The sequence below is a fragment of the Roseibium album genome (genome assembly GCF_001404515.1).
Taxonomy (GTDB): Bacteria; Pseudomonadota; Alphaproteobacteria; order Rhizobiales; family Stappiaceae; genus Roseibium; species Roseibium album.
In genome coordinates, this window is the sequence record NZ_CXWE01000015.1 from 1 (window position 1) to 57,671 (window position 57,671).

Here is a 57,671-nt window from a genome sequence, read left to right on the forward strand (position 1 = left end):
AAATCCTCCTCTATCCGTTAAGCCGAATTTGTCTCATTGGCGCTGAACCCGGACAATGCGTTCAGGATGTTATTACACGAACTGGAAATCATCCTGATGTAGATCAGCAAGCAGGATGCTTTGCAGCACGATGCTAGTCTCCGCATCAATCGCGATCGTCGTCTCCGCTCCGTCATCCGTCGCAGCCGCCAGAACCGCCGCGAAATCGGCAAATTGGTCAGTTCCGAACTCGATTACATCATGTGATCCTGCACCTGCACTGAAGTCCGTGATTGTGTCGTCTCCACCGGCGGTATCTGTGAATACAAAAGTATCGTTGCCACCTCCACCGGTGAGTACGTTGTTGTCAGCCGAAGTTATGATGCGATGACTTCCACTACCAGCAATCAGGTTCTCGATATTGGTAAACTCTTCAAAACCTGTTCCGTTCCAGAAAATCTTACCAGCAGTAAAATCAAACGTGAACGAACCTGAACTGTAGCTCAAGTCCAGGGTGTCGTTACCCTCACCACCATCGAAGTAATCCCAACCGGAGTTGCCTATCAACAAGTCATCTCCAGCCCCTCCATAGTGATAGTCATCCCCGTTGCCGCCATTTATGGTGTCGTTTCCAAGCATGCCATAAAGGGATTCGTGAGCGGATGTGCCCGAGATTGTCTCGTCGCCGTCCGTACCATTTACAGGTTGAAGCGCAGCACCCATCAAGTCTCGCCGTCCCCAAACGACACCATCAGCAAACTCCACCCTGTCAATGCCCCAGTACAGATGGTTATAGAACTGTTCATCCAACGTAATGGTTTCGCCGGTGCCTGTAACTGTGATGACCAAGTGAGACCAGGATCGCGAGAACGTCAGGTCGTCGGCTGTCAAATCCTTGAATCGCAGCACATCTGTTTCTGAAGTTGAACCAGATTCTTCGTCGATGTAGTCGTTGCCGTCTCCAGAAGAATAGAGGAAAACATCGCTGCCCGAGCGGCTGTTGAACCGATCATTTCCCAATTCGCCTTCAAAAATGTCGTCGCCGTTGGTCCCATTCAGCGTTTCATTTCCTGAAGTGCCAACGATTGTTGGAACAAGTTCGTCACTGACTGTGACCGAGCCGACAGAAGTGTAAACGCCGTCACTCACCAGGTATTCAAACGTTGCCGGTACATCTGGGTCGTCGAGGGTCACAGTGACGGTGTCGTTGACACCAATTGAAAGTTGACCACCAATGACATTGCGGAAACCGACGATCGACAAGGGCGTACCGTCCGGATCGCTGTCATTTTCCAGCAAGTCGCTGTAATTGATTTCGACCGGCGTTCCGGGGATTAGAGCTGAGAACGAGTCATCGTTGATGTTTGGTGCAGCGTTGGTCACAGCAGCATTCACCATGTCGCTGCGGCTCCATTCTGTCCCATCAGCAAAGACGACCTTGTCGACCCCACTGCTAAACCAGTTCCTCGCGGTATCTATCAATTTGATACTGCCGCCATCACCCACACCAGGGCTACTTTCAGCGATGGAGAGAAGAAGATGATCACCATCCCGGTAGACCATTACCTCGGACGGGCTGATATCAGCGAAGGAGACATTGTCATTGTGGCCGGAGAACGAGCCATCAATGATCGTATCATGACCATCTCCTCGTGAGTAGACATACGTGTCGTCGCCACCGAAACCCTGAAGCAGATCATTTCCGAGGCCGCCATCCAGGATATCGTACGTGCCGTAACCACTTACGATATCGTCGCCTTCAGTCTGGGAAGCTTCAATCAGTTTGAGCCTGATATCTGCTCTGCTCCATATCGTACCATCGGAAAATTCTACTTGTTCGACACCTTCATCGAAGTCCTCATCGAGGCTCTCAAGAAGTACTATTGAACCGCCGTCTCCAGCGCCTTCGACCGTATCCTGAATAACAATCCGTGCTGCGTTTCCATCGCGGCCAAGTATGACATCATCTGGTAGCAAATCGACAAGTACCAGCTTATCAGTGCCGCCAGTCAACCTGCCATCTGAAATGGTGTCGTTACCGTCACCGCGCGAATAGAGGTAAGTGTCGCCATCGCTGCCACCATAAAGCGCATCGTCTCCCAGACCTCCTTCAATCGTGTCAGCGGTGTTGTAGCCTACGACAGTGTCATCTTGGTCAGTTTGAGAGGCGTTGATCAGCTCAACTCGCAGATCTGCCCTGGTCCAAATTGTTCCATCCGCAAAAACAACTTGTTCAATGCCTTCGTCGAAGTCTTCATCAAGGCTCTCTTTCAAGAGGATTGATCCGCCGTCGGCAGCACCCTCGGCGCTCTCTGCAATGACTATTCGGACATTGTTTGAGACTCGTTCGAGAGAAACTTCACCTTGCAGTACATCTACCAGTCGAACTCTGTCAGTACCGCTGGTAAGGCGGCCTTCAGTGATGATGTCGTCGCCGTCGCCGCGGGAATAAGTATAAGTGTCACTTCCACTACCACCCGCCAGGTCATCATTCCCAAGCCCGCCATCGATCAAATCAGATGAGTTGAACCCGGAAATGGAATCATCGCCATCCGTTGAAGCAGCCACAAGTAACATTGACCGCATGTCCGCACGGGTCCAGACAGTACCATCCTCGAAGATTACTCTTTCGATTCCTTCGTCAAAGTCCTCATCCAAGCTTTCTTTGACCAGTATCGAGCCACCATCTCCTGCTCCAGCTGATGTTTCCTGAATGACAATGCGCAGGTCATTTCCAACCCGCTCAAGGGCGATGTCACCTGGCAGCATGCCTTCAAGCCGAATGGTGTCGTCACCTTGTATCAATCTCCCTTCAGTAATCGTGTCGTCACCATCACCACGAGAATAGAGATAGACGTCGCTGCCACTTCCCCCATTGAGCGCGTCATTGCCTTGTCCACCAGAGAAAATGTTTGCACCAGACATTCCACTAAGGGTGTCATCACCTGTAGATCCAGCCTGATCTACAAGCATGTTCCTCAGTGTCTCGCTATTCCAGAATGTACCGTCCTCAAACGATATTCTTTCGACGCCCTCACCATTGGCACCGTGAAGACTGAGATCCAGCGCGATTGAACCGGCGTCACCAGCACCTTCTGTGCTCGATGCAATTGTCAAAAGGACGGTCTCCCCGGAAACAGACACAGTTACATCGTCCGGTGCTACTCCGATTAGGGTCAGTTGATCGATTTCTCCAACACCTGACTGAAGTTCTGTAATCCGGTCATGACCGTCGCCGCGCGTATAGACATACGTATCCGCGCCCGCACCGCCTCTTAGATGATCGTTCCCAAGACCGCCAATCAGCGTATCATCGCTGCTGGCACCCCAAAGCACATCATCGCCATCGGTGTCGATGACACCATCAACCAGATTACGAACGAAAGAGCTTTCCCAAACCTGTCCATTGTCAAAGACAATCTGCGCGATTTCATTGACAGAGCCGGAGACTGCATTCCCCTTCAGCGTGATCTTGTCGGTAGTGCCCAGAAAAGAAAGCTGAAGATCATTTGTTCCCGCAATTTGGCTGATGACCACTTCTTCAGGTGTATATCCGTGAAGAACAATTTTATCGGCTTCGCCTCCAAAACCACCATCTTCAATGAGATCGGCTCCATCACCACGGGTAAACACATAGGTGTCAGCGCCTCTACCGCCGACGAGGAAGTCATTACCGACGCCACCTGTAATCGTGTCATTGCCCAGGCCACCGTAAACTTCATCGTCACCGAGTGCGCTGTCAATGGTATCGTCAGTGGCATAACCGACGAAATAATCATCCTCATCGGTAAGGTTGGCCTGTGCATAGTTCGAGATAAGATCGGTTTCCGTCCAGACCGTGCCATCGTTGAAGACAATGCTTTCAACACCGGCTCCACCCGAACTGCGGATTTGATCGTCAAGTACGATCTCAGACCCGTCTGCGAGTTCCAGTACGACGTCTTCGATGTCATTGAGATTTCGCTTTACGACAACGTCCGCACTGTCGATTGCAGCACCAAGTTTCAGAGTGTCATTTCCGCCGTTATAACGTTCTGAAATGATATCGGAACCATCGCCGACCTCGTAAAGATAGGTATCATCACCGCTACCACCGGTTATGTGGTCGTCGCCGGCACCGCCCACATAAATGTTGTCACCACTAAATCCGAAGATGGTGTCGTCGCCGCCTTGCGCTCGTATTTCACCACCAAGTTCACCAAAGCCTTCAATTGAATCATCACCGTTGGAAACAGCCCCTTCGACATAGCGGGCCATGAGCTCTGGTGTTTGCCAGAGGGTTCCGTCATCAAACAGAACCTCTTCAACAGTGTTGAAGCTGAACCCGAAGATCTTTGATCTGTAATTGTTGATTGTGATCGTCTCGCCAGTCTCGACCGTCAAAACCAGATCAATGTCATCTTCACTTGACCAGGCAACGCTGACTTCCGAAGTCTCGATCCCAGCACCGAATACAATTCGGTCATTGCCACCGATAAAGGCAGATGGGGCGTAGTCATTTATCCGGTCATGGCCGTAGCCGTAGCCGAAGTGGTATGTGTCCGCGTATTCGCCGCCATGATAGACATCATTACCCGCACCGCCATCGAAGACATCTTCCGACGCGAAGCCATAAAGGACGTCATCTCCCACTGTCGGCTGAATCAGCTGATCCTTGATCTCCTGAAGGGAAATTGTGCTTCCGTCTTCAAATTCGAAATGCTCGATCGCATAGTGTTTGTTGCCGAAATTATCGATCGTAAACTGGCTGTTGATCGTCAGCTGGCTGCCATCTGTAAGTGTCGCAATCAGATTGTTGGAATCGCCGTTTCGGGACCAGGTCACATCTGCCTGGGTAACGCCCGGGCCGAACAGAAGCTTGTCGTTCTCGTTGGTAAAGATCGAAACGAGCTCGTCGTAGACAACATCTTCCCCGTAACCAAAGCCGAAGATATAGGTGTCATCACCATCACCACCATTCAGGTAGTCGTTACCGGCCCCGCCATCGAGCACGTCATCACGCCAGAAGCCGTAGAGACTGTCGTCGCCTGTCGTCCCTTGCAACATTCGGTCATAGATAGCCGTCTGATCCCAAACGGTGCCATCGGCAAATTCAAAGTTTTCGATCGCAAAGATATGCGAACCGTTGGTATTGAGAGCGAAGAACTGGCGCAGAAGCTTGAATTGGCTGCCATCGGATAGTCTGACGATCAGATCGTTGCTGTTGCCCTCGCGTTCAAGCGTGACGTCGGCTTCCGTGACACCGGCACCAAAAAGGACCCTATCTGTATTCTCAAAGCCGACATTGATGATTGCCCCGCCTTCGTCGAAGACGTCCGATCCATAGCCGAAACCGAATTTATAGGTGTCATTCTTGTTGCCACCGATGAGCGTATCGTTGCCCGCCCCACCATCTAGAACATCGTCGAAGGTGAAGCCGTAGATGGTGTCGTCACCATCGGTCTTTGCCTGTGCGACCAGTTCCCGCATGACGTCTTCATGGCTGAAGCCCAGACTTTCGGCATCATTGATCTCAAACTGGAAGGATTCGATCCGGTCGATCCAGAATTCCTGCCCAAGCGCCGTGCTGCCGAAAAACTGTCCGTGGATCGTCAGGCTGTCGCCGCCGGTGGTGTTGATGACAAGGTCATTGCTGTTGCCATCGCGATAGAAGGAAAGGTCTGCTCGCGTCAGGCCTTCGCCGAACGTTACAACGTCCCGTCCTTCCGAACCGACATTCATCTGACGGTCCAGGATGATGTCTTGGCCGTAACCCGCATCAAATCGATAGACGTCGAAGTTGTTTCCGCCCTGAAGGAAATCATTGCCAAGACCACCGTCGAGCACATCGAAGTGGTCGGTACCGATCAGAGTGTCGTCGGTATCGAGCGGATGGGAGACAGCGTCAGCGATTTCACCTGCGCCCCACACATCGCCATTTGCGAAGACGATTTCCTCAATACCCTGGAACGGCCCGACCTGGCCGCCAAAAAACGAGTAATTAATGTCATGAAACTGGCCGGTGACCCGCACGCTGTCGCCGGTCGCGGTGACAGTCAGGACAAGATCCTTACCGTCACGTGTCGCAACGATGTCTTCCGGCGTCAGATGAGCAAAGCGAATGGTATCGAAATCGTCGGCGCCGCTTTCATAGTCGTTGATAACGTCCTGACCAAAATTCTCGCCGAACACGAAGACATCACTGCCTGCCTTGCTTTCCACCACGTCGTCACCGGTCGACATGTAGAAGATTTCCTGGTCATTCGTGCCAGTGCGCGTGCCGCTGCCATAGTCGACAATGTCAGGGGAAATTCCGAGACTTTCTGCGGCTACTGCCAGGCTGACCGGCGAGCCGATCGTCTCATAGGCTGCCACGACATTGGTGAAGATAAATGGCGCGTTGATATTGTTTCCGCCTGGGCGCTCATAGTCAGACAGAAGCGCATCGATCAGCGGCTTCCAGGAATCCAGCCAAGCCTCGGCACCGGCAGCATCGGCCGGCGATGTCTCGAAGACCTTCTTGAAGAATGGGATCAGCTCGAAATCCGTTGTTGGCCGGAAGCGGTCGTCTTCAACGGAGTACTCAACACCATCAAAATAGTCCTTGAGCCCACCCTGCATGGCAAGACGGAGCGTCAGCTGTTCGGATATGCGCTCCGTGGTTTCCAGAATGGCGCCAAATCCAGAGACGGAACTACCGGAAAACCCGGTCGGATCGTTGATCGGGATTTCCTCACCGAAATACCGCTCCATAAACGCAAGTTTTTCCGCAGAAACCATTTCCCAGGTCAGATCGGCAACGCCACTTTGATGCGCGAGCAACTGCTCCAGGGTTGGGTGTTCGATCGTCTGCCCCAGATCGTCCTTGATCGGTGTTCCACCTGCCGTTTTCCAAAAAGTAACGTTAACGGTACTGTCGTCGGGAAGCGTGATCGTTTCGGTTGTTTGGTAGGCAAAGTCCTGAACGTCGATCTGGCCGTCCGCGCGGCTGATAAATGCAGGGACATCCGAGTAACTGCCTGTATTGGGTGCAACCGGTGCAGCATTGGTCCAGGCGTTCAAAATGGCGGTCGCACGCTCATAGAGCACGTCCAGATCGACCACGTTTAGGGTTGGCAGAACTGAATTAATCGTCTGCGCCAACGCTCCGTCGATCCCGTCAAGCGTAACAGAGACCTGAAGATCGGCCAGTGTACCGTGCCCTTTGAGCTTCGGCATGGTTGCCATAACTCCAGGCGCAATCGTGGTGTCGCCGGTATAGACAGTGTCATAGTTGTTGATGCGGAATGTGACATCCCCCACCTCGCCGGTTGTACCATCCGCGTAGGTGAAGGAGCCGGTGCGTTCCACGACGTTGAGTGCGTTTGCACTACCGTCGTCGGTCGCCTGCAAACCGATGGATTGAATGTTGAGGTCGGTCAGCGAGAACAGCTCGCCATCGTCAGTCTCGCCATCCCTGTCGAGATCTCGCCAAACCTTGAGATCGGCATAAACAGCATCATTTGCATCGATGACGCCATCCGAATTGTCGTCATGAAGTGCAAGTTCGGCAAAGCCTGACTGGCCTGCGCCACCAAACAGTTCACCGATATCGTCGATCACGCCGTTGCCGTTGCCGTCCAGCGCAAGCATGCCATCATCGGGCGCGACCCAGCCGGTATGCTCGGCAAAGCCGTCGCCATCCATGTCGAACATCGGGCTGACGCCGGTCACCATGGATGTGAGCTCAAGCCCGTCACCGTCCAGGTCGAGTACAAGCGGGTCGACACCACCAACTTCGTCCCTGAAATTCACATCCTTCCATGCAGTGGGAATGAAGTCCCACATCGAGATATCGCCATCGAGCGCATCAATGCCAGGGAATTTGAAAAGTTGCCAAGCACCTGTAAAAACGGTCACCATACGAACGCCGGCCGTTAATACCGATGAAGCTGCACTAAGCGAATTAACGTAATTCGCTAAGTACATGAAGGACTCTTCGTCCCCATCCTTCGACAAATGATCGCCAACGGCCAACTCACTATGGCCATTGATCCCGAGTTTGATTGCTCCGCCGAGTCCGTATGTGTACTTGCTTTCAGAATCAACATGTCGACGATAACTGCCGGCCAGATCCCAGTTGGTGTACATGAGGACGCTGTCATAACCGTCCAACCCGATACCAAGGGTGCCGCGCAGTCCCTCCATGTTAAAATAGTCTGTGTCCGTCGAACCTCCTGGCCCTGCATCAATTGTAGATCCAACTCCTGCTGCCCCGATTTTGTCGGCGCCTTTTCCGAGATAGATCTCTGCGGCCCCTTCAACGGTAACGGTGTCATTATCGTCACCCGCGTCGATGATCAGCTCAGACCGTTCATCTTCATAAGTTTGAGGAGCACCTGGATCGGTGGAGTTAACCACGTGGATAACGTCGTCACCCGCACCAGTGCTGATAGTTCCCCGTAATTCATTGCTGTTCTCGTCAGACGCAGTGGCATACGTGATAACGTCATCAAGTCCGGTGCCAATCAAATCTTCAAAATTCTTAACAGTGATGTTTACTCCCTCTATGATTGCAGTGCCTGCGCCCTGCATCTGAAGGGTCACGCCTTTTCCAAGGGATGAAAAATCCAATGTGTCAACAACTTGCTGCTCACCCGCATCAATAACCAGACCATAATCTTGGGCTGCTAAATCGAGATCATCGATTAATACAGTGTCATCTTTCTTCCCCAAAATAAGTTCATCGATGGAATACAAAGTATTGGCAACACCATTACCCGTTACTTGAACATTTCTGAGAACGCTACCGTCTTCTTGCTCAAAATGAACAACTAATTCTCGATCGATTTCAGAAAAATCTACAGTGTCAACGCCTTCTTGTTCTTCACTAGCAACACTTCCGCCAAAAATGAGGTCGTTACCGATGCTCCCTTTGAATGTGTCATCTTCCTGACCACCTATGAGTAGATCATTTCCCTCCTCTCCTTCAAATTCGTCTTTGCCCGCACCACCGATCAAAAGATCGTCTCCAGCGCCGCCGACTAGTTTGTTGCCGCCGTCACGACCAACAATAATGTCTGATTGATCTGTGGCTGTGATTTCGTTAAAGCCGTCACCGCCGAAAATCAGGTGTGACCTTTCACTCCATGTTCGAGCAATTGTGTGATCTAGACTTGCGTCAAACGTCAGACCTGCACCATCTTCGCCCGCTTGTGAGACAAGAATTTCCCAGTCAAGGCTCAATCTGATACTACCAGCTGCAAAATAATCATGAACTCCTTGTATGTTAGGAGCACTCACTATTTTTTGAGCATCAAAAAACCAAGGTTCTAGAGTTTTCTTAAATACTGGATCTGTTTTATCGCCGTTATTGTCTCGAAATATTTTCTTAACAATCTCAAACTCAACGTCGGATATTCCGAATGCTTGATGACTACCATTTATTATTTCATTATCAACAAATTTCTCAGCATACTCGCCAGTTCTCTCTGTATTAATAGCCGATGTATTAAAAATCACAGCATTTTCATGATCTCCCGCGAAATAATACTTTTTACTATCTTCAGTTATGCTGAGAATTGATGCTAGATTTGATTCAAAGTCCTCTACTTTTTCTTGATCTTGAAGACCGTCTCTAAGTATTTGAAGTCCTATTTCTACCAAACCTGCATGGAGAGACAGTTCATCGCTCCCAAACGGATTTCCGCTTGTTTCTTTCAAGCCATCTGACGCAATACCTTTCTGCAATTTTTCGCCAAATATTTCAAAAAAGTGATTATAAAAATTTTCATTTGAAGTATTAACGTTACCGGCACCGTCCAACGCAATAGCCTTCATTAGAGCCCGTTGTAAGATGCCGACGTTTGGGCCCGAAGCATCCACTTTGCTCGAGACGTCCAACGGGTCGGCACGTTGGTGATCTTGCGAACCCGCGACACCGGTATTGACGAGCATGCTGTCCCAAAACGCCTGATCGCTGCGATAAAGATATGCAAACTCATGGTGGTCTTTTGCAGTTTCCGAAGAACTTGCCTTCGTCAATGCACCGATCGCATGTAAGGTAGGTGAGTGTAGACCCACACTTACTACGGATGTATCCGCTACAATTGGATCTATTGGCCCAAAATCGAATAGTACATCCTCTGCAGTGCTTTTGATGTATGAAGAAGAAAGTGCTGGAATTGCAGGACTAGAATTAATAATTAATTCGACGAGCGCGCCGCTTAATATTTCATCTTTCACTCTAAAGGAAGTCTGATTTTCTTCGATATTAACCAGATATTGATTATATATTAATTCATATCTTGTTTCTTGCTCCAATTGAAGCACTTCGAATAAATAATATGGATTTGACGCGTCCGCCTCCGGGACGAAAACATCTTCAACACCTTCAAAATTGTCTTGCAAGTCACCAGGTATCGCGTCGTGAAAAACTCCGAATAATACTATTTTCTGAGTATGATCGTCTAAATCGTTGAATTTTTGTGTAAAAATAGATGAGCCATTTGCTTCGATTATTTCCTCAACTGCGCGAAGGTGAGCTATTACTTGGATCTGAGAACCAAAAAATGCTGCAGCGTATGTGTGTGATTTCAATCCAGTGACCGCACCGACAACTCCGGCTAACCCCCCCCCAAGACTTTGCCCAGTTACAACAATCTCCTTGCTTTCTCCCACGGCGTTTTGCACTGCCTCAGCAATCTTGATGGCATCAAACGATGTGGCGTTCTGATCTACCGTTCCAACACCCTGCGCACCATTCCAGAACCAATCAGCGTAGTTTGTTTCTCCAGGATTGTGATGAAAATTACTACTATCTGACTGGCTGTTGTTGTTCGCTGCGTACAAGATGCCGCTACCAATTCCACCAAGTATGTTTCCGGCTTCATTCGAAGCGTCATCCGACCCCCTATATACTATGAAAACTGTACCACCTGTTTCCACAACCCTAGCGACAAATCCATTGTCTTTTCCATTTCCCTCACCGAGCGCATATATGTACCCCTCGGGATCTACGAAATACTCAGGCCCAAGGGCACTTTCAAAGTCAGGATCAGAGAACTTGGAGATGGGTGAAACACCTCCGAGATTCGCAAGGTCATCGTCGGTGAGTTGCATATCAAGGTCATGCCGTTGATAGACTTGCTCGCTGAGCAGCGCCGTAATAATTTCATGGTTTTTATAAGCCATCGTTATTCCTGTTCGAAAATAAAACCTCTTGAGAACGAAAAATAAATCGCACTACCAATCGATTTATCTTTTCGAATTAAGTAATTATCGAATGCATATAAATCATTCGAATTAATTACGAGTTTTCCATTCACATTTAATTGCGAACTTACTTCGAGGTTATCTAAACCCTCTCTCCTCGCATCAACGAGCCCTAAGTAACACGCAGCAAAACCTTTCAAATCTGACCTGTAGTTTAAGTCAAAAACTCTATGAAGAATCCCCTGACCGGACTCAGGTACAAGAAGATCGTCTTTCACGAAGAGTGGATAGTGCTCTGTTGGTAAAAATCTATAACTTAGGTAATTGCTAAGTTTACTTTTGTTTCTACCAACAATATCCCAAGTACTGCTAGCATTTTGCCAGTCAAATTTCTTCTCGTATTCAATTATACGCGCGCTCGCATTGCCAAATGCCTGCAATTTAACTTCACTCGACTTTTCAATCCGTTCATTCAACTCCGCTCGCTTTTGATTTGTTAGATTTGCATCAGTCCAAAATTCCGGACGTCCTCTTGGCCAAAACGCATCTAGCAGCTTCTGTCCTTCACGATTTAAACTTGCAAACCCAATTCCGTAACAGCGATTTGAAAATGGTAGGTCCTTATACTCTCGTAAGACTGGATGTATTTTTAAGGCCGGACTATCGTCCTTGGAGATAATCAAATTGTCATTGCGATTAGCACTGTACCAATCCTCAAATTCCTCCCTGGACGCGTAACGGACACTGGAACTCAGAACCGTTAGTCGTGCGGCAGTGTTTTTGTAGGAGTGATTTGAGGTGTACCCCAAACCCATCTCGAGGTTATCTGCATCCTGAAACCAGATGGTCAAAGGAAGAAAAGAACCATCAAAAGCGCCTAGCCGTTGGCCCAGATACCGATCTTTGATCGTGGTACAAAAATACGGCAAACTCATCAAAACAGCATGATTGTCTTTTGTACGCTTCAAGAATAGTGATGGCACGATTAAATTTTTCGAAAAAACTTCTTTGGGCCGGTTCGTTTCACAAGTGACGACGACATCAAAATTCAAAGGTTCAATATTATCCACTAAATACTGTGTCGTAACTCTATAGTAAATTCCACGATTAACAGCAGTTTCCGAGGGGGCTTCTCCTCCGCTGAAGTATAAAGCGAGAGCGAGCGGCAGCCACGGCAGGAATCCTGCGAAATTTTTTACGATATAGATGATCCCGACAACAAACGCGGCAGCAAACGAAACTAACAAAAGCCGCTTAATTGACATGTCCACCTCCGAAAAACTCGAAGGTTACAAATTCTGCAACGGCTTGATCGGCAATCAAAAAATGCGGTAGTGCAAGCGGTTTCTCTATTGCCTCGTATGTGGTGCTTCCGACATCATCAACGATGTTCAGATCAATTGACTTTCCGAACTCAACAAGTTTCGGCCCATAATTTGAACCGAAGTAATATCCGTAAAGCTGCTCAAAATTTTTCGTTCCGTACCCAATAGGATTGTAAGTTGAATAGCAAGAAAGCAACCCTTTCTTTTCACGCCGAATATCGACAATGTATTCTACACGCTTTCCTATAAATGAATCTTCCTGAACGAAAGGATATCCATCTGAACGTGTTACCGGATAAATGTCTGGCCGGTCGATTGTCCAGAGGTCTTTGCCTCCCTCTTCGAGCTTGGTACGTCGAAGAAAATTAAATCCAATAGGAAATTCTTGAGAGGGGCTGCTGTCGTAATACTGCTTTTCCAGCACGGGAACCAAGTCGAGCTTGCTGATCCCATTATCCTTGTTCGTATCCGGTAAAGTGTCAGGAGCGAACCAATATCGGGAAGACAATGAACTAGGATAATATCTATCAGCGATTTCACGGCTGCTCTCGTCAATATGAGGAATTATCGCAACGCCAGTACAACTTAGCGGTAATAGCGACTTGGCAGGATCGAAATGCGCCCAATATTCCTTGTGTCTCCGATCAGTGACGAAACGTGGTCCAATCTGAATCTCTTCCAGCAAATTGCCGCTATCCGATGAAATCCAAGAACTGAAATGATCTGCTGTGGAAGGCTCTACTTTCGCGTCTACAAACGAAATTCGGCTGGTTGGATTGTCAAATGCACTTGACGATGCAAAACCAGTCCCAATGGCAAGATTTCGCTCATCTTCGAACCAGACTGTAAATGGGATGAAGTTACCTTCTAATACGCGTGTCCAGGACCGCCGGAACTCCTGTGTATCTGCAACCTGTCGATCTTCGGCATATCTAATAGCGTCACAAACTCTCGGTGTTGCAATCATGACAGCAGCGTCCGAAGTCGTTCTCTTCGCATAAAGAGCCGGTAAATAGCCATGAACGACCCGTCCATTCTCGAACGTGTGGTTCCCGCAGGACACCTGCAAATCAAAAACTAGGGGCTCCGATCCGTCGATCAAATACTCGGCAAAAAGACGAAAATACGTTCCCTTTGCATCACCAGACTCACCAAATTCGTTCGGTGGTACAATTCTGGTCCGAGGTAGCGTTTTTGCCGTGTCAGCAACCGCTGCTACAGAAGATCCAATAACGCAAATCAGGGCGAATATGATCCTACATGCGACAAAATCTGAGCGCCAAGAGAGTTGGAAGAACGTCCATATCCTTGAATTATCGCATCCCAACGCTTGCATAGGAAAACCTTTCAGTATCGAGGTTGACTACCCATGCTTTAAATTACGACGAGACATCTGTCTTCAGCGCTTGGCTCACGATCGTTACCAAAGAGTTTAGCCAAGCTGCTATTCCCTCGCTCACTGTCTTCGGTCAATCTAAATATGTATTTATTTTGCTTTCCGTAACAAAAGAGCAAAAATAAACCAATTTTAGCCAAGTTAAACTCCAACCTATGCGCTCCAAAAAACAAAATCTTTGATTTTTCGGAGAGATATTTAGCAAATACTAATGAATTTATTGTTTTCACATCTTTTGTCAGCGTAATTTCTTGTTCTTTTACCACTGCCCCACCCCGACCAATCACTATTTGATCTTCTCTATTAGATTCAGTCCAAAAAAGATCTTGTAGAAACACTGAGACTCTCATATTGCGCGAGCCTGTCACGATTAGCAAAGGTTGTAAATATAATCGGATTCTCCTGAAAAGGTTGCACAACCATAGTTATAATTGTCCATTTTCGGCGAAAATGCGCGTGATTGAGGACAACTCTACACTCAATTCAGGAGTGCAATTTCGACGAAACTTTTGTTGACAAGGGCGAATTGTGATCAGTTATCCACAGGCACATTGTGCCTAGCCATTTGTGGTAAACACCAGATCACTGCCATGAAATCTGGCCTGCTCCCCCGATAACTCCACGTTATAAGGTTAGTCTGTTTCCAACTTGCAGTGCCACCCAAAGTGCCCTCGAGGTGGGCTAGAGTTTTCTGGACCAAATCAAGAACACGGGCTGGCTACGTGTTCTGATTTCATCAGGTCCACCGGCACTTTGTTGCCGATGGCGCCATGTGGTCTGTGTTCGTTATAGTCCTTGCGCCAATGCTCCAATTTTTCGACCGCATCCGCAAGGCTCAGGAACCAGTGCGCATTCAGGCACTCGGCCCTGAACCGTCCGTTGAAGGCCTCGATGAATGCGTTGTCCGTCGGTTTTCTAGGCCTGGAGAAGTCAAGCGTGACGTCTCTTCTATAGGCCCACAGATCGAGATCCCGGGAGATGAACTCGGAGCCCGGATCGTCTTCGGATAGCCAATCTGCTTACAGACGATCTCCAAGGTTCTCACCACATCCTCACCCCGGTAGCTGAAACGTGGGTCAAGCGCTGGCACATAGCGAGAATACTTGTCGATCACTGTCAGAACGCGGATCTTCCGGCCGGTGGCGAGTTGGTCATGCACGAAATCCATCGCCCACACATCGTTCGGCTCGACAGCTTCCTGCCGGTCTTCGCGCAGCTTTGCCTTCACCCGGCGCTTGGGATGCTTGTTCCTCAGTTGCAGGCCCAGTTCGTTGTAAATCCGGCGGGTTTTCTTCTGATTGATTATCCAGCCCACCCGGCGCAACAAAACATACACACGCCGGTATCTGAACCGAACACGCGTCTGGCAAATCTCTCTGATCCGCTGTTCCAAAGCGGCTTGGCCGGATCGACGAGATTTATAGCGATAGGTTGTCGGGTCAAGCCGGATCACCGCGCAGGGACGGCGAATAGACACCGACCAGTCCGACCGCATCTCGTCGACCAGCGTTCTCTTCCGGGCAAGCCCTAGAGCTTTCGTTTGACGATGTCCTGAAGCATCTCCTTATCGAGAGACAAGTCCGCGACGACCTTCTTGAGCCGAGCATTCTCCTGCTCCAGCTCCCGGAGCCGCTTCATCTCCGACGACATCGAACCCGCATACTCCTTGCGCCAGTTGAAATACGTCGCCTGGCTGATCCCGGCTTCACGGAAGATCTCAGCCACTGGAACACCTTCTTCACCGCGCTTCACGATGAACGCATTCTGCGCATCCGAAAACTTCGATGCCTTCATCAATTCCGCTCCTTCCCAGCCAGGAAAATCATCGCGGAAAACTCTAACTCAAATCGAGGGAAATTTGCTGGGGCACATCATAGCCCAAGCGTGGATCAAGTGCCGGCGCCAGTGAGACGATTGAATCAGTCGGCAATGCTGATCGCAACAGTTAGTTTTTCAACAGAATTGGCTCAAACTCGACTTTCGATGCACAATGAACGAACCAGGCGTCCCGCAGAGCCGAGACGACCTCACAAGATATGTTTGTGGCAGGGACTGGACCGCCGGGGATCGTACTGTTGACGTTCTGGTTGCAAGACTACGGCGGCGGATCCCACCAGGCACAGCGAAAATCGTCACAATTCACCGGTTCGGCTATGTGCTCAACCGGGTTGATTAAAGCCTTGCAGCAGGACCCGTCGCAAGACCGGAACCATTGGTCAAGCGCTGCTGTTTTTTGCAAAGAGGTGGATCGTAGCGCGGCAACCAAAAACACACTTGAATCTTGAGATGCTTCCGTTTGGACGGGCGCCGGTCAGGAGCCGACTTGAAGTCAAATCAGTTGATTTCCGACAAACGAAGGCAACCCGACGAAAACTGGCTAACGAACACCTTGCCGAGACTGGACCTGTACATTTCGGTTCAGACATGCCCCGCACAGTCATCCGCTGGGTGCGGTCACGAATTCACTCCTCCGAAATCTGGAGTTCTGCCACAAAGTCATAGGCATCGCCGCGATACACGGATCGTGTGAATTCAACAACTTGACCAGTAGTTTGATAGGAAACCCGTTCGATCTTCAATCCTGCGGAACCGATCGGGATCTTCAGAATTTCCGCGTCGACCGCCTCCAGGCATCTTGCGGAAATGCGCTGAATGGCACGAACCGGTTGCATGCCTGTTGACCGCAAGACGGCATAGAGCGATGAGGACACTTTTTCAGGGTTCGGCAGGATTTTTTCCGACAGCGACGCCCTTTCAATCGCCATTGGAATACCGTCCGCCTTTCGCAAGCGCTCAACCCTTGCAACTCTCTCTCCCGAACTCAGCCCGAGCGCGAAAATTTCTTCCGGGGATGCAGGACACAGCCCGCGTTGCAACCATTCGCTACTGGCCGCCAACCCGCGTCGCGCCATGTCTTCGCTGAATGATGTCAGGCTGGAAAGACGTTGTTCGACCTTCCGGACCCTGGGCGCGACAAAGGAGCCGCTACCGCGCTTCTGGACTACGGTCCGGTCCTCCACCAATCCGGCAACGGCCTTGCGGACCGTTACCCGGGACAGGTCCGTGATCACCGCAATTTCACGCTCTGACGGCAGCGGTTCATTCTCTTTCAGCACTCCCTCGTCGATTGCCAGTTGAATGCGCCGCCGCAATTGCAGGTACCGCGGACCACGGGACCCCGTCTGCCAGTCACCGTTTTCCAACATGGAAATGAAGTCATTCATGGAGCGAGGCACCTCGGGTAAAGAAAACAATACCTTTCAGATACCAATTAAAGCTCTCCTTTTTCTGAAAAGCAAGCATCAAAACTTTGACCGGGGCGCAGTATCTGTCATTCAGGCGCTCGGACGTCATCAGCATGCTTCGCTGCGGTCCATCAATCGATCGTCCTGACGCATAGCAATTGTCTGGATAAAAGCTTTTCTGGAAACAATACCCTGAAAGCCGTTGTACTGACTTGCCGCGCTCGAATTCACCGGCAAATTTTTCTTTTTTGTCGCCAACCAGAACGCCTGCTTCCGTGTCTTGTATATGAAATCGGCTGTAAGGCACGATTTGCGAATTTGTTCGCAAGGCCACGGAGTACGGCGCGCAGATCTGTTGAAATGCGAAGTTCAAATCTCTTTCCAAACGCTCCGAATGCGTTCCACGTTCGCGAGCCATTTCGTTAAAAAGACGATGCCAATTATTTTTTTGGTTTACTCTGAGACTGATTGGTTGCATTTTGGTATTATAGAAAAATGCTAAGGTCTACAACCAGGGGCGTTTGAATATGCGATGATCACCTGTCTTGATATCGACAAACCCTTTATTCGCCGCGACAATTCGCAAGGGCACGGCACGGTTCGGAAAATCCGCCCTGCCGCATCCATGGCAATGGCTGGACTTGGGTTGTTTCTGACAATTGAATGCTGCATCGAAAAAGGCAGCGCTCAAACCCCGATGTCGCTGATCAAGGCAAATGATGACGGCTCCTGTGACGCCGATGTTGCCGTTTCTGCCCGCCTGAACAATCGTCCGTTTCAACATCGACCCGAACTGGTGTGTGGCCTTCCGGGTCGCATCATCAACGATGCCGGTGTTATCGCGAGCACCAGGTCCGGACCTGAAAACGGGCCCGTTGCCGATCTCAGGTTCGCGGCCCTGATGCCAAAGCAGGTTTTTCGAGATACCATTGCCCCTTGTCTGGAGACCGCAGGATGAGAACCGGATATGTCGGCCTCGGCGCGCGCATCGCCAATGTCAGCAACTGCTTGCAGAACGTCTCGAGCGAGATCGATCCCTGCGCCTATGTTGATCCCTCACCCGCCGGTTTGAAGCACGTTGAAGCCAGGAGTGGAAACACGCTCACGGCGTATGATGATCTAGAAGGCATGTTGCGCCTTGAAAGTCTCGATCTGCTGATGATCGGATCACCCAATTTCATGCACATGGATCACCTCAGAGCAGCGCTGAAATCCGACGTCCGCTACATTTTTTGCGAAAAACCGATCGTCACGAGCGAGGCTGAAACCTTTGAACTGCTCGAGCTGATGAAGGCTCATGATGGAGCCAGGCGGGTTCTGGTCGGTCTGGTGCTTCGGTATTCACCGCTTTACGCGGAACTGAAGAAGAGCCTTGCCGCCGGCCAGATCGGAAAAGTCGTTTCCATTGAAGCCGCAGAACATATCGGCCCGTATCATGGCTCGTTTTTCATGCGGGACTGGCGCCGGTACGAAAAGAATTCCGGCGGGTTCATGCTGGAAAAATGCTGTCACGACCTCGATCTGTATCAGGGAGTTGTTGGCGCCAGACCCCGCTTCGTTTCAAGTTTCGGCGGACGCAAGAGTTTTGTTCCGGAAAACAGGCCGGACCAGGATCACAGCTTTCCCGCACCCGAAATCCGGGACCGCGTCGACCCCTTTACACCCCGCTGGGGGGGCGGCAACGCGGACTTCGATTCCGACGGCGACCTGATCGACTACCAGACTGCCCTGATTGAATACGAGGACGGCGCAAACCTGTGCTTCCACACCAACATGTACGTGCCGGATGAGTTCCGCAGGTTTGCGGTCATGGGCACCAAGGGAATGGCCGAAGGCGATTTCATTCGCAACTTTTTCAAGGTCCACGACGCCCTCACGTCAAAATGCCTTGTCGATATATCGGAACTGCCGGGAGAGCGCGAAGGACACTATGGCGCGGACGACGGAATGGCCCGCGACCTCAACCATTACTTCAAGATGGGAGGCGGTCTGCCGGTCGATGTTATGGACGCGCTCGAAGCCGGACTGACTGCGATCAAACTGGATGAAGCGCGCCGTGCTCGATCGGTCCTGGACCTCACCGAAACCTGGCAGCAATTCGACAGCTACGGGCTGACTTAAGGAGCACCCATGGCACATACGGCAAAGCAGAAAGACTATTTTCCATATCTGTTGCTGGTTCCGGCGACACTCGTGATGGTGTCGATAGTGGCGTATCCGCTGATCGAGACATTCAGGCTGTCCTTCACCAACACGGGCATGAGCCAGAACTATGAATATGTCGGGTTGGCGAACTACGAGAAAATCATGTCCCGGCGTTTCCCGGAAGTCATCGCCCGCACATTCTACTGGATGGGTCTTTCAGTCGCGCTGAAAATGCTGATTGGAACACTCGGCGCTGTTCTGCTGAATGCGATGGTGCCCGGAAGGGCTTTGTTTCGTATTCTGGTGATGCCCCCATGGGTCATTCCGATTGCCATCGGTGTCTTCATCTGGGGCTGGATGTATAATGGGCAGTTCGGCATGCTCTCGGGCATGGCGCAGCGCATCGGCATTCTTGACGCGCCCTTCGAGTTCCTGGCCTACAAGAATTCCGCCTTCATGGCGACGATTGTCACTGACGTGTGGATCGGTGTGCCGATGGTTACGCTTTACCTTTTGGCCGCCATGCAGTCTATCTCAAGAGATCTTTACGAGGCAGCATGGGTCGACGGTGCGTCCCGGTTCTACCGGTTCCGGCGTATCACGCTTCCGCTCATCATTCCCTCGATTGCCACGATGGCCCTTCTGTCCGCAATCGCGACGTTCAATTCCTTCGACATCATCTGGATTCTGACGGAAGGTGGTCCACGCGGGGCCACGACCACGATGATCATCGACACCTACAAGACCGCTATCAGCCGGTTCAAGTATGGTGAAGGCGCTGCCCGGACTGTCATGATCGTGTTGTTCCTCGGCTCCTTCACATTCGTCTATTTCGTGCTGCTCTCGCGCCTTGCCAAAAGGAGCCCTAACAATGCTGCATAAGTATCGCTGGTACGAATATGTGCTGATCTATTGTGGGCTGGCGGTCTTCCTGACGTTTGTGCTGGCGCCGTTTGTCGAGGCATTTGTCGTGTCACTTCGCCCGCTCAGCGGCCTGTTTTCCATTCCCTACAGGTTCATCACGGATGATATGAGCTTCGAGGCCTATTTCTCCATGTGGAAGAATGTGCCGCTGCTGTGGCGCTACATGCTCAATTCGTTCTTTATCGCGACCGTGGTAACCATCCTCGGTCTGCTGTGCATCATTCCGGCCGCTTATGCGTTCGCCCGGTTCGAGTTTCCGGCCCGCAATTCGCTTCTCGGGGTCTTCATTGCGGTGAACATGTTCTCGGGGGCTGTCCTGATCATCCCGCTGTTCAAGCTGATGCAGCAATACGGGCTCCTGAACACCTATTTTGCGATGATTGCACCCGGAACGGCCTTTGTGATCCCGACAGGCATCTGGCTGTTGCGCTCTTATCTGGTGCGCATTCCGAAGGAGCTGGAAGAGGCGGCCTGGGTTGATGGCGCGGGCAAGATATACACCCTCGTTCGGGTGATCATTCCAGTCGCATTGCCCGGGATCGTTGTTGTCACGATTACCGCCTTCATCACGGCCTATGCTCAACAATTCATCTACGCGCTGACTTTCAATTCCGTGAACGAGCTGAACCCGCTGCCGGTCGGCCTGTTCCAATTCTTCGGACGCCAATCGGTTGTCTGGAACGAACTCATGGCCGCCAGCCTCGTGGGCATCCTGCCCGTGCTGTTCGTCTATGTGTTCCTGCAACGCTACATCGTCGCCGGGCTCACGGCAGGCGCTGTCAAGGAATAACAACAAGAAAAACCAACCAGAAAGGGAAACAGATGACACTAAAATCAGTGCTTTTGGGCGGAGCTTTCGCCCTGACCCTTGCAACCGCTGCCCAGGCGGAAGACAAGGTCATTCACATGATCAATTGCGGTGACAACACCGGGGCCGGTATTCCACTCCAGGAACAGCTGATCAGCGATTGGGAAGCTGCGAATTCAGGCTACAAGGTCCAGGTCGAATTCGTGCCCTGGGGCCAGTGTCAGGAAAAATCGACAACACTTGCCAGCGCGGGCAATCCTCCGGCGGTCGCCTACATGGGCTCGCGCACGCTGAAGCAGCTTGCCGCGAACGACCTCATCATTCCTGTCGACATGACCGAGGAAGAAAAGGCGACCTATGCACCGCCTATCCTTGGCACAATTACTGCGAACGGCAAGCAGTGGGGTCTTCCGCGCGCCTTCTCCACCAAGGCTCTTTACTGGAACAAGGACCTCTTCAAGGAAGCCGGGCTCGATCCGGAAGCTCCCCCGAAGACCTGGGATGAAATGTATAACGCCGCCAAGATGATCAAGGACAAAACCGACGCAGACGGTTTCGGTCTGGCGGCAGCTTCCTTCGACAACACCATGCACCAGTTCATGAACTACGTGTATACGAACGGGGGCGAAGTCATAAACGCGGACGGAGAAATCGTCTTCAATTCTCCCAACAATGTCGAAGCTCTCGATTTCTATGGGAAGATGGCCAGCGTCTCACAACCAGGTCCGGTTGCCTATGATCGCGCAAAACTGCGCCCGCTGTTCTCCGAAGGCAAAATCGGCATGTTCATCTCCGGCCCGTGGGAGCGGGTACGCGTGAAGGACGTCAACTGGGGAGTGGCACCACTCCCGCACGGACCGAGCGGTGGCGCAGGCACTCTGCTGATCACAGACTCCCTTGCAGTGTTCAAGGGATCGGGTGTCGAGGATCAGGCCCTGTCGCTGGCCAAGCTCCTGACCAATCCGGAAAACCAGATGGCGTTCGAAATCGCCGAAGGTTACACGCCGCTGCGCGACATGCCGCAGGTTGCGGAAATCCTGCAGGAAGATCCGACCTGGAAAGCCTTCCTGGACGCCATCCCGACCGGTGGCCCAGAGCCGTTCGTAACTGACTACGTCGGGCTGCAGGACACGATCAACGAAGCTGTTCAAGGTGTTGTCCTTGGCGAGGTCGAAGCTGCGGAAGCAGTCGAGATCGCCGCTGAGCAACTTGAGGAATTCAAGTAACACCTTGAGCACTGACCGGGCCCCTGTTTTCCCACGACAGGGGCCCGGCCACCTCTTGTAATAAGGAATGACCATGGGCGAGTTGCAGCTGCGCGACGTGTATAAAAACTATGGCCAGATGGAAGTCATCAAGGGCGTTGATCTCGATGTGGATCATGGCGAATTCATCGTCTTTGTCGGGCCGTCCGGATGCGGGAAATCGACCCTGCTGCGCATGATTGCAGGGCTTGAGGAAATTACAGGCGGCGATATCACGATCGACAGCAAGATCGTGAACAACCTGCCGCCCGTCAAACGCGGCATCGCCATGGTGTTTCAATCCTATGCGCTTTACCCGCATATGAGCGTTTATGAGAACATCGCGTTTCCCCTTCGGGTCGAACGCCTGTCGAACGACAAGGTCGAGGAAAAGGTCAACGCCGCAGCCGGCATTCTTCAGCTGACCGAGCGTCTGAAGCACAAGCCGGGCGAATTGTCAGGCGGGCAACGTCAGCGTGTCGCGATCGGTCGTGCCATCGTCCGTGAACCATCCGTATTCCTGTTCGACGAACCGCTTTCCAATCTCGACGCGGCCCTGCGGGCCGAAATGCGCGTCGAGCTGGCGAAGCTTCACAACAACCTCGATGCGACCATGATCTATGTTACCCATGATCAGGTCGAAGCCATGACCATGGCAGACCGGATCGTGGTGCTGGACCATGGCATCATCTCGCAGGTCGGGACACCGCTTGAACTTTATCACAAGCCGCAGAACCTGTTTGTCGCGGGTTTTATCGGTAACCCGAAAATGAATTTCATCACTGTCACGGGCAAACAGGCTGACGAGACCGGGATTGTGGTCACCCTCCCCTCCGGCCAGGATCTCGATGTCAAGGTTTTGCCACGAGACGACATAGCCGGCCGATCCTTCACACTTGGTATTCGGCCGGAGGATCTGACCCTGAAACAGGCCGATGCGACCATTGAAATCACACCCAGCGTCGTGGAACATCTGGGCATACACACCGTAACCTACAGCTCGGTGGAAGGTGCCAGCAATACGTTCTGCGCCCTGCTGCCCGGTTCAGCTCCGGCAAAAGTCGGTGCGTCGATTTCCATGGGTCTGAATGGCGCAGACTGCCACTTGTTTGATGAAAACGGCCTTGCATTTGACCGGCGACTGGCGGTGTCAGCGCTTGATCCGGCTGAAATGCATCTTTGAAAACCAACCGAAATGAGCAAAAACGGCCTGCTTGAAGGCGGCCGTTTCTGTCTGGACTTCAAAGAGGCGGGCAAGTCCTCTGGAGGACTAGACGACTTGCCCACGGGCGGCGACATGCTCAATACGCGTCACCACGCCGTCCCGGTGAAACACCAGTTTGTCAAACATGTTGGAGACCACACAGGTGTGATTGGGGATGATCCGTATTCTTTCCCCAACCTCTGGTTTGCGGTCTGTTTTGCTCAAATCCACCACGGCATGTTCTTCGCTCAACCCGGCAATTGATGCATCCGGGTACTCAACGATCAGCCCGTGATCGGAAAAACCCAGCAAATCGGAGGTCAGCGCCTTCGAACCGGCGTCGAGAACAGCACGTGTTTCCGTCGGCCGCGAAACCACCGTCGCAAGAACATGCATTGCGCAATCGTCAAAATCGCACATGCCTGCGCGCACCATGGAACGATCATTGAAGATGTAGGTGCCGGCCCTGTGTTCTGTCGCACTGGAAACCAGATCAGAATCATAGAGGCTTGGCGATCCGGCGTGTGAGACCACGGCGCACTGAAGTCCGGATTGATCCAGAAGCTTGATAGTCTCCGAGAAAAACGCCTCGACGGCAGCTTCGGAGCCAGGTTTTGGATAGGTCAGCAAGCCATGGAATGTCAAACCTGCGCACCTGTCTATCTGTTGCGACAGTTCGAGCGCCGCATCCGGCGTCTGGACGCCGTTCCGACCAGCACCGGTATCGCACTCCACCAGGACCTTCAGCGGCTGATTTTCTGAAAAAGTATCCGCAAGTCCATCCACGACGACCTTGTTGTCTGCAACAACCTGCAAGTTCACCCGGGCATGAAGTGCCTTCAACTGCTCCAGCCGCGTCTTTCCGAGCATGTTGAAGGTAATCAGAATGTCGGTGAAACCCGCGTCGGCAAAGACTTCGGCTTCGCTGACCTTCTGACAGTTGATACCTTTTGCACCAGCTGCGACCTGTTGCGACGCCAGCGCCGGGATCTTGTGCGTTTTGATATGTGGTCTGAAGTTTCGTCCGATCCGGTCGAAATACTCCTGAGCGACCGAAATATTTGTTTCCATGACGGTTTCGTCGATCACGGCAACCGGTGTCAGCAAATCATGAATGGAAAGTCCAACTGTCATTACTCACCTTCCCGGTTTGCCTGCAAAATAAAGCCTGTCTGCCGTCACACTTTCATGGCCAGGATCGCCTTCACAAATTGGCCAGATATCTCGAGGGGCCTTTTTGTATGGCGTTTTACGCGGATCATTCGGATACGGGCCTCCCGCAGAACAATAAAGGATCAGCGGACTCACTCTCGCGAAAGACTGATGAAAGTGATTGGTGGATTTCACGACCAGGATCTTCCTGTCTTCGGGAGTGATCCCGAAATTGCGAAACAGGCTGATGTCGAAACACTGGGCCCGGGTCGAGTTCAGGATAATCTCGACGCCCGCCACCCTGATCAGGCTTGCATCACCGATCGGAACAACACTTTCACCGAAATTTTGTTCAGCGTTTCTGATGTTGCGGATCACGACGGTTTCCGCGTCGACCGGATCGCCGGTATCCGGCGCCGATTTCGCCCCGAAGCGCAATTGCATGCGGGCGCCCTCGCCCGCGGCATGACACAACTGCACCGCCACGGGGTCCCAGATAGACCCGAAGGCAATGTTGCTCAGTTGCCGATCGAGAGCTTCTCGCAACAGAACCGTCGCATCACCAGCGGTTCCGCCTCCAGGATTATCCCACATGTCAGCGATGGTTACCGGACCGCCATCAAACTCAAGAGCGCGATCAAAGGCTTCCGAAGGATCAAGCTCGACGCTGCGAACTTTTCCGCGCATCGCGTAAAGCGTCTCTCCCAACTCTCGCGTGATGGCTGCTCCGAGAGCCTTGTCATTGTCCGTGACAGCCAGAACTTTCGTGCCCATCTCCGGAACGTCACCTGCCATGAAACCATGAATGACGGAAAGAGACAGGAGACCGGGTGTCTCTTCTTCCCTCTTGATCATGCCGTCGACGAATGCGCGCATCGGTTGGCTGGAAGTCGGGAAAACCTCGATCATTTTGGGATCATGGACACTCATGACCGGTGTGACGGCTCCGGCAACCGTTTGTCCGGCAATCTTCCAGGCATCGACGGCCCGGTCAACGAAGTCGGTATGCGGAAATTCCTTGAACGCGATCAGCGCATCAGTGACGGCAACACGCTTCGCCGTCAGGTGACTGTGCGGGTCGATTGTCGCGACAATCGGGGTGTCTTCGCCGACGATAGTGCGTGCCCGTTCAAGAAAGTCCCCCTCCGGATCGTCATAGCCATCGGCAACCATCGCCCCGTGAAGGCCGAGAACGAGAATGTCAAACGGTCCCTGTGTCCGGATCTGATCGAGAATTTCGTCGCGCAGGCTTTCAAAGGTGGCTCTGGCGACAAGGCCGGCCGGATCAGCCCAGGCTGCGGTTCCCTCGACCAGATCCCAATTGTTTTCCCGCGCAAACCGCCTGCCTTCCGTAATCACGGCCGAACACAGGGTCGGCGTATCGGGGTGCTCACCCGGCCGGGCCAGAAGAGACGCCCTGAAGGCTTTCATATCAACACGGATCGGAGAAAACGTGTTCGTTTCGGTTGCAAGAACAGCGGTGAATGCGCGCGGCGGAGCCATTATCAGGACACGGCTCCGAGTGGATTGGGCAAATACCCTGTGAAACTGCAGATTTTCCAGGACCCGTCACGGCGGACGCAATAGTAAAGGGTCTGCCAAAGCAGACGGTCTTCACCGCCATCGACCTTCCTGATTTGTCCGTCGAATTTTTTCCGCGCAATCGCGCGGTCACCATTGATTTCAATGTCGGTCAGCTGTGTGGCACTGAAAATCGCAGCCCTGGCATCTTCGGCAAACTCGGTCTGTGCGAAGTCCCGTGCCTGGCTCAACCATTCAGAGCGATAAGTCGCAAGATCGGGAAATCCGAGTGCCCAGTCGTCCGGGTTCGACTGTTTTTTTGCATCCACGCCGAAAAATGCATCTTCATCGAAATCTCCAGCGACCATGGACCAGTCTTCGGACACGAATGCATCGATATCGCGCGAAACCAGCATGTCCCATATTTCCGCACGATCTGCGTCCACGTCGGCAAAAGGGTTACATTGACTATCAATTTCGTTGCGCATTGCGGAAACCATTTTCATTTTGGCGGTTGCATTTTCGAAAATATAAGAGTGAAATAAAACCAATGTCAAACCACTATGTAAATCATTTTCAGAAACGGAGTCCAACATGACCATCAAACGCTATGGGGCCGAAAAGTCCGGCGCCGGGGGACAGAACCTGCCCTTTGCCCGCGCGGTGGAAGCCGATGGCTGGCTTCATGTGTCCGGCCAGGTCCCCATGAAGGATGGCGAAATCGTCGGCGGCGGCATCGTTGAGCAAACGCACCTGACGATCAAGAATGTCATCTCCATCCTGGAAGAGGCCGGTTATGGACTTGAACATGTGGTGCGGGTCGGAGTGTGGCTCGACGATCCCAGAGACTTCTGGTCATTCAACGGCGTTTACAAGGACTATTTCGGCGAACACCCGCCGGCTCGCGCCTGTGTGCAAGCCACGATGATGGTCGATTGCAAGGTTGAAATCGACTGCATAGCTTACAAGAAGCCGGACTGATCAAATGCGGGATATTCTGTCCGTATTGCAGGAAGTGGAACCGGATCTTTCCAAGTCGGAACGCATTCTGGCAACACTCCTGCGCAGCGAGGCAAATTTTATTGTCAATGCGGGCATTACCGAAGTCGCCGAGCGCGCTGGTGTTTCCCCACCGACAGTAACCCGCTTCTCCCGGCGCCTGGGCTGTGACAGCTTTACCGCCTTCAAGGTCCAGGTTGCCAAGGTTGCCTTTGCCGGGTCCCGATACCTGACTGCAAAGACATCTTCTGTGGCCCCTGTGGATGTGGCTGACAGTTTGCTGGCGCAGCTTCAGGAAGCAGCTGCAAAAACACGGGAAACGCTGGACATCGATGCGGCTTCCAGGGCCGCTGACATGATCGGCGACGCCGGGCTGGTTGCCGCCTTCGGAGCCGGCGGAACGTCCTCGATGATCGCAAACGAAATGCAGAACCGTCTGTTCCGCCTGGGGTTGCGAACCATCAGCGTGACAGATCATGCGATGCAGTTGATGCAAGCCGCGACCTTGCGTCAGGGCGACGTCATTGTCGCCTCCTCCGTTTCCGGACTGAATGATCAACTCGTCCGGGCACTTGAAGCGGGAAAAACATACGGTGCCAGGATAATCGCGCTGACGCGCCCGGGCCGGCCCGTTTCGGACCTGGCAGATATCACGATCGGGATCGACTTGCCGGAGGGTGAGAACATTCTGCGCCCCAGCACGAGCCGATATGCCTACCTTTATGCCACCGATCTGCTGGCGACCTTCGTTGCCATGAAACTGGGTGACGAATCCAGGGAAAGCCTGAGACGCGTCAAACACCAGCTCAGCAACTCTCGCGACGTAGATGACAAGGAAGTTCTCGGTGACTGATGACAATATTGACCCGGTTGCCATTGTCACCGGCGCTGCCGGCGATATTGGAGCTGCAATTGTAGCCCGGCTGTCAGCGACGCACAAAGTAGCTGCAATCGACCTGGATGCGGACGCTCTGTCGGCTGCAGTTGCACGTCTTGGGGTCAGTGGCTCGAAGGTAACATCGATCCGTTGTGACCTCACGAAACCGGACGAACTTGCGCGCGCGGCCGACGAAGCAGCTGATTTGGGCCCGGTAAACATTCTGGTCAACAATGCCGGCGCAGCCAGGGCCCTGTCCCTTCATGCCATGACCATGGACACCCTGTCTCATGACCTGTCGTTGAACCTCGAAGCGGCTCTCAACTGTTTCAAGTCGTTTGAAAAACCCCTTGTCGAGAGCGGCTCGGGCAATGTTGTGAACATAGCCTCGGTGAATGGGCTTTCAGCGTTCGGCCATCCTGCTTACAGCGCAGCCAAGGCCGGTCTCATCCACGCGACAAAAGCGATTGCGGTCGAGTACGGCAAATACGGACTGAGAGCCAACGCGGTTGCTCCCGGCACGGTCAAGACGCAAGCCTGGAAAGCACGCGAGGCGGCCAATCCGGGTGTCTTCGACGAGGCCTTGAGCTGGTATCCCTTCAAGCTCCTGCCTGAACCGGAAGATATTGCTGCTGCAGTAGCCTTTCTCGTCAGTCCGGCAGCCCGTTGCATCACGGGGGCGTGCCTCCCCGTCGACAGCGGTCTTACCGCCGGATCAACGGCCCTGCCGCGAACCTTTACTCAATCAGCAGACTTTGACGGATCCTGAAAAATGACCAGTTTAGTTCTCGACAGTTTTTACCAGCCGGCCGAAACCCTTAAGGATGCCCGTCTCGAACTTGCACTGACCAATGTCGGCTCAAAGCCGCTCAAAGCCTTCTCTCTCGCCTATACCGCACTAACCCGTGCCAGCGCGGAAGCTGTTCTTGAAAATGCGGATAGCTTCAGGCGCGTCGCGAACTTCCATGAAATCGCACCTGTCAAAGGGTTGGAGCTGCAGCCGGGAGAAAGCTGGCGGTTTGCCATCAAGGGACTGGTCAATCCCGCAAGACATCGGCTCGATGGTCCCAAGTCCGGATATGTCACTGCAAACGGCAACATCATGGAAGTCCAGTGTACTGACCTGAAGGCCCCGGTGGAACTGATCACTGGCGACCGAAAGATCCTTCCCGACGGACGGGCAACGGATCCGCTGCACATCGTGCCCTGGCCTCAATCTGTTGAAATCGATGCGTATCGGGATGATGTGTCCGGTTTTCACATCGCGACCACGACACCAGAGGACCTGGCGGCAGCCTCCAGGATAAATGCCCTCTCCGCCCGCCTGTTTTCAAATGCACCCCTTCCGTTCCTTTTCACGGAATCCTCGAACCTGTTGACGCTGGAATTTCATGAAGATCCGCGACTGGCAAATGATGGCTACACCCTGGACTGGTCAGCTCGATCCGTCACACTTCGCCATGGCGGTGCCGTCGGACGCGACTACGGCCTGACAGTGCTGGCTCAAATCTCCTATGGCGTCTACTGCGCGCCGGAGCGCTTCAAGTTTCCGATGACGGGAACAATTGCCGACGCACCGCGCTTTGCCTGGCGTGGCACGCATCTGGATGTCTCGCGCCACTTCAGAGACGCCAAAGACGTGAAGCGGTTGCTGGATATCCTTGCCTGGTGCCGGATGAATGTCTTTCAGTGGCATCTGACTGACGATGAAGGCTGGCGCCTGGAAATCAGGGCCTATCCGGAGCTGACCACGAAAGGATCACGGCGTGGTCCGGGAACCATGCAGGAGTCGCAACTCGGATTTGCTTCTGAAAGCTATGGCGGATTTTATACGCAGGAAGACGTGCGAGAAGTTGTGGCGCATGCTGCCGGTCTCAACATTGATGTCCTTCCCGAAATCGATATCCCCGGCCATTGCACGGCGGTCCTGAAAACCTACCCCTACATGGCGGACCAGGCCGAACCTCCGGAGAGCTATCACTCCATTCAGGGCTACCCCAACAATGCGCTCAATCCGGCTATGGACGAGACCTATGGTTTTCTTGAAAAGGTCTTTGCTGAAATGGCGGACCTGTTTCCCTTCGAGTTTGTCCACATCGGCGGGGATGAGGTCGACGACAGGTCCTGGCTGTCGTCACCGAAAGTGCAACGCCTCATGGAAGAGCGCGGCCTCGGAGACACCATGGAAGTGCAGGCCTATTTTATGGGCCGGGTCAGGGGCATTTTGAAAAGTCTCGGAAAGAACCTGGCCGGCTGGGACGAAGTCTCCCATGGTGGTGGCATCGACCCCGATGGCGTCCTGCTGATGGCGTGGCAGAAACAGGAAGTGACAAGAGAGCTCATCGAACAGGGCTACGAGGTCATCTGCACGCCGGGACAGAATTACTACATGGACATGGTTCAGGGTACTTGCTGGCAGGAACCGGGTGCAAGCTGGGCCGGAGTTGCAACACCCGAGGAAACATATGCCTATGAACCCGCAGCCGGACTTTCCAGCGCAGGCAAGGATCTTCTCCGCGGCGTCCAGGCCTGCATCTGGTGCGAACACATGACGAGCAATGAAATCTTCAATCACATGGTTTTTCCGAGGCTCTTTGCGGTCGCCGAAGCCGGTTGGACGCAGCCCGAACACAAGGACTGGCAACGGTTTGCATACCAGAGTGCACTGTTTCCTGCGCTTTGAATGCAAACGGGAGACCGGACGATGAAGATAGCCGTCGGGGGCATTCACACCGAGTGCAGCACCTATTCTCCGCTGCACCAGGAAGTCGAAGACTTTGACGTCGTCAGAGGCACCCAACTGCTTGAGCACGCAGGACTGGGCAAGGAACGTTTTCCCGATGCCACCTTCTGTCCCCTGTTTCACGCCCGTTCGATCCCGGGCGGGCCTGTGTCCACCGGCTGCTACCTGACTTTCAAATCCGGGTTTCTGGCAGAGCTGCAGGCGTCCCTTCCCGTCGATGGCGTGTTGCTGATCATGCACGGTGCGATGCATGTGCCCGATATCGGCGACCCGGAGGGCGACTGGATCTCCGCGGTGCGGGAAGTCGTCGGACCGGAAGTGCCAATTGCCGTCAGCTATGACCTGCACGGAAATGTCACTCAGAAGATCATCGATCAGATCGACATTTTCTGTGCCTATAGAACCGCGCCGCATATCGATGTCAGGGAAACCCATTTGCGTGCCGCAGACAACCTAGTTGACCAGCTCGCAGGCGGACCTCGAAGAACTGTTGTCTGGGCAGCCATACCGGTTCTTCTTCCCGGAGAACGAACCAGTACGGAAGACGAGCCGGTAAAATCGATCTACCGGGAGCTTCCGCGCTACGACACGCAACAAGCCATCGCCGACGCAAATCTGATGATCGGATACGTCTGGGCCGACACCCGCAGGGCAACGGCTGCCGCCGTCGTAACAGGAACTGAAGCCGACAAGGCGGCTTTGGTCGCACAGGAGATCGCAGCCAGGTACTGGGCGGCACGAAATGATCTTGATTTTGGTGTTCCGACAATGCCGTTGCCTGATTGCCTGGACGACGCCGACCGTGCGGAAACTTTTCCCTTCATACTGGCCGACAGCGGAGACAATCCGACAGGCGGCGGCGTAGGCGATCGCACCGATATCCTCAAGGCCTGGCTGGACCGTGGATTGACCGGGGCTGTCTTTGCGGGGATTGCTGACCCCGGCGCCACCGTGAAGGCCTGGGAAGCGTTCGAAGGCGATGTCCTCAGCCTGGATATCGGCGGCTCATTCGGCAGCGATTGCCCGCGATTGACGATCAGCGCGGTCGTCGGAAAAAAGGTGGGTACAAAACCCGGTCGAAACAGGGAGGTGCTGATCCATGTTTCCGAAAACTCAGTCATCCTGACGGAACGCCGTCGTCCGTTTCACAACATTGTCGATTTGACGCGGTTCGGCATCGATCCGGCGTTGACCAGATACCTGATTGTCAAGTCCGGCTATCTGTCACCTGAACTTGCCCCGCTGGCCAACCCCGCCCGCATGGCGCTCACCGACGGAGCAGTCAACCAGGACATTTCCGCATTGAAAAACGAAAACAGGATCAATCCGACATATCCTTTCCAGACCAACTTCGACTGGCATCCAAAGTCACTGTTTTCAAGGCGTCTCATTGTGAAATAGGCACGGTGCAGGGTCTGTGGCCGGGATCTATTGATTGATCCGGAACAAGACTGCAGCAGCAAGGGACATGGCTGACATGAAGGTGCGGGCAAAGCGGTCAAGTCGGGTTTCGAGAGCCCGCCAGTTCTTCGGTATCGCGAGCACGTTTTGAGTTTATGACGCTGCTTGTGCAGCATCCTTGATTTGTGCTTGGCGCTGTCCGGTTTGATCCTGGCAGGATGCGGGCATTGATCTTGCGGGCACTCAAACCGATCCGGAACGCTTGGTTGCCGTCATCTTTATTGCCAACCTGGATCATGGCGCTCGGCAGGCCGGTAAGATCAGCTCGGCTCCCACAAGATCCGGTGGCCGGCCTTCGATCAGGCAGAGAACAGGCCTTCGCTGTGGGCGAACAATCACGTCGCTATGGACGCTGCCGCCGTCGGTGGGGTGTGTTGGGCATCGCTCCATTGCCTCGGAGACCGACCGTAAATGCGTTTGAATTCCCGGCTGAACTGAGATGCGCTCAGGTATCCCACTTCCATGGCTGCCTCACTCACGGTCATGCCCCCGGAAATTTTCATTGCGGCGTTGTTGAGACGCATCGACTTCACGAACTGGATGGGTGACATCGTCGTTGCCTGTTTGAACTTGCGGTGAAACACGGCACGGCTCATGCCCGCGCGTTTGGCCATTTCGTCTATGGAGATCGGCGCGTTCAAATTTGCTGAAACATGCGCAATGGATCGCGCGATTGTATTGCCGACACCAAATGCCTGTCTTGCAAAACGTCCTGCCTCGCCTTTCAGGACAGCATAATAAAGTTCTCTCAGCCGAGTGTCCCCAAGCACAGCCGTATCCGTTTCACTATCGCCCAATTCCAGCAGCCGAAACAGCGCGTCCGAGAAGGCCCCATCCCAACCAGCGAGCCTGATCCCGAACGAATTCGGGCTCCCCTTGGCAGTCGGAATTACGCCACCTGCGTTTTCCATTTCGATGGCAAGTTCGCTCATCACGCGCGGATTCAAGGAGATGAAAACACCGAAGAGAGGATTTTGCGCGGACGCTGCTGGTGTTCCTGCCGTCACCGGCATGGACGTGGGACAACACAGATATTGGGTGTTGTCATAGACGTACCGCTTGCCGTCCAGCACGGCTTCTTTGCTCCCGCTCGCGATGGCCACGATACAGGGTTCATAGACCGCAGGAGCACAAGGCACCGGCTGTGTTGCGCGGAACAGCTTCACACCCGTCACACCGGTTTCCACGAGGCCGTCATCGTGGATTCTACCTTCGATGAGTTGCCTGACCTGTTCTTGTTTCATGCGGCCAGGTTAGTTCTTCAATGTCTATTCTCGCAACTGGTTTGATACAATTAGGCAATAATTCGCGACAATTTCGTCTGTTTTTGCTCCAAACAGAGAGTTATCTACAGTTTCAAGGCAGAGCCGCACATCGCTCGATACCTCAGTCGACGGCAACAGGAACAGGAAGATGGCAGACACCCAATTCGGCCCAGATGGCTGGACGCCCGGACGCCTCGGCTCACTTGCCGGAAAGACCTACCTGATTACCGGAGCCAATGCCGGTGCAGGATTTCAGGCATCGCGGATCCTCTTGTCGAAGGGCGCAAAGGTGGTCATGCTCAACCGCAGCACCGGAAAATCGATCGACGCTATCGATGAACTGAAAAAGGAATTCGGCGCAGCCGCCGACGTGAGCTTTGTCCGCATGGACCTGGCCGAGCTTGCAAGCGTGCGCGAAGCCGCAGCACAAGTGTTGAGGACTGTCCCACAGGTAGACGCACTGATCTGTAACGCCGCGATTGCGCAGGTGCCCAAACAGAAGCTCACCAAGGACGGCTTCGAAAGCCAGCTTGGCACCAACCACTACGGACATTTCCTCTTGTGCGGAATGCTCTTCAGTCGCATCGAAGACAGCAAAGGGAGGATCGTCGTCGTTGCCAGCCTTGGCTACAAGATGGGGGTAAGGACAATCCAGTTCGACGACATGAACTGGGACAAGAACTATCGCGCCAATTCGGCTTACAGCCAAAGCAAGCTGGCACAGATGATGTTTGCATTTGAACTGCAAGACCGGGTCAAGGCGGCAGACAAAAACGTCGAGGTTTATGTCTGCCATCCCGGGTCATCCGCAACGTCGCTCATCAAAACCAGCGGCAGCCTCGCCTCCAGAACCCTGTTTGGGCTCATGTCGTTGTCGCCATTGGTTCAATCGGCTGAAAAAGGTGCCTATCCGGAGGTGATGTGCGCCACCGAGGATGGCCTGGAGCAGCGGGCACTCTACGGCCCAACGGGTCGCATGGAGTGGGTCGGTCCGGTTGGCAAAGGCACGCTGGAACCCTATGCCTGCGACAAGTCCGTAATGGCAAGGCTCTGGCTCAGGTCAGAGAATGAAACAGGGTTCAGTTGGTGCTTGTGAGCGAAAGACGGGCAACGATCTGCCGGCATTTGATGTTCTTGTTTGGCTTGGGGCCTTCCCTGTGAATTTTCCCGGTCGAATAGTGATATCAGTGGCTGACTTTTGCCTGCAAACTGGTGTATGTTTACGTTAACATCGGAGAGGTTGACGTGACGAGAATTCAGATGGTTCACATCTCGTTCGCGATGGCCAAACGCAAGGATCGGAATGATGCGGCTGAAGTCCAAACGAGTTGTCGTCACGGGAGGATCTTCCGGTATTGGCAGAGCGGTATGCGAACTGTTTGCCCGTGAAGGTGCAGAGCTTGTAATTGGGGATATCGACGACGTCGGTGGCGCGCAAACAATGGCCTCAATTGACAGAGATGGCGGCAAGGCCAGTTTTCGAAAAACCGATATTTCGAACGAAGATGATGTCCGGCTGCTTGTAGAATTTGCCGAGGGCGAACTGGGTGGCATCGACATCGTGATGAACAACGCGGCGGCGTTCGTATTCGGCAAGGTGGAAGACGTCACCAGGGCAGACTGGGACAAGGTGATGGGAGTGAATGTTATCGGTTCGGCGAATGTCGTGCGTTTCGCACTGCCTCACCTCAAAAAGTCAAATGCAGGCGCGGTCGTAAACATGGCCTCGGTCAGCAGCTTTGTCGCCGCTCCTGCCTTCGTTCCCTATAACGCGTCGAAGGGCGCGCTGTTGCAACTGACACGGTCGCTGGCAATGGACCTGGCGGCTGACGGTATTCGTGTCAATTGCGTCTGTCCGGGTGCCATCTACACGCCCGCAACGGAAAAACATTTCGAATTTACTGGTCAGGACCGGGGCGAATTTTTCGAGCAGGAGGCCAATGAAAGTTTCCTGAAGCGGTTCGGAACGCCTGAAGAAGTCGCCTTCGCAGCCTTGTTTCTTGCCTCAGACGAAGCCTCCTTCATCACCGGGGCGCATCTCGTCGTAGACGGAGGGGCGACCGTTTGAACGGATCACTCTTCCATGCGCCAGATCAGGGGCAGCAGGAAGGGGAAATTCGTCGACGGATCGACTTCAACCTTCATGATGGGAGCCATGTATTCATCCCATCTCCGGTTTGCTTCACCATCGTTCAACATTCGGATTGACCGTTCAAGGTCGTCGGTCTCGAAGTAGCCGACAAGGGTCAGGCCATGGCGAAAGATCGAATAGTTTCGTATTCCGGCGGCGCGGGTTTCCGAAACGACTTCCGGCCAGACCTCGTCATGCCGTTTTTGGTATTCGTCCTCGTATCCGGGCCGAAGCTCCAATATCCAGGCGTGTTGTGACATGATTTGCTCCTGAGCGGATGCGTGTGCGGTTCATCCGGTCCATGCACGAAAACAGTCGCGCATCTTCACCGTTTCCGACAGCACGTCGTCGAATTGGGAATTGGTGCCGGCTTCGTGTTCATATTCTATCGTCACCCAACCATCGTACCCGCTGTCGCGGAGCGTTCCGAAAAGACCGGGGAAGTCGATGATGCCTTCTTCCATCTTCGACTGGATCAAACCGGGTCTTGCCTGGCGGACGTGCACATGACCGGCGATACTTGCAAGCGGCTCGATATCCGTCTGACAAAATCCCATGGCAATGAAATGGGATAGATCCAGAACAATGTTCAGGCCCGGAACCCGATGAACGAGTTCCTGCGTTATGTCGGGCGAATTCAGGATACTGCCGAGATGCGGCTCGATCAGAACGGCGGTTTCATTCCTCTGCCCTGCTTCGACCAACGGCTTCAGTGCCTCCGCCGATGCGTCGATCGCCTGCGAACGACTTTGACCCGGATTGATCATGCCGGGAAGCACAAAGACCGACGGAATTGACGCCGCCCGGGCAAATTTCAGCACCGACCTCATATCCGCCAGGTGTTGCGGATCGCGGACACGCGCAAGATTTCGATCTTCGAGATCTTCGCCGAAAAGATGGAACAGGTTGACCGGTTGAACGGGAAGCGAAGCCGATACTTCCGTGCCATACGCTTCCGGATCCGCCAACACCCGGTTCTTGTCGAGGGACGGTTTGAAAAAGTAACCGAGGTCGATTGCCTCAATTCCAAGCGCCCGGACGACCTCCGTCGCCTCAGCCAATGTCAGATGCGGAAATGACCAGCTTGATACGCTCAGTTTCATCTTGCTTCTCCACGGGGGTCAACCGGTGCCCGGAAACTTTCAGTGTTGATGAGCCCCGGAAACCGACATCCGATTTCACGGAGCCCCGGCTCACGCCACTCGTGAGGGCGCAGACAATTCAGGGGAGTATTCCTGCGCCGAAGACAAAAGGGCGTCAGTAGGTTGCCCGGCCTCCTGAAAGATCGAAGACACCAGCCGTGGTAAAGCTGTTCTCGGACGAGGCCAGCCAGGCAATCATGTGTGCAGCTTCTTCCACTTCCAGAAAACGGCCCCGTGGGATTTTCGACAACATGTAGTCGATGTGTTCCTGTGACATCTGGTCGAAGATGCGGGTGCGCGCGGCGGCGGGTGTAACGCAATTCACTGCAATGTTGCCACCGGCAAGTTCCTTGCCGAGCGACTTTGTGAAGCCGATCACACCGGCCTTGGACGATGAATAGGCTGCAGCATTCGGGTTGCCTTCCTTGCCCGCCACGGACGCTATGTTGACGATGCGTCCGTAGTCACGCGCCTGCATGTCGGGAACGGCAACCTTGTTCACATGAAAAGTGCCCAGGAGATTGACCGCAACGATGTCGTGAAATTCCTTCACGCAATAGTCGGCGACCGGACTGTTGGAACCGGCGATGCCGGCAGAATTCACAACGATATCCACCGGTCCCAGTTTGTTTCTGGTCTGCGCGTAGGCAGCTTCGACGCTCTCCCAGTCGGCGATGTTCACCGATACTGCCTGGGCGCCTTCGCCCAGCGAATGCGCCGCCTTGACGGCAAGGTCTTGGTCCATGTCCCAGATGGCGACACGAGCACCGCCCTCCGCCAGGGTTTTCGCCACGGCCCAACCAATCCCCTGTGCGCCACCGGTTACAATCGCAACGCGCTGATTGAAATCGTATCTGTTCATCCCAACTGATCCCGTTTGATGCCGGTCATCCGGCAAGCTCTTTGTATGGTCGCCTCAAGTGCAGCGCCTCACGGTTCAACTCCAAACCGAATCCGGGCGTGTCAGGCAGCGTAATATAACCATTTTCCGGCAATGGTTCGTGCAAGAACATTGTTCCGAAATTCGGCTCGATCCGGTCTGCGCGCTCACTCATCATCATGAATTCAGCCATGCTCACCTGGCCCAGCGCCATGGCCATGTAGTATCCGTAGACACCACACCCATGCGGAACAAGGTCTACCGAATGGGACGAGGCCAGTGCCGCGACACGGAGAAACTCAGTCGGCCCTCCCATCCACATCACATCGGGCTGGAGCAAGTCGACACCGCATTCGATCAGTTGCGCATATCCGAACCGGGTATATTCATGCTCGCCGGTGGCCAAAGCGGTTCCACCGGCTTGCGCGTGCATCTTCCCTGCAAGTTTCGCGTGCCCGGCATAGTCGTCCGGCATCAGAGGCTCTTCGATCCACTGAAGCTTGAAGGGCCGAAGGCGCTCCGCCAGTTCGGCAGCGTAATTCGCCGACATCGACATGTAGCAATCGAGCATCAGGGGAAAGTCGGGCCCGACCTTCTCACGCCAGTCGGCAATGAAGGCGACATTTTCGGACATGCCCTTCGCGCCATTTCCAGGGCCGTAGGGAAGCGGGACCTTGGCACCGTGGAAGCCCAGGTCCTGCGCAATATCCGGACGCGAGGTGGTCGCATAGACCGGCACCCGGGACTTGGTACGTCCCCCCATCAGGTCAAAGACCGGCGCACCGACCGTTCTGCCGTAAAGGTCCCAAAGCGCGATATCAATCGCGCTGATCGCGTGAATGGCGAGCCCTTTCCGGCCGTAGTGGATCGACGCACGCCACATCTGCTCCCAGATATGGCACCGGTTCGCCGCGGTCTGTCCTTTCACGAAGAGAGACAGGTGCCGCTCGATAAGAAAGGCAGCTGCCTCGCCTCCCGTGCTGACCCCGATGCCCACCCGGCCGTCTTCGTCTTCGATCTCGACTATGACTGACGGAACATTCGCGACGCCCCAGCTTTGACGCGATCCGGAATATTCGGGATAGATGGACATTGGATTTGCGATCGGTGGATGTGTTGCCGCATGATCCCATTTTCCGTCCGGACCGGGACATCCTGCAATCCAGTGACTGTTTGGTGTGTCGTGAACATCACTTGCACCGTAAATCTCCGGATTGCTGACAAGTGCACGCACATCCATGATGGCAGGCTGGCCCGCCTGCGGAGCGACCGCGTCAATTTGCATGGGATGAGAGTACATCAATGTCGCCTTGTCTTTATGCTTGGAATTTGGAGACTTTTTCCTGCCATCCGGCTAACCGTCGTCCACCCTGCCGCGGCGAAGTTCGTCATACAGAACCGCAGCAAGCAGAATGCCGCCCTTGACGACCTGCTGCCAGAACGACGGCACCTGTGCCAGCGTAAGCCCGTTGTTGATCATGAACAGCAGGATAAGACCGATTGCGGTTCCCAGCAGCGTGCCACGTCCCCCTTTCAGGCTCGCACCCCCCAGGATCACGGCCGTGATCACGTCGAGTTCGAAGCCCATGGCGGCAGCAGGACGTGCGTTACCGGTCCGTGCTGCCAGCATCAGGCCAGCCAGCGCCGCGGTCGCGCCACAGGTTATGTAGATCAGCAGCCGCCACCTCTGCGTCGATATCCCGGCCAGCCTTGCAGCGCGTGCATTCGACCCGATGGCGTAAATGTACCGGCCAAAGGTCGATCGCGGCAGGAGAAGCAGAAATGCAAGGTAGACCAGCACAAGGATCAAAACGATATAGGGAATTCCTGCCAGTTTACCGGTGCCGAGGTTAAGCCAGGTCTGGTTCGTTATGACGATCTCGCGACCGTTCGAGATGACGAAAGCCAGACCGCGAATGATTGCGAGCATTGCAAGCGTCGCGATGAGCGGGTTGATCCGGAAGTAGGAAATCAACACGCCATTGGTCGCTCCGATACTCATGCCCAATCCGATTGCGGCGCAAAACGCGGCCGCGACACCAAATCCTGAATCCAGCATGTAGGCGGCCAGCATTCCGGCAGCCGCCATGGTCGACCCGATCGACAGGTCAAAACCACCTGCAATGATGACGAGGGTCTCCCCAACCGCGGCAATTCCGACGATGACAAGCGCCTTGGCGACGTTCAGAAGATTGGTTGCCGTCAGAAAATAGGGCGAAATGAAACTGAGTGCGATGAAGACCACAACCACGGCCAGCACAAGGCCGGGGTTCAGTGCAGTTGCACCACGGCCCCAAATTCTTGAATTCATAAACGAGTTCAGCACGTTCACGCTTCTGCTCCATTGCCAACGGTGTCACCGGTCATCATTTCGGTCATCATTGCCATCGTTTGAGCCGGTGGAAGCTCGTGCGGCATCATTTCGCCTGCAATGCGACCGGCGCGCACAACCACGATCCGGTCGCAAATGTTCAGGATGTCGGTGAAACGGTGGCTGACCAGGAGAATGGACACGCCCCGCTGCTTGAGCCGTCCGATCATTTCCCAGAGCTTGCGGATCTTCTCCGCAGACAGGGCTGCCGTCGGCTCGTCCATGAGAAGCGCCGCCGGATCGAATTGCAGCGCCCGCGCCACAGCTACCATTTGGCGTTCACCTCCCGACAGCTGACCGACTTCCCGTTCAACATCAAAGTCCAGCCCCATGTCGGCGATGTCGTTGGCCGCGGCCTCTGTCATTGCCTGACGGTCGAGAACCCTGAAGGGGCCAAAATTCTTCTTCAGCTCACGACCAAGGAAAATGTTCTGCGCCACATCAAGATCTTCGCAAAGCGCAAGATCCTGGTAAATCATCTCGACGCCGTTGCGCCTGGCGTCAAGCGGACTGCCGAGGGTGAGTTTCTGGCCTCGAAACAGCATTGTTCCACTGCTGGGACGATGGACCCCCGACAACACCTTCACCAGGGTCGACTTGCCCGCTCCATTGTCACCAATGATGCCGACAGCTTCTGCCTCACCGATCTTCAAATCGACCCCGTCGAGTGCGGTGTAGCCGCCGAATTTCTTGGTGATGCCACGAAGCTCGATCAGGGGTGGCCGGGCGCCACTGTCGGCGCCCGGATTATGTCCGCTCATTTCACTCTGCGGGGTAGGCATCGTTGATGCTTTCTTCTGTCAGGAAAACATGGTCCAGGTGCACCTCTTGTGGCACAGCCTTTCCTTCCAGGATATCGGCGGCAATCGAAACCGCGTAGTCGGGATATTTCTCGGGGAAATAGGCCACGCAGCCAAGGAAGTGGTTGTCTTTCACGGGCACGCGCGTTGCCGCAACTCCGACCTCGTCGCAACCGATGCCGACGGCGACTCCTTCGCGACCAGCCTGTGCGATTGCGTTCGACATCCCGAAGCCGCGCGGATCGTCAATTGCTGTTGCCAGGACGAAACCCGCCCCGGGGTGGGCGGTCAGCCAGTCCGTCACCACGGTCAATGCCTGGTCGGTCGTGCCTGCATCGATCAGTTCGTCGTCGATCCTGTCGGCAGGAAGGGCACCACAGACCGTCTGGACACCATCGACAAAACCGGACAGCCGTTCATTGGCGGCCTCCCCCTCACCGGGGTTGATGCCGACGAGCACTGTAACATCATCGCAGCGGCCAAGCGCCTTGGCATGTTCGGCAGCTGCCTGCCCGCCAATCAGGCCACTGGCGTAGTTGTCGGCTCCCAGGAAAATGGCATTGGGATGAACAACGTCGACCGACATGACCGGAATGCCTGCCTCGTTGAAGATATTCATCACCGCTGCTGCAGCACCCGATTGCCAATTGGATTCAATGACAACATCAGCCCCTTGCTGAACCAGAAGCTCAGCACAAGTAACAGCCTGGTCGGCCTTGAAGGCATTGTCGCAGTAGACCACCTCGAACCCCAACTCACCGGCAAGCTCATAAAGCCTCTGGTTGATCGCGTAAGAGAACGGAATTGCCGCCCAGCCCTCGGCAAATCCGACTTTCGTGCCGTCAGGCAAAGCCCGCGGCGATGCTTCGTAAGCGGCCGAAGCATCTCCTTCGGTGGGTTCGAATTTCCTGGATCCGGTATCATAGACCCAAAGGGAACGCTCTTCGGGCAACAACGCACCCGGGATACCCCCCTTTGGCCGGGCTTCAAAATCCTGTGCAAAGGCTGTCGGAACCAGCACCGTCGCCCCGAGGAACACCTTTGTCATGAGGCGTATAGTAGATGTTAAGCTTAACATTATCAGTCCTCCCTTTTTAGAAATTCTCCACCATTCTTATTGTTCTTTTTTGGTACGAATGACGCTTGTATCGTGTATAGACAACGAAACCAGCTTGATGTTAAGGTTAACATAGACTTTCACGAAACGAAAATTTAGTCAAGCGCATTGGTTATCGAGGTCGATTTGTCAGACAAAAAAGGGAGTTACAGGCAGGAACGCGCGAACCTGATGGCTGTAGCCAAATATGCGGGCGTGTCGGCGATGACGGTGTCTCGCGTGCTCAACCAGCCTGGAAAGGTGGCCGAGGCGACCCGCAAGAAGGTCCAGGCAGCGGTCGACGCTCTTGGATATGTGCCGAACCTGGCGGCAAACACTCTGCGCCGGGAACGCAGCGGTGTTATCGTCGCGCTGGTCCCAACACTCGAAAACTCCGTTTTCAGCGACACCGTGCAAGGCATTTCAAATGCTCTGGAGCAGGAGGGTTGCCAGTTGCTTCTGGGCTGTTCGTCCTATTCCCCCGAGCGTGAGGAAAAACTGGTAAGGGCCCTGCTCGGCCATCGTCCCGACGGGATCATTCTTACCGGAACCCTGCACACGGCCGAAACGCACAAATTGCTGGAGAGTGCCAGGATCCCGGTTGTCGAAATGTGGGACATTGCAGCTGATCATATCGACATGGCTGTGGGGTTCGACAATTTCGCTGCCGGACATGACATCGCCAGCCACATGATAAGTTGCGGCTATGAATCCCTGGGCTATGTCGCAACCAGCCCTGAACACGAAATCCACGAAAATCGGGCCGCCAAGCGCAGCAAAGGCATTTATGCGGCAGTTGCCGAAGCAGGCATCGGGATGCCTGCTCGCCAGAATGTTCGCAATCCCCTTGATATTGCCGACAGTGGCGTGATCGCAGCCGATTTTGTCGTCGCAAATCCCGGTCTGGATGCGATCATTTGCGCAAATGAAATCATCGGGGTCGGCGCGATTGCGGAATTGCAGAACCGGGGTTGGCAGATTCCCGATCAGATTGCGGTATGCGGTATCGGCGATGCCAACATAGCCGCGCTGGTCACGCCTGGCCTTACAACCGTACAGTTTTATGGTCAGGATATCGGGAAACGTGCGGCAGAGCTTATCCTGGATCGACTGAATGGACAGCAGGCGGCCGAAGGAAAACAGGATGTCGGGTTCAGGATCGTCAGTCGGGCAAGTACGGCTGAAAAACCTTCCTAGACTTCGCCATCGGGCGCGCTTTTCAGACTTGGCATCCGGCCGGAAAAAGTCGCGGACTTACCTGAATAACCCGAAGGAACGCGCACGGACCTTCGGGTTTTCGTGTCAAAGGGATGCCAGGTCCCGCAACATCAACGCAATGCCCGGGAAGAATATCAACAAGGCGGACATCACGAACAGGATCACGAAAAACGGGAATGTTCCCTTGATCACTTCCATGTATGGCTTGTTGAATATCGCGATCGCCGTGAAGATGTCACAGCCGAACGGCGGTGTGGCCGATCCGATTGCCATCTGCAGGGTGACCATTACCCCCACCAGCACCGGATCAAGACCTGACGATTCGACGATCGGCACGAAAATGGGTGTCAGGATGACCAGCACCACCAGCGAGTCGACAAACATGCAGCCGACGAAGAAGCTCAACGCGATAATGGCAAGAATATAGGCGTCGGAAGCCCCCTCCAGATCGAGCGGCTCCAGCAGGCCTTGCGGGATCTGCTCGAATGAGATGTACCAGGAAAATGCCTGCCCCATCCCGACGAGAATGAACACCACAGCCGTTATGAGACCGGTACTGAGGGCCGCGTTCAGGACGTCATTCAGCTTGAGTTCGCGATAGATCAAACACTCGACCACCAATGCGTACAGCACCGAAAAGGACGCCGCCTCGGTTGGCGTGACTGCGCCGGAATAAATACCGCCGACAATCAACGCCGGAAATCCGAGTGGAAGCAGGGCTCTTTTGAGAGCCGCGATCCGTTCCGCACCCGTTTTTCGTTCCACAAGCGCAATCGTGTCGCCCTGAAGCAGGCTATAAACGTAGCAGTAGACCGAAAACAGTACAGCCAGCACGATCCCGGGCCCGATGCCGGCGATAAAGAGCTCTCCAACGCTGGTATTGGCGAGAGTGCCGTAAAGGATGAGCCCGATACTTGGCGGGATAAGAAAGGCAATGTCGCTGGCGTTGATGATCAGCGCCATGACGAAACTGTCCTTGTAACCTGCGGCCAGCAGTTTCGGACGCATGATCTGGCCGACCGAAACGACGGTTGCCTGCGTGGAGCCGGAAACGGATCCGAAAAGCGTGCAACTGAGGCAGGCCGTGATCGGCAGTCCTCCCCGGCGGTGACCGAAATAGGCTTCGATCAGACCCAGGAGATTGTTCGCCGTATGCCCGCGCGCCATGATGTCTGCCGCCAGGATGAACATGGGCACGGCGATCAGCGCATTGGGTGAAATGCCGGTGACAATCTGCTGAATGATGACACCGGTATCGATCTGCGAGAAGTGAACGAGCCCCACCAGCGCCGCGACGGCCAGGGGCACCACCATTGGAAAACTGAGAAACAGCAGGACCACCATGGTCACAACAAGTGTGAAGGTGATGACGTAGATATCAAGTTCACCAGCCACGACATCACTCAGGAAATTCATGATATCGCTCATGTCAAACCCCGATGTCTTCTGCGTCCCCGTCCTGGACGGACAAAGACAGATAGGTGCCTTCATGGGTGACGTTCATCAGAAATGCGATCAGGTATTGCAGGCTGGCCATGGCCAGACCGACGGGGATCACCGCATAGATGATATAGACGGGAAACTGCAGCGCCGGTGACAACCGGTTTATGTCCTTGACTTCCTGAACATAGATCACTGATTTGTAGGTCAGGAACATCAGCAACAGGCCTGTTGTCAGCGATATCAAGGTCAACAGGACCTTCTTGGTGCGGCTGGAAAGTGCATCGTAAACGGCGGTCATTCGGATATTCCTGCCCTTGCGAACCGCGTAGGCAAACCCGACAAATGTGACACCGACGATCAGAAACTGGTTCAGCTCTTCTGCGAAGAACAGGCTTTGGCCGAATGCATACCGACCGATAGCGTTTGCGGTCGAATTCACCATCATCAACAGGATTGAAAAGATGATAATGGCCTTTTCGGCGAACTCGATCCCCCGGTTGGCGGTCAGCAACAACGTCTTCATGATGATCTCCCGATTGCTGGCCGAAGTTCGGCGCAGCCGCGCCCTCCTCGCGCGTTCAAATGCAAAAAGCGCGGGAACAGGTCCCCACGCCCTTCGCGTATCGTTGTTCGCCTATGAGGCGTCTTTTACTTCGCGGACAAGATTTTCCAGGATCTTCCGCGCACGCGCGCGCGCCTCGGATTTCTCTTCCTCGCCGTAAGCATTTTCGACAACCGTGTAGTAGGTTTCATGCAGACCGCTGCTGAGATCCCTGAAGACAGCGCGTTCTTCATCCGTCAGAACCACGACCTTCAGATCCGGGCGTTCAGCCAGTATCTTGTCCATGTTTTCCTTGTTGATCTGGAGCTGGTAGTCGTGTGCGGCCTGTTCGGCAGCTGCGATCGCCTTGTGCACCATCGCCTGCTTGTCGGCGCTCAGGCCATTGAACCATTCGCTGTTGGTCGAAACGGTGCCGACGTAAGGCTGCTGGCCAGGAAACATCAGATAGTCCTGAACCTCGTGCCATTTGGCGTTGTAGATAAAGTAGATCGGATTGACCATGCCATCGACTGTCTTGAGCTGCAGCGCCCCGTAGACTTCCCCCCATGAGAGCGGTGTCGGGGTTGCACCGAAGGCCTTGTAGGTCTCTACCGGGATCGTCGAGGTGAAGGTGCGGATCTTCTGGCCGTCAAAATCGGCCGGGCTGCGGATTTCCTTGTTGGCCCCCCAGGCCATTTCACCTTCGGAAATCATGGTCAACAGCTTCAGATTGACCTTTTCGAACCGATCGCTGAGATCGTTATAAATCGTTTCACTGCTTGTCAGAACCTCGCGAATGGCATCCACATCGCTGCCCAGCACATACGGAACACTGAGTGCCTGGACTTCGGGAACATAGGATCCCAGATGACCGGTACCGACCGAGACAAACTGGACGGTTCCTCTGGCCGTCAGCTCGACGATGTCGTTTTCGGTGCCGAGCTGGCCGTAATAGAAAATCCGGACTTTGATGTCGCCGTCCGATTCCTCCTTGATCGTCTCGGCGAAGGTCTTGGCGAATATGTCCTGTACATCGTTCTTGTCTTCTTCGGACGCGAACTTCCACGTTTCAGCACTGGCGCCTGTTGCCAGCGCTGCGGCCAGCAATGCCGGAATGGCGAGTTTTGAAATCAGTTTCTGCATTTTGTTTCCTTTCCCGACCCGCTCAGGCGGGTCCCTCGGAGATGATGACAAGGGGCAAAAAATCCTTGCCGGTTGAGCTTTCGGGGACCTGTGCACACAACGCGCCGAAGCCGGCTGCGCCGGATGGAGTGGTGGTTATGCCGAGCTTCGTCACGGCCTCGGCTGCGGCTGCGCCGTCTTCTTCGGAGAGCGTCTGATAGGTGACCTGGCAGCGCTCAAGCACCTGCCACGCGACGATCGAAGGTTCCTTGCAGTCCAGGCGCCCCATATTGGAGTCTGGTCCGTCGGACCGGGTTGCCTTGCCTGCGTCATGACTTGCCTTCAGGCAGGCCGCGGCTTCGGGCTCGACCACGATCAGGTCCGGTTGTACGGTCCAGTTCAGCCTGATCATGTGCGCCATTGCGGCTGCGAGACCGCCGACGCCGGCTTGCAGATAAACGTGGGTAGGCCAGCGTCCCGACACCTCGAACGAGGCGCGCATTTCTTCGGCTATGACGCAGTAACCTTCCATCACCCATTTGGGGATCTCGGTGTATCCGGACCACGTACCGTCGGCGAGCAGAGTTGCACCGGTCCGGGCAGCATCCGATATCGCAGCCGCGACACTTTCATCGTAGACCTCGCCTGACCGCACGACCTCTGCACCCAGCGCGCGCAGGCGCTCTGCAAAGTTCTCCGGAACGGTTTTGGCCAGATGGATACGTGACCTGGCGCCAACATCCCGGGCTCCGGCGGCAACGCCCAAACCGTGATTGCCGGCACTTGCGCAAACAAAGGTCTGCGTTTCGGCCAGCAACCGCACATCCGCATCCTTGAAACGTGCGGGCGTCAGGGTTTCTCCGGTTTTGGCAAACCAGGCTTCTCCGAGCAGCCGGGCAACAGCATAAGGTGCGCCGAGTGCCTTGAAGGCCCCCAGCCCCATCCTGTCGGTCTCGTCCTTCGCCAGGATGCAATAGCCGTCAGGTCCCTGCACTTCCCGCAAAGGCGAGACTGCATAGTTTCCTTGTGCCTGGAAGAAGGCTAGAGCCCGCTCGAAGTCCGGATTAAAATCAAGAATGTCTGCGTGTTTCATGCTCCATGATGTAGCATTTTCACATTATTTGATTTTTTCAATTATCCATCTAAACTCAACTAAATTTCTTGATAGAAACCAAAATCTCGAGAAAAAATATCATGGATGATAATTTTGATGATGCCGACAGAACGATCCTCAGATTGATGCAGTCCGACCGGCGGATCGGGTTGGAAGTCATGGCCGAAGAATGTGGATTGTCGGTACCGTCGGTACAAAGACGACAGAAGCGATTGAAAGACGCAGGTGTCATCAAGCAGGAAGTCGCTATCCTGGATCCTGCCCGGCTGGACTACAACATGACATTGATTGTTCTGGTCGAACTGGAACGCGAAAGCCTGCAGCAACTGGACATGTTTCGCAAACTCGCGCGCAATGAGCCGCAGGTCCAGCAATGCTACTATGTGACCGGAGACGCCGATTTCATTCTGATCTGCACGGCAAGGGACATGCAGGATTTCGAGGAATTGACCCACAGGCTGTTCTTTGAAAATTCAAACGTCCGGCGATTTCGCACTTCCGTGACGATGGAACGAACGAAAGTCGGGCTGACGTTGCCGATCTGAGTTGTCGGTGCGTTCACAGAACGTCGAGCGATACCTTCACCCTGTCCATCACCACCGATGTTCTGAAACGGCTGATGTTGGATTCATCAAAGAAATGCTCCTGGGTGAATTCTTCATATTCCTTGATATCCCGGACAGTGAGGATAAGCGTGAAATCCGCTTCTCCGGTCGTGTAGTAGCATTGCTGAACACAACGTGCGGAGCGCATCTTGCGCTTGAATTCATCCAGGTGCCGGCGGCTTTCTCGTTCCAGAATGACATCGACAATGATTGTCATTTCGCGTCCCAGTCGTGAAGGTGACAATACCGCGATGTCTCTTTCGATCACCCCGCTTTCGCGGAGCCGCTTCAAGCGTTTTTGCACCGCGGGCGACGACAATCCTATTTCCTGACTGATCGTGTCGGCCGTCAGACGTGCATCGCGCTGCACAAGGCGAAGTATTTCAAGATCCTTGTCATCCATGGTCCGAATTTGATCGCCTTTTTTTCGTGTTTCAATGTTTTTCGTCATCAATCAGACAAAAATCAACGCCCACCAACCGAGCAGACATTGTAAATAGAACTCTGGGATACGGGAGGCGTATGCATGAACGCGCTTGAAGAACGTTTGACGGAGCGGCGGCGGGATTTTCACCGCAACCCTGAACTCGGATTTCAGGAGAACAGAACCAGGCTCGAAGTTGCCCGCGAATTGCGCGCAATCGGCCTGGAGGTTCACGAGGGTGTCGGTGTTGTCGGTGTTTTGCGCAGCGGCAAGGGCAATCGCGCCATTGCATTGCGGGCGGACATGGATGCGCTCCCGATCACCGAGACATCCGTCCATGACCATGTGTCGGAAACGCCCGGCGTAATGCATGCCTGCGGGCATGATGGACACATGACAATGCTGCTGGGCGCCGCTGCCCGACTTGCCAAAAATCCGGATTTCGACGGGACTGCCGTGTTTTTGTTCCAGCCCAACGAAGAGCACGGGCTCGGTGCCCGTGCCATGATCGACGAAGGCGTTCTGGAACGCTTCCCGGTTGACGAAGTTTATGCGATCCACAACCTCCCAGGTGCCCCGACAGGACAGGTTTCCTCCCGGACCGGCATCATCTGCAACAGCGAAACACTGTTTGAGATCGAGGTACAGGGCCGCGGCGGACACGCTTCCATGCCGCAAACGGGCGTGGATGCGATAACGGTCGCTTCGGAAATCGTTCTCGCGCTGCAGACCATCGTTGCACGCAAGCTTCCTCCCGCGGCCGGAACAGTGGTGTCCGTCACCGAATTTGTGACGGACGGCCAGCGCAATGTGCTTCCCGGGCAGGCCATCCTGAAAGGCGACTTCCGCGCCCGATCTCCGGAAGATCGGACCGCCGTGAAAAAATTCATGCGTCAGATCTCCGAAGGCGTGGCCGCGGCACATGGCGTTACGGTTTCGGTCAGTTTCGCTGCAGAATTCATCGAGACAATCAATGCACAGGAGCCGACGAACGCGGTTTACCGGGCTGCAGAAGCAGCCGGATGCGAAACCGTGAGAGAACGTCCGCCCATGAGTTTTTCAGAAGACTTTGCGCAGTTCTCCAATGCGGTTCCCGGTTGCTTTCTACTGATGGGAAATGGCGAAACGGGTGCACATGGGCAACCGTTGCACGCCTCCGACTATGACTTCAACGATGAACTTCTGCCCATCGGGGCCGAATTCTGGGTGCAACTGGTTCGCGACCGGCTGCCATTTCGAAAGGACTGATCGTGACCGGGTCACCCATGCGCGGATTTCCCGAAGCTGAATTTGCGGCTCGCACCGAACATGCCCAGACAGGCATGGCCGCAGCGGGTCTCGGTGGATTGTTGCTGATGACGGAAGCGGAGGTCAGGTATTTCACGGGCTTCCATACCCTGTTCTGGCAAAGCCCGACCCGGCCATGGTTCGTCTTTGTGCCACCGGTCGGCAAACCGGTCGCTGTCATCCCCGAAATTGGTGCGGAATTGATGCGCAGTACATGGCTGGACGACATCCGCACCTGGAGTGCACCCTGTCCGGACGATGACGGGCTGAGCCTGTTGACGGAATTGCTCGCGCCTATGGCTCAGGCGGGAAAAACAATCGGTGTGATGAAAGGCCATGAAACAGCGCTGCGCATGCCGTTGGGCGACTATGAACGCCTGGTTGCAGGTCTGCCTGGCCTTTCGATAGCGGATGCGACCGCGCTGATCCGGGGTCTGCGCATGGTAAAGTCCGATCGGGAGATCGAGAAGCTTGCACACATTTGCGCGATCGGTTCACGGATATTTGCGAGCGTTCCCGAGCTGGCGCATGAAGGTCAGCCCCTGGAAGATCTGTTTCGGGCCGTCCGGCGTGAAGGCCTTGCCCTGGGTGCCGATGACGTTCCTTATCTGGTCGGCGGCGCGGATCAGGGTGGCTACCGGGACGTGATTTCCCCTCCCTCCCGTCGCCCGCTTGCCAATGGCGACATTCTTATGCTGGACACCGGCGCGGTTTGGGACGGGTATTATTGCGATTTCGATCGGAATTTTGCCATCGGGACAGCCGACGATGCCTCCCGCCGTGCCTATGATGTGCTCTGGCGTGCGACCGAAGCCGGACTTGATGCCGCGCGTACAGGTGCGACCTGCCGGCAGCTCTTTCAGACCATGCAGGCTGTCATCGCAGAACTGGACGATCAGGGTGGCGATGTCGGCCGCCTTGGACACGGACTGGGTATGCAGCTCACAGAATGGCCCTCGCACGCTGCCTTCGACCACACTGTGCTTCAGGAGAATATGGTCCTCACACTCGAACCCTCACTGAGTTACGGCGATGGTCGCATCATGGTGCACGAGGAAAACATCGTGGTGCGCAAGGACGGTCCGGAGTTGCTGTCAGAACGCGCTCCCCGCGATCTGCCCGTTATCTGAGGAAGACCCATGAAGCTGGAATTTGATACGGACATCGGGATCGGGACCCGCGCAACGATGGGCATGATCGTGCTGGAAACCGACGAAACACTCGAGCCCGAGTTTTCAAGAATAATGGCACTCGAGGGCGTCGCGCTCTATCACAGTCGTATTCCGATGGTGCCCGAAGTCCGCGCAGACACATTGGCCAAAATGGAAAGGGACCTCCCGGCCTCCGCACGACTTTTGCCGAGTGCGCCGGACTATGACGTGATCGGCTACGGATGCACATCGGCATCCTCGGTGATCGGTTCGGAAAACGTTGCCCGTGCCATCCGGACGGTCTATCCGAACGCTCTGGTGTCCGACCCGCTTGCCGCTGTCATCGCGGCTGGACGCGAGCTCAAGGCAAAACGGCTCGGCTTCATCACGCCGTACATACCTGAAGTGTCTGAACGCATGCGGCGGCGACTTGTCGAAGCCGGATTTGACATCGCCGGATTTGGATCGTTCGAAGAAGGCAATGACCGGACTGTTGCCAGAATTTGCGAGAAGTCGATCGTCGCTGCGGCAGAAAACATTGCTGCGGCAGCCCCCTGCGACGCGATCGTGATTTCTTGCACCAGCCTTCGAACCCTGAATATTATCAAGGAGATGGAGCGGAAAGTCGGCGTGCCGATCATCAGCAGCAATCAGGCGCTGGCCTGGCACATGCTTCGCCTTGCAAAAATCAGGGACCCTTTGCCCGATTTCGGTCTCCTGTTCGGCTAGCGTGAAGCCGGCCATTCAAATCCCTGGCCACGGTCCTGTATCATTCAGCGCCCAACGGCGACGGCGCTCACTCGCTGCGAAAAGACCCAGCCAGGAATGACCGGCTTGATATTGATACCCGGGCGCGGCGAGCACACGGATTGCTTCGACGGATTGCAATTCGCTTCCCTTGGTTCTTGAGACGTCACGGATACGTGCGCTTCTCGATCGGTGTCTCGCGATTTTTGGTCAGCGACATATCCAGAAGGGCTTTTACGGCGCGGTTGAGCCTTGCCTTCGGGTTCCGTTCGCACGCTGGCCACGTCGCCCTGTTTTCCTGTCACGACCGGCGAGATAGCCGACAGGCCTCGGATGCGGCCGAAGCAGGCGCTGTGATCTTGCATCTTCACTCCAGAAATCCGGAACATGGTCGTCCGTCCGTCGGCAAAGGCCGCGAATTATCACTGCTTCATGCTGCAAAAACAGGCCATTTGCGACCTGGTTACAGCGTGACGACGGGCGGTAGGGTAGCCATGGTGGTGCAAGAACGACTGAAAAATCCGCTCCGGCGCGAGCCGGAAATGTGATCGCGCAAACAGGATACGATGAATTTCGCACTGTACCCGCAGGCCGACAGCCACGATGGCCGGACGTTTGACTGGGAAAAGCCTTTTCTGGAAACCACGGACGATCTAATCTTCAAAAACGCACCAAGAAACATCGCGTCGGTTCTGAGACGCCCGCCGTACAACGGCAACCGCGGCTGCGGCAAAGACCATGCTTGCCCTGAAGCGTTTGGCGGAGAAGCATTCTGATCATGAACGGGATCTCGATCCGGAAAGCAACGGCAACCGATGCAGATCCGCTCAATCAGGCGCTGCAACAACTATCGGCTGACCTCGGCGAAACACACCGGGCCGGGACAGAGGATCTTGTTACACATGGTTTTGGTGACAACCCGGCTTTCTTCGCGCTGGTTGCAGAACGAGGCAACGTGTTTGAGGGCGTCCTCATCGCGTCGCCGGTTTTCTCGACCAGTCTGGGTGGAGCGGGCCTTTATGTTTCGGACCTTTGGGTTTCCCGTCTTGCCAGAGGGAAAGGCCTGGGACCACGATTGCTGCAAGCCGCACTGGTGGAAGCGCCATCCGCCTGGCGCATATGCTTCTTGAAACTTGCCGTTCACAACCACAACATCGAAGCTCGCCGTTTCTATGCGCGACTAGGGTTTGAAGATCTGCCGGATGAAACCGTGCTTTCCCTCAAGGGAGTAGCGCTGGAAAGCCTGAGGAAACGCTCATGAAAGCCATTTTTGACGACCGTCAGCGGAAACATGATCCGAAGCATTTCATGGCAGCCGGTACGCGGCTTGCCAATCCGGAACAGCCTCGCCGAATAGAGGTCCTTCAAAATGGGGCGATCGAGGCAGGTTGTGTCTTCCAGACACCGACTGACCACGGCTTGGGTCCGATCGCCGCCTTGCATTCCGCTGAATACCTAGTCTTTTTGCAGACAATCCACGCACGGTGGCGCCGGATAAAGAACGCCTCCGACGAAGTGATCCCGAACGTCCATCCGGACCGGCGAACTGCGAGTTATCCGCGCTCGGCGGTCGGACAGGCCGGTTTTCACCAGGCGGATACCAGTTGTCCCATCGCCGAAGGCACGTGGGACGCAGCCTACTGGTCTGCGCAAAGCGCCGTTGAAGGTGCCGACCTGATGCTTGAAGGAGAGACGGCAGCCTATGTCCTGTCCCGTCCGCCCGGCCACCACGCGTTTTCCGATCTGGCCGGCGGATTTTGTTTCTTGAACAATTCCGCCATCGCGGCAGAACGGTTGCTGATGGCTGGGAGGCGACCTGCAATTCTCGATATTGACGTCCACCACGGCAACGGCACCCAGGGGATCTTCTATGAACGAAGTGATGTTCTTACCGTTTCCGTTCACGCCGATCCGAGCGGCTTCTATCCGTTCTACTGGGGGCACGGCCATGAGCGTGGCGAGGGGCCTGGCAGGGGAACCAATCTCAACTTGCCACTGGAACGCGGGACCGGCGACGACGCCTATCTGACAACACTCGACACAGCACTTGAGCGCGTTCTGGCCTTTGGTGCGGACATCGTGATTATTGCGCTCGGTCTCGATGCCTACGAGAATGACCCGCTGAAGGGCCTTGCCATCACCACACCCGGTTTCGCCCGCATCGGAGCGGCAATCGCCGGGCTCGGCCTGCCCACACTGTTTGTCCAGGAAGGCGGATACCTGGCCGATGAGCTTGGCTACAATCTGACCAGTGTCCTGACGGGATTTCAACGCGCATGACACTCCGGTCTGAATTTCTGATTATCGGCGGCGGTATCGCCGGCGCCGGCGCAGCTGCGCGTCTTGCGCCAGACGCATCGGTCACTCTGCTTGAGATGGAAGATGCGCTCGGCCGGCATGCGACAGGCCGTTCGGCGGCGATTTTCATTCGCAACTACGGCAATGCCACCTTGCGGGCGCTCAATGTGGCCTCTGAGCCGATTCTGGAAACACCCGAAGGATTGTCCGGGCATAGCCTGCTGACGCCGCGCGGTGAAATGCTGATAGCCACTGAAGAGGAGCTCGGTGCGTTTCAGGCCTATCTGGATGGCGCAGACGGTATGGATCTCTTGACGGCTGAAGAGGCCGTCACTCTATTCCCGCTCCTTAAAAAGGACAGGATTGCTGCAGCGGCAATCGAGCGAGCCGCCAGGGACATTGACGTTGACCGGTTACTTCAAGGCTTTGTCCGGCTTGCCAGGCAGCATGGGGCAAAAATTGTAATACGGGCACCGGCAGAGACGATCCGGTGGGCACAGGGCGCCTGGCGCGTGGAGACACCAGCCGGCAGCTTTGAGGCTCCGGTCCTCATAAACGCGGCCGGAGCGTGGGCGGACGTGATTGCGGCACGGGCACAAATTCAAGGGATTGGGCTTCAGCCGATGCGCCGGTCTGCGGCCATAGTTGCACCGCCGGACGGGTTCGATATCACGTCCTGGCCTTTGGTCGCGAGCGCATCGGAAAGTTGGTACGTGAAACCGGACGCAGGTAAATTCATGGTCTCTCCGGCAGATGAAGACCCAGTGGAGCCTCATGATGCCTGGGTAGACGACATGGCGCTCGCGGAAGGACTGCACCGTTTCGAACAGGCTGTGAAAATGCAGATCACACGTGTGGAACACAGCTGGGCAGGTCTTCGCAGTTTTGTAAGGGATCGAACGCCTGCCGTCGGCTTTGCTCCGGACGGGGACGGATTTTTCTGGTTGGCCGGACAGGGCGGATACGGTGTTCAAACCGCACCTGCCTTGTCGCAGCTCACGGCGGATCTTTGTCTGGGACGGAAACCGGAACTGGCACAGGAGGTTGTGCAGGCTCTCGATCCTTCCCGTCTCAGCCAGAATTGATTGAACGGTTGAGCAAACAATATGACGGAAATCAAACGGTTCGGGATCGGTCCACGCATGAGCCAGGCCGTTGTCCCTGGCAACATGGTCGGGCTGGCCGGACTGGTCGGTAATTCTGGAAACGATCGAAAGACTTCTGAGTGACGCAGGCAGCGACAATTGCCGTATCCTGCAGGCAAACATCTGGCTTGCGAGCATGGCCGACTTTATCGAGATGAACGAAGTCTGTGACGCCTCGGTTTATCCGGCCAATCCTCCGGCCCGGGCCTGTGCGCAGTCCAAACTCGCAACACCGGACTTAGCGGTGGAAATCATCGCGGTTGCAGCGACCTGATCAGCGGCAGGTCGCTGCGACAGACCCTGATCAAATCAGGGACGTTCTTGTGCATGCCTCGGGGTAGATCTTGACGGAATAACGGGTGTCTCAAGGATCTGCTCATTGAAGACATCAACAATGCCGACATCGCTCAGGCGTGGACCGGCATTGCAGACGAGAGATGCTCCAAAGAGCGCCTTGAAAACAAGGTAGGGTGGCTCCCAGTCGACCAACGTGTCGAGTGACCGGCGCAAAGCGGCAAAGCTTTCGGCCGTTTCTGAGAGTGGCGCCTCACTGACAAGGCCTGCCAGGGGTAGGGCTAGATGCCCAAGCACCTTGCCGTCGGAGACGACACACAACCCGCCATTCGATGAGCGGACCGTGTTTGCGGCCAGCGCCATGTCGACCGGATCGCAACCGAAGACGGTGAGATTGTGGCTGTCATGAGAAACGGTTGTCGCGAATGCGCCGCGCCATGTTCCCCAGTTTTCCAGAAATGCCACACGCACGGGCAGATTTCGACCGTACCGGTTGGCGATAGCCATGCGGATCATGTCATCGGGAAGCGACAATTTCCCTGCCTTTACATCCACCGTTCGAGCACCCCAAGCCGGAAACCTCGGTTTGGAGAGGGTTGCGATCTCAGCTGTTGATCCCTTGGCGGCAACCTCAAAATCATCGGGCCGCAGTTCACGGACCGCAACTGAGTTCCTGAGCGCGACTGGAGGAGCAGCCGCGAGACAAGGCCTGACCATCTTGCCGCCCTCGGAAACCAGGACACCGTCTGCGACTACCAGACTGGCTTTCACGCGCTCAATGTCGTCGAGGATTGCGATATCGGCACGTTTTCCAGGTGCGACAAGTCCCAGATCTGAACGCCGGATACGCGTCGCTGCGTTGAGTGTCGCCGCGCGGTAAGCCCATGAAGGCGGAAGCCCGTGACCGATCATGCACCTGACCATATGATCCAGCCCGCCATGATTGGCCAGGTCATCGGGAAAAACGTCGTCGGTGCAAAAAGTGAGTGTCTGGGGAAGATGTCCCAGCTCCAGAATTGCCTCCGTGAATTCCGGCAAGAGATGTTCGTGGGAGCCCCGAAGTTCAACCGTCATACCCGCTTCCAGCCGCGCAATCAGGTCCTGCGCACTTGTCAGCTCATGGTCGCTCTCGACGCCTGCCGCCGCATATGCTGCCAGGGTGCCGTCCTCAAGGCCGCGTGCGTGTCCACAGACCCTCTTTCCGCTTGCCAGTCCCGCATTCACGATGCCCTTGACCCTGGGATTGCCACTGAGCAGAGGCTGCATTGTCATCAGCTCCGCAGCGCCGTGGATATCTTCGCGGGTCAACAGTTCCGAGAGCACCTCCGGGCCGAAGTCGCCACCGCACGTCTCGAAACCTGGAGCAGAGGGAACACAGGTTGGCGCAAGTGTCAGAAAGCGAAGCGGTAGGTCCCTGCCTGCCGAAACCGCGTAGTCGACCCCTGCAAGACCACAGGCGTTCGCGAATTCGTGCGGATCCCAAACCACCGTTGTGACGCCTCGTGGAACCACGGCTGCCGCGTATTGAGCCGGGGTCACCATGGAGCTTTCCACATGCATGTGCGTGTCTATCAGACCCGGGACCGCGAAACGGCCACCGGCATCCAAGAAGGCATGCGCCTCACGCGCCCTGTCCGGAGAATGCACGCTGGCAATGAGCCCCCCTGTCACGCCAATATCCGCGTCACGTTCGCGGCCCGTGACCATGTCCAGCAAACGCGTGTTCGCAATCAGAAGGTCGAAGGGAACTTGGCCCTGGGCCGCTCTGACTGCCCGGTCTCTCAGTTCCGGCGCGTTAAGGTCGCTATCTTGGGCCATTTAAGGCCTCCCGTTTCAATGCGCTGAGACAGAGTTGCGCCAGATCCGCATTCGCTTCGGTCGCAATTCTCGTTGTGGACGAACTTGTTTCGATGACCTTGGTGGCCCCATAGCTTTCGTCCGTTTCCGTCGACACCTCAATCTTGCAGGACGAAAAGCCGATACTGTCCGGGTCCGCCACAGCCAGTGCCGCAAGAGGGTCGTAAATCGCCATGCCCGGGCGAGCACGCTCCAGCGCGATATCGAGGTAGCCTCCCAGCAGGTCGCGGGTCAACTCATCTGTCTCGGGCATATCTTCCGGTCCGAAAGTCACCTTTCGGCAAAACGTAAGGTCGACGATGTCGACTGCAAGACCGGATGCAAGGACACAATCCAATGCTTCGGCATCGGCCACCGCGTTGAATTCGGCCATGGGCGTATGGTTTCCCGCGCCCGCACTTGCCCCCATCCAGACCAATCGTTCGATCCGGCCTGTCACCTCGGGTGACTGCGTCACGAGCTGCGCGATATTCGTGAGTGGACCGAGAGCCAAAATCCGGCATTTCGCGTCATTGGCAGTCTGAAGCCAATCCCGCATCGCGTCC

49 protein-coding genes and 2 pseudogenes (1 of these 51 running past the window's edge) are annotated in these 57,671 nt (G+C 54.7%); 25 read left to right on the plus strand and 26 right to left on the minus strand.

The annotated features are described in order from the left end of the window. Nucleotides 1-72: 72 nt before the first annotated feature. The 5 genes and pseudogenes from LA5095_RS30045 to LA5095_RS30065 form a co-directional block, all read right to left on the minus strand. Nucleotides 73-11,130, minus strand: coding sequence for a calcium-binding protein (locus LA5095_RS30045; protein WP_082442575.1), 11,058 nt, complete (start codon nucleotides 11,128-11,130; stop codon nucleotides 73-75). A gap of 2 nt (nucleotides 11,131-11,132) precedes the next feature. Further along, nucleotides 11,133-12,416 carry a hypothetical protein gene (locus LA5095_RS30050; RefSeq protein ID WP_055391662.1) on the minus strand — a complete coding sequence of 428 codons (1,284 nt, stop codon included), beginning with the start codon at nucleotides 12,414-12,416 and terminating at the stop codon, nucleotides 11,133-11,135. Next, nucleotides 12,406-13,812 carry a hypothetical protein gene (locus LA5095_RS32565; protein WP_144436224.1) on the minus strand — a complete coding sequence of 469 codons (1,407 nt, stop codon included), beginning with the start codon at nucleotides 13,810-13,812 and terminating at the stop codon, nucleotides 12,406-12,408. Before LA5095_RS32565 ends, LA5095_RS30050 begins: the two co-directional genes overlap by 11 nt. Nucleotides 13,813-13,850: 38 nt before the next feature. Then, complete coding sequence (locus tag LA5095_RS30060; RefSeq protein ID WP_144436223.1) at nucleotides 13,851-14,210, minus strand: hypothetical protein; 360 nt, start codon at nucleotides 14,208-14,210, stop codon at nucleotides 13,851-13,853. A 363-nt stretch (nucleotides 14,211-14,573) separates the two neighbouring features. Then, nucleotides 14,574-15,666: pseudogene (locus tag LA5095_RS30065) on the minus strand (IS3 family transposase). A gap of 196 nt (nucleotides 15,667-15,862) precedes the next feature. Here LA5095_RS30065 and LA5095_RS32225 point away from each other — a divergent pair. Further along, on the plus strand, nucleotides 15,863-16,048 hold the full coding sequence (locus tag LA5095_RS32225; protein ID WP_082442576.1) for a winged helix-turn-helix domain-containing protein: 186 nt from the start codon (nucleotides 15,863-15,865) through the stop codon (nucleotides 16,046-16,048). Between the two features lie 286 nt (nucleotides 16,049-16,334). On the opposite strand, the gene LA5095_RS30075 is transcribed toward LA5095_RS32225, so the two are convergent. Then, entirely contained in the window at nucleotides 16,335-17,096 is a 762-nt protein-coding gene (locus LA5095_RS30075) for a GntR family transcriptional regulator (protein WP_055391666.1), read from the minus strand. Then, the gene (locus LA5095_RS30080; RefSeq protein ID WP_144436222.1) at nucleotides 17,089-17,490 is read right to left on the minus strand and encodes a hypothetical protein; all 402 of its coding nucleotides are present in this window, start codon (nucleotides 17,488-17,490) and stop codon (nucleotides 17,089-17,091) included. Before LA5095_RS30080 ends, LA5095_RS30075 begins: the two co-directional genes overlap by 8 nt. Nucleotides 17,491-17,649: 159 nt before the next feature. Here LA5095_RS30080 and LA5095_RS30085 point away from each other — a divergent pair, with 159 nt between their 5' ends. From LA5095_RS30085 to LA5095_RS30110, 6 genes are all read left to right on the plus strand, one after another. Beyond that, a complete protein-coding gene (locus LA5095_RS30085; RefSeq protein WP_055391668.1) occupies nucleotides 17,650-18,075 on the plus strand; it encodes a hypothetical protein in 426 nt (141 codons plus the stop codon). Next, the gene (locus LA5095_RS30090) at nucleotides 18,072-19,238 is read left to right on the plus strand and encodes a Gfo/Idh/MocA family protein (protein ID WP_055391669.1); all 1,167 of its coding nucleotides are present in this window, start codon (nucleotides 18,072-18,074) and stop codon (nucleotides 19,236-19,238) included. The genes LA5095_RS30085 and LA5095_RS30090 overlap by 4 nt, the downstream gene beginning before the upstream one ends. A 9-nt stretch (nucleotides 19,239-19,247) precedes the next feature. After that, nucleotides 19,248-20,144 (plus strand): carbohydrate ABC transporter permease, encoded by an 897-nt coding sequence (locus tag LA5095_RS30095; protein WP_055391670.1) that lies wholly within the window; start codon nucleotides 19,248-19,250, stop codon nucleotides 20,142-20,144. After that, complete coding sequence (locus LA5095_RS30100; RefSeq protein WP_055391671.1) at nucleotides 20,134-20,976, plus strand: carbohydrate ABC transporter permease; 843 nt, start codon at nucleotides 20,134-20,136, stop codon at nucleotides 20,974-20,976. Before LA5095_RS30095 ends, LA5095_RS30100 begins: the two co-directional genes overlap by 11 nt. Before the next feature lie 32 nt (nucleotides 20,977-21,008). Further along, nucleotides 21,009-22,220 carry an ABC transporter substrate-binding protein gene (locus LA5095_RS30105; RefSeq protein ID WP_055391672.1) on the plus strand — a complete coding sequence of 404 codons (1,212 nt, stop codon included), beginning with the start codon at nucleotides 21,009-21,011 and terminating at the stop codon, nucleotides 22,218-22,220. 73 nt (nucleotides 22,221-22,293) lie between these two features. Continuing rightward, entirely contained in the window at nucleotides 22,294-23,421 is a 1,128-nt protein-coding gene (locus LA5095_RS30110) for an ABC transporter ATP-binding protein (protein ID WP_055391673.1), read from the plus strand. Between the two features lie 87 nt (nucleotides 23,422-23,508). Here the strand turns inward: LA5095_RS30110 and LA5095_RS30115 are convergent, their stop codons facing one another. The 3 genes from LA5095_RS30115 to LA5095_RS30125 are packed head-to-tail and all read right to left on the minus strand — an operon-like array spanning nucleotide 23,509 to nucleotide 26,621. After that, entirely contained in the window at nucleotides 23,509-24,576 is a 1,068-nt protein-coding gene (locus tag LA5095_RS30115) for a D-TA family PLP-dependent enzyme (protein WP_055391674.1), read from the minus strand. 3 nt (nucleotides 24,577-24,579) lie between these two features. Further along, nucleotides 24,580-26,097, minus strand: a complete 1,518-nt coding sequence (locus LA5095_RS30120; protein ID WP_055391675.1) for a M81 family metallopeptidase — start codon at nucleotides 26,095-26,097, stop codon at nucleotides 24,580-24,582. A gap of 2 nt (nucleotides 26,098-26,099) precedes the next feature. Next, a complete protein-coding gene (locus tag LA5095_RS30125) occupies nucleotides 26,100-26,621 on the minus strand; it encodes a hypothetical protein (RefSeq protein ID WP_144436221.1) in 522 nt (173 codons plus the stop codon). Nucleotides 26,622-26,709: 88 nt separating this feature from the next. Here LA5095_RS30125 and LA5095_RS30130 point away from each other — a divergent pair, with 88 nt between their 5' ends. From LA5095_RS30130 to LA5095_RS30150, 5 genes are read left to right on the plus strand one after another with little or no spacing between them, the layout of a single operon-like run. Beyond that, nucleotides 26,710-27,096, plus strand: a complete 387-nt coding sequence (locus tag LA5095_RS30130; protein WP_055391676.1) for a RidA family protein — start codon at nucleotides 26,710-26,712, stop codon at nucleotides 27,094-27,096. A gap of 4 nt (nucleotides 27,097-27,100) precedes the next feature. Next, on the plus strand, nucleotides 27,101-27,967 hold the full coding sequence (locus LA5095_RS30135; protein WP_055391677.1) for a MurR/RpiR family transcriptional regulator: 867 nt from the start codon (nucleotides 27,101-27,103) through the stop codon (nucleotides 27,965-27,967). After that, nucleotides 27,942-28,760, plus strand: coding sequence for an SDR family oxidoreductase (locus LA5095_RS30140; protein ID WP_055391678.1), 819 nt, complete (start codon nucleotides 27,942-27,944; stop codon nucleotides 28,758-28,760). The genes LA5095_RS30135 and LA5095_RS30140 overlap by 26 nt, the downstream gene beginning before the upstream one ends. Before the next feature lie 3 nt (nucleotides 28,761-28,763). Then, nucleotides 28,764-30,674: a beta-N-acetylhexosaminidase gene (locus LA5095_RS30145; protein ID WP_055391679.1), complete on the plus strand. Its 1,911-nt coding sequence runs from the start codon at nucleotides 28,764-28,766 to the stop codon at nucleotides 30,672-30,674. Nucleotides 30,675-30,695: 21 nt separating this feature from the next. After that, a complete protein-coding gene (locus LA5095_RS30150; protein ID WP_055391728.1) occupies nucleotides 30,696-32,135 on the plus strand; it encodes a M81 family metallopeptidase in 1,440 nt (479 codons plus the stop codon). A gap of 395 nt (nucleotides 32,136-32,530) precedes the next feature. On the opposite strand, the gene LA5095_RS30155 is transcribed toward LA5095_RS30150, so the two are convergent. Beyond that, complete coding sequence (locus tag LA5095_RS30155) at nucleotides 32,531-33,439, minus strand: AraC family transcriptional regulator (RefSeq protein WP_055391680.1); 909 nt, start codon at nucleotides 33,437-33,439, stop codon at nucleotides 32,531-32,533. Between the two features lie 169 nt (nucleotides 33,440-33,608). Here LA5095_RS30155 and LA5095_RS30160 point away from each other — a divergent pair, with 169 nt between their 5' ends. Continuing rightward, nucleotides 33,609-34,556: an SDR family oxidoreductase gene (locus tag LA5095_RS30160; RefSeq protein ID WP_055391681.1), complete on the plus strand. Its 948-nt coding sequence runs from the start codon at nucleotides 33,609-33,611 to the stop codon at nucleotides 34,554-34,556. A gap of 210 nt (nucleotides 34,557-34,766) precedes the next feature. Further along, entirely contained in the window at nucleotides 34,767-35,528 is a 762-nt protein-coding gene (locus LA5095_RS30165; protein ID WP_055391729.1) for an SDR family NAD(P)-dependent oxidoreductase, read from the plus strand. 5 nt (nucleotides 35,529-35,533) lie between these two features. On the opposite strand, the gene LA5095_RS30170 is transcribed toward LA5095_RS30165, so the two are convergent. From LA5095_RS30170 to LA5095_RS30200, 7 genes are all read right to left on the minus strand, one after another. Continuing rightward, a complete protein-coding gene (locus tag LA5095_RS30170; RefSeq protein WP_055391682.1) occupies nucleotides 35,534-35,851 on the minus strand; it encodes an L-rhamnose mutarotase in 318 nt (105 codons plus the stop codon). A gap of 30 nt (nucleotides 35,852-35,881) precedes the next feature. Further along, the gene (locus LA5095_RS30175) at nucleotides 35,882-36,694 is read right to left on the minus strand and encodes a sugar phosphate isomerase/epimerase family protein (protein ID WP_055391683.1); all 813 of its coding nucleotides are present in this window, start codon (nucleotides 36,692-36,694) and stop codon (nucleotides 35,882-35,884) included. 154 nt (nucleotides 36,695-36,848) lie between these two features. Beyond that, on the minus strand, nucleotides 36,849-37,595 hold the full coding sequence (locus tag LA5095_RS30180) for an SDR family NAD(P)-dependent oxidoreductase (RefSeq protein WP_055391684.1): 747 nt from the start codon (nucleotides 37,593-37,595) through the stop codon (nucleotides 36,849-36,851). 25 nt (nucleotides 37,596-37,620) lie between these two features. Next, nucleotides 37,621-38,913, minus strand: coding sequence for an L-rhamnonate dehydratase (gene rhmD / locus LA5095_RS30185; RefSeq protein WP_082442577.1), 1,293 nt, complete (start codon nucleotides 38,911-38,913; stop codon nucleotides 37,621-37,623). A gap of 54 nt (nucleotides 38,914-38,967) precedes the next feature. Next, nucleotides 38,968-39,924, minus strand: coding sequence for an ABC transporter permease (locus LA5095_RS30190; protein ID WP_063832855.1), 957 nt, complete (start codon nucleotides 39,922-39,924; stop codon nucleotides 38,968-38,970). Nucleotides 39,925-39,941: 17 nt separating this feature from the next. Beyond that, nucleotides 39,942-40,745, minus strand: a complete 804-nt coding sequence (locus tag LA5095_RS30195; RefSeq protein WP_055391730.1) for an ATP-binding cassette domain-containing protein — start codon at nucleotides 40,743-40,745, stop codon at nucleotides 39,942-39,944. A gap of 1 nt (nucleotide 40,746) precedes the next feature. Beyond that, on the minus strand, nucleotides 40,747-41,862 hold the full coding sequence (locus LA5095_RS30200) for a sugar ABC transporter substrate-binding protein (protein ID WP_082442578.1): 1,116 nt from the start codon (nucleotides 41,860-41,862) through the stop codon (nucleotides 40,747-40,749). A gap of 210 nt (nucleotides 41,863-42,072) precedes the next feature. On the opposite strand from LA5095_RS30200, the gene LA5095_RS30205 reads away from it, so the two are divergent. Beyond that, entirely contained in the window at nucleotides 42,073-43,077 is a 1,005-nt protein-coding gene (locus tag LA5095_RS30205; protein ID WP_144436220.1) for a LacI family DNA-binding transcriptional regulator, read from the plus strand. A gap of 105 nt (nucleotides 43,078-43,182) precedes the next feature. On the opposite strand, the gene LA5095_RS30210 is transcribed toward LA5095_RS30205, so the two are convergent. From LA5095_RS30210 to LA5095_RS30225, 4 genes are all read right to left on the minus strand, one after another. Further along, complete coding sequence (locus LA5095_RS30210) at nucleotides 43,183-44,526, minus strand: TRAP transporter large permease (RefSeq protein WP_055391689.1); 1,344 nt, start codon at nucleotides 44,524-44,526, stop codon at nucleotides 43,183-43,185. A gap of 1 nt (nucleotide 44,527) precedes the next feature. After that, the gene (locus LA5095_RS30215; RefSeq protein WP_055391690.1) at nucleotides 44,528-45,064 is read right to left on the minus strand and encodes a TRAP transporter small permease; all 537 of its coding nucleotides are present in this window, start codon (nucleotides 45,062-45,064) and stop codon (nucleotides 44,528-44,530) included. Between the two features lie 111 nt (nucleotides 45,065-45,175). Beyond that, nucleotides 45,176-46,225, minus strand: coding sequence for a TRAP transporter substrate-binding protein (locus tag LA5095_RS30220; protein ID WP_196894040.1), 1,050 nt, complete (start codon nucleotides 46,223-46,225; stop codon nucleotides 45,176-45,178). 22 nt (nucleotides 46,226-46,247) lie between these two features. Beyond that, complete coding sequence (locus LA5095_RS30225; protein ID WP_055391691.1) at nucleotides 46,248-47,297, minus strand: pyridoxal-phosphate dependent enzyme; 1,050 nt, start codon at nucleotides 47,295-47,297, stop codon at nucleotides 46,248-46,250. A gap of 101 nt (nucleotides 47,298-47,398) precedes the next feature. Between LA5095_RS30225 and LA5095_RS30230 the strand changes: the two genes are divergently transcribed. Further along, nucleotides 47,399-47,863 carry an Lrp/AsnC family transcriptional regulator gene (locus tag LA5095_RS30230; protein ID WP_055391692.1) on the plus strand — a complete coding sequence of 155 codons (465 nt, stop codon included), beginning with the start codon at nucleotides 47,399-47,401 and terminating at the stop codon, nucleotides 47,861-47,863. Nucleotides 47,864-47,876: 13 nt separating this feature from the next. Here LA5095_RS30230 and LA5095_RS30235 read toward each other — a convergent pair whose 3' ends face one another. Next, nucleotides 47,877-48,326 (minus strand): Lrp/AsnC family transcriptional regulator, encoded by a 450-nt coding sequence (locus LA5095_RS30235; RefSeq protein ID WP_029062999.1) that lies wholly within the window; start codon nucleotides 48,324-48,326, stop codon nucleotides 47,877-47,879. Between the two features lie 123 nt (nucleotides 48,327-48,449). On the opposite strand from LA5095_RS30235, the gene LA5095_RS30240 reads away from it, so the two are divergent. From LA5095_RS30240 to LA5095_RS30250, 3 genes are read left to right on the plus strand one after another with little or no spacing between them, the layout of a single operon-like run. After that, nucleotides 48,450-49,595, plus strand: a complete 1,146-nt coding sequence (locus tag LA5095_RS30240; protein WP_055391693.1) for a M20 metallopeptidase family protein — start codon at nucleotides 48,450-48,452, stop codon at nucleotides 49,593-49,595. Between the two features lie 2 nt (nucleotides 49,596-49,597). Then, the gene (locus tag LA5095_RS30245) at nucleotides 49,598-50,764 is read left to right on the plus strand and encodes a M24 family metallopeptidase (RefSeq protein ID WP_055391694.1); all 1,167 of its coding nucleotides are present in this window, start codon (nucleotides 49,598-49,600) and stop codon (nucleotides 50,762-50,764) included. Nucleotides 50,765-50,773: 9 nt separating this feature from the next. Next, the gene (locus LA5095_RS30250; protein ID WP_055391695.1) at nucleotides 50,774-51,514 is read left to right on the plus strand and encodes a maleate cis-trans isomerase family protein; all 741 of its coding nucleotides are present in this window, start codon (nucleotides 50,774-50,776) and stop codon (nucleotides 51,512-51,514) included. 44 nt (nucleotides 51,515-51,558) lie between these two features. Here the strand turns inward: LA5095_RS30250 and LA5095_RS33360 are convergent, their stop codons facing one another. Next, nucleotides 51,559-51,921 (minus strand): hypothetical protein, encoded by a 363-nt coding sequence (locus tag LA5095_RS33360; RefSeq protein WP_235808800.1) that lies wholly within the window; start codon nucleotides 51,919-51,921, stop codon nucleotides 51,559-51,561. Between LA5095_RS33360 and LA5095_RS33545 the strand changes: the two genes are divergently transcribed. The 6 genes and pseudogenes from LA5095_RS33545 (at nucleotide 51,886) to LA5095_RS30280 (ending at nucleotide 55,249) form a co-directional block, all read left to right on the plus strand. After that, on the plus strand, nucleotides 51,886-52,080 hold the full coding sequence (locus LA5095_RS33545; RefSeq protein WP_350185239.1) for a beta-keto acid cleavage family enzyme: 195 nt from the start codon (nucleotides 51,886-51,888) through the stop codon (nucleotides 52,078-52,080). The two genes, LA5095_RS33360 and LA5095_RS33545, sit on opposite strands and share 36 nt — an antisense overlap. Before the next feature lie 18 nt (nucleotides 52,081-52,098). Continuing rightward, nucleotides 52,099-52,308, plus strand: a complete 210-nt coding sequence (locus tag LA5095_RS30260; RefSeq protein ID WP_055391697.1) for a hypothetical protein — start codon at nucleotides 52,099-52,101, stop codon at nucleotides 52,306-52,308. Nucleotides 52,309-52,310: 2 nt separating this feature from the next. Then, nucleotides 52,311-52,793 carry a GNAT family N-acetyltransferase gene (locus LA5095_RS30265; RefSeq protein WP_055391698.1) on the plus strand — a complete coding sequence of 161 codons (483 nt, stop codon included), beginning with the start codon at nucleotides 52,311-52,313 and terminating at the stop codon, nucleotides 52,791-52,793. Continuing rightward, on the plus strand, nucleotides 52,790-53,812 hold the full coding sequence (locus LA5095_RS30270; protein ID WP_055391699.1) for a histone deacetylase family protein: 1,023 nt from the start codon (nucleotides 52,790-52,792) through the stop codon (nucleotides 53,810-53,812). The genes LA5095_RS30265 and LA5095_RS30270 overlap by 4 nt, the downstream gene beginning before the upstream one ends. Further along, nucleotides 53,809-54,915: an NAD(P)/FAD-dependent oxidoreductase gene (locus LA5095_RS30275; RefSeq protein WP_055391700.1), complete on the plus strand. Its 1,107-nt coding sequence runs from the start codon at nucleotides 53,809-53,811 to the stop codon at nucleotides 54,913-54,915. Before LA5095_RS30270 ends, LA5095_RS30275 begins: the two co-directional genes overlap by 4 nt. Before the next feature lie 21 nt (nucleotides 54,916-54,936). Then, nucleotides 54,937-55,249, plus strand: a pseudogene (locus LA5095_RS30280) (RidA family protein). 35 nt (nucleotides 55,250-55,284) lie between these two features. On the opposite strand, the gene LA5095_RS30285 reads toward LA5095_RS30280, so the two are convergent. Together LA5095_RS30285 and LA5095_RS30290 are read right to left on the minus strand one after the other, a co-directional pair. Beyond that, nucleotides 55,285-57,087, minus strand: a complete 1,803-nt coding sequence (locus LA5095_RS30285) for an adenine deaminase (protein ID WP_055391701.1) — start codon at nucleotides 57,085-57,087, stop codon at nucleotides 55,285-55,287. After that, nucleotides 57,074-57,671, minus strand: the 3' portion of a protein-coding gene (locus LA5095_RS30290; RefSeq protein WP_055391702.1) for a nucleoside hydrolase. 311 nt of this gene lie beyond the right edge of the window; only the last 598 of its 909 coding nucleotides appear in the window; its start codon lies off the right edge, out of view — the gene reads right to left on this strand; its stop codon occupies nucleotides 57,074-57,076. The genes LA5095_RS30285 and LA5095_RS30290 overlap by 14 nt, the downstream gene beginning before the upstream one ends.

Excerpts from the sequence above, each read along its gene's own strand:
- LA5095_RS30200 (WP_082442578.1), bottom strand. The coding sequence starts at position 41,862 with ATGTTAAGCTTAACATCTACTATACGCCTCATGACAAAGGTGTTCCTC.
- LA5095_RS30120 (WP_055391675.1), bottom strand. The coding sequence starts at position 26,097 with ATGGCTCCGCCGCGCGCATTCACCGCTGTTCTTGCAACCGAAACGAAC.
- LA5095_RS30240 (WP_055391693.1), top strand. The coding sequence starts at position 48,450 with ATGAACGCGCTTGAAGAACGTTTGACGGAGCGGCGGCGGGATTTTCAC.
- LA5095_RS30170 (WP_055391682.1), bottom strand. The coding sequence starts at position 35,851 with ATGTCACAACACGCCTGGATATTGGAGCTTCGGCCCGGATACGAGGAC.
- LA5095_RS30075 (WP_055391666.1), bottom strand. The coding sequence starts at position 17,096 with ATGAATGACTTCATTTCCATGTTGGAAAACGGTGACTGGCAGACGGGG.
- LA5095_RS30155 (WP_055391680.1), bottom strand. The coding sequence starts at position 33,439 with ATGAAACAAGAACAGGTCAGGCAACTCATCGAAGGTAGAATCCACGAT.
- LA5095_RS30050 (WP_055391662.1), bottom strand. The coding sequence starts at position 12,416 with ATGTCAATTAAGCGGCTTTTGTTAGTTTCGTTTGCTGCCGCGTTTGTT.
- LA5095_RS30145 (WP_055391679.1), top strand. The coding sequence starts at position 28,764 with ATGACCAGTTTAGTTCTCGACAGTTTTTACCAGCCGGCCGAAACCCTT.
- LA5095_RS30285 (WP_055391701.1), bottom strand. The coding sequence starts at position 57,087 with ATGGCCCAAGATAGCGACCTTAACGCGCCGGAACTGAGAGACCGGGCA.
- LA5095_RS30180 (WP_055391684.1), bottom strand. The coding sequence starts at position 37,595 with ATGAACAGATACGATTTCAATCAGCGCGTTGCGATTGTAACCGGTGGC.
- LA5095_RS30235 (WP_029062999.1), bottom strand. The coding sequence starts at position 48,326 with ATGGATGACAAGGATCTTGAAATACTTCGCCTTGTGCAGCGCGATGCA.
- LA5095_RS30140 (WP_055391678.1), top strand. The coding sequence starts at position 27,942 with ATGACAAGGAAGTTCTCGGTGACTGATGACAATATTGACCCGGTTGCC.
- LA5095_RS30130 (WP_055391676.1), top strand. The coding sequence starts at position 26,710 with ATGACCATCAAACGCTATGGGGCCGAAAAGTCCGGCGCCGGGGGACAG.
- LA5095_RS30165 (WP_055391729.1), top strand. The coding sequence starts at position 34,767 with ATGCGGCTGAAGTCCAAACGAGTTGTCGTCACGGGAGGATCTTCCGGT.
- rhmD (WP_082442577.1), bottom strand. The coding sequence starts at position 38,913 with ATGTACTCTCATCCCATGCAAATTGACGCGGTCGCTCCGCAGGCGGGC.
- LA5095_RS30260 (WP_055391697.1), top strand. The coding sequence starts at position 52,099 with ATGAATTTCGCACTGTACCCGCAGGCCGACAGCCACGATGGCCGGACG.
- LA5095_RS30095 (WP_055391670.1), top strand. The coding sequence starts at position 19,248 with ATGGCACATACGGCAAAGCAGAAAGACTATTTTCCATATCTGTTGCTG.
- LA5095_RS30150 (WP_055391728.1), top strand. The coding sequence starts at position 30,696 with ATGAAGATAGCCGTCGGGGGCATTCACACCGAGTGCAGCACCTATTCT.
- LA5095_RS30195 (WP_055391730.1), bottom strand. The coding sequence starts at position 40,745 with ATGAGCGGACATAATCCGGGCGCCGACAGTGGCGCCCGGCCACCCCTG.
- LA5095_RS30135 (WP_055391677.1), top strand. The coding sequence starts at position 27,101 with ATGCGGGATATTCTGTCCGTATTGCAGGAAGTGGAACCGGATCTTTCC.
- LA5095_RS30250 (WP_055391695.1), top strand. The coding sequence starts at position 50,774 with ATGAAGCTGGAATTTGATACGGACATCGGGATCGGGACCCGCGCAACG.
- LA5095_RS30045 (WP_082442575.1), bottom strand. The coding sequence starts at position 11,130 with ATGGCTTATAAAAACCATGAAATTATTACGGCGCTGCTCAGCGAGCAA.
- LA5095_RS32225 (WP_082442576.1), top strand. The coding sequence starts at position 15,863 with ATGAACGAACCAGGCGTCCCGCAGAGCCGAGACGACCTCACAAGATAT.
- LA5095_RS30220 (WP_196894040.1), bottom strand. The coding sequence starts at position 46,225 with ATGCAGAAACTGATTTCAAAACTCGCCATTCCGGCATTGCTGGCCGCA.
- LA5095_RS33360 (WP_235808800.1), bottom strand. The coding sequence starts at position 51,921 with ATGTTCCGGATTTCTGGAGTGAAGATGCAAGATCACAGCGCCTGCTTC.
- LA5095_RS30125 (WP_144436221.1), bottom strand. The coding sequence starts at position 26,621 with ATGAAAATGGTTTCCGCAATGCGCAACGAAATTGATAGTCAATGTAAC.
- LA5095_RS30215 (WP_055391690.1), bottom strand. The coding sequence starts at position 45,064 with ATGAAGACGTTGTTGCTGACCGCCAACCGGGGGATCGAGTTCGCCGAA.
- LA5095_RS30210 (WP_055391689.1), bottom strand. The coding sequence starts at position 44,526 with ATGAGCGATATCATGAATTTCCTGAGTGATGTCGTGGCTGGTGAACTT.
- LA5095_RS30160 (WP_055391681.1), top strand. The coding sequence starts at position 33,609 with ATGGCAGACACCCAATTCGGCCCAGATGGCTGGACGCCCGGACGCCTC.
- LA5095_RS30230 (WP_055391692.1), top strand. The coding sequence starts at position 47,399 with ATGGATGATAATTTTGATGATGCCGACAGAACGATCCTCAGATTGATG.
- LA5095_RS30110 (WP_055391673.1), top strand. The coding sequence starts at position 22,294 with ATGGGCGAGTTGCAGCTGCGCGACGTGTATAAAAACTATGGCCAGATG.
- LA5095_RS30100 (WP_055391671.1), top strand. The coding sequence starts at position 20,134 with ATGCTGCATAAGTATCGCTGGTACGAATATGTGCTGATCTATTGTGGG.
- LA5095_RS30265 (WP_055391698.1), top strand. The coding sequence starts at position 52,311 with ATGAACGGGATCTCGATCCGGAAAGCAACGGCAACCGATGCAGATCCG.
- LA5095_RS30190 (WP_063832855.1), bottom strand. The coding sequence starts at position 39,924 with ATGAATTCAAGAATTTGGGGCCGTGGTGCAACTGCACTGAACCCCGGC.
- LA5095_RS30225 (WP_055391691.1), bottom strand. The coding sequence starts at position 47,297 with ATGAAACACGCAGACATTCTTGATTTTAATCCGGACTTCGAGCGGGCT.
- LA5095_RS30175 (WP_055391683.1), bottom strand. The coding sequence starts at position 36,694 with ATGAAACTGAGCGTATCAAGCTGGTCATTTCCGCATCTGACATTGGCT.
- LA5095_RS30085 (WP_055391668.1), top strand. The coding sequence starts at position 17,650 with ATGATCACCTGTCTTGATATCGACAAACCCTTTATTCGCCGCGACAAT.
- LA5095_RS30115 (WP_055391674.1), bottom strand. The coding sequence starts at position 24,576 with ATGACAGTTGGACTTTCCATTCATGATTTGCTGACACCGGTTGCCGTG.
- LA5095_RS30205 (WP_144436220.1), top strand. The coding sequence starts at position 42,073 with ATGGCTGTAGCCAAATATGCGGGCGTGTCGGCGATGACGGTGTCTCGC.
- LA5095_RS30090 (WP_055391669.1), top strand. The coding sequence starts at position 18,072 with ATGAGAACCGGATATGTCGGCCTCGGCGCGCGCATCGCCAATGTCAGC.
- LA5095_RS30105 (WP_055391672.1), top strand. The coding sequence starts at position 21,009 with ATGACACTAAAATCAGTGCTTTTGGGCGGAGCTTTCGCCCTGACCCTT.
- LA5095_RS30275 (WP_055391700.1), top strand. The coding sequence starts at position 53,809 with ATGACACTCCGGTCTGAATTTCTGATTATCGGCGGCGGTATCGCCGGC.
- LA5095_RS32565 (WP_144436224.1), bottom strand. The coding sequence starts at position 13,812 with ATGCAAGCGTTGGGATGCGATAATTCAAGGATATGGACGTTCTTCCAA.
- LA5095_RS30270 (WP_055391699.1), top strand. The coding sequence starts at position 52,790 with ATGAAAGCCATTTTTGACGACCGTCAGCGGAAACATGATCCGAAGCAT.